Annotated in this window: 59 protein-coding genes, 3 pseudogenes and 1 CRISPR repeat array; of the genes and pseudogenes, 59 read left to right on the forward strand and 3 right to left on the reverse strand. The window is 34.5% G+C overall.

The window, feature by feature from the left end; genetic code table 11:
- From HOO91_20840 to HOO91_20915, 16 genes are all read left to right on the forward strand, one after another.
- The coding region (locus tag HOO91_20840) for a transposase (protein NOU20013.1) at positions 1-191 on the forward strand (191 nt) is incomplete at its 5' end.
- 93 nt (positions 192-284) lie between these two features.
- Positions 285-1,031: a S41 family peptidase gene (locus tag HOO91_20845; GenBank protein ID NOU20014.1), complete on the forward strand. Its 747-nt coding sequence runs from the start codon at positions 285-287 to the stop codon at positions 1,029-1,031.
- 232 nt (positions 1,032-1,263) lie between these two features.
- Entirely contained in the window at positions 1,264-1,821 is a 558-nt protein-coding gene (locus HOO91_20850) for a DUF1697 domain-containing protein (GenBank protein ID NOU20015.1), read from the forward strand.
- Between the two features lie 152 nt (positions 1,822-1,973).
- Complete coding sequence (locus HOO91_20855) at positions 1,974-2,396, forward strand: SRPBCC domain-containing protein (protein NOU20016.1); 423 nt, start codon at positions 1,974-1,976, stop codon at positions 2,394-2,396.
- A gap of 148 nt (positions 2,397-2,544) precedes the next feature.
- A complete protein-coding gene (locus HOO91_20860; protein NOU20017.1) occupies positions 2,545-3,471 on the forward strand; it encodes an arginase family protein in 927 nt (308 codons plus the stop codon).
- A 1-nt stretch (position 3,472) separates the two neighbouring features.
- Positions 3,473-4,450: a hypothetical protein gene (locus tag HOO91_20865; GenBank protein ID NOU20018.1), complete on the forward strand. Its 978-nt coding sequence runs from the start codon at positions 3,473-3,475 to the stop codon at positions 4,448-4,450.
- Positions 4,451-4,486: 36 nt separating this feature from the next.
- A complete protein-coding gene (locus HOO91_20870; protein ID NOU20019.1) occupies positions 4,487-4,900 on the forward strand; it encodes a hypothetical protein in 414 nt (137 codons plus the stop codon).
- Between the two features lie 6 nt (positions 4,901-4,906).
- The gene (locus HOO91_20875) at positions 4,907-5,329 is read left to right on the forward strand and encodes a DUF1761 domain-containing protein (GenBank protein ID NOU20020.1); all 423 of its coding nucleotides are present in this window, start codon (positions 4,907-4,909) and stop codon (positions 5,327-5,329) included.
- A gap of 70 nt (positions 5,330-5,399) precedes the next feature.
- The gene (locus HOO91_20880) at positions 5,400-5,930 is read left to right on the forward strand and encodes an AAA family ATPase (GenBank protein ID NOU20021.1); all 531 of its coding nucleotides are present in this window, start codon (positions 5,400-5,402) and stop codon (positions 5,928-5,930) included.
- A 69-nt stretch (positions 5,931-5,999) separates the two neighbouring features.
- A complete protein-coding gene (locus HOO91_20885; GenBank protein ID NOU20022.1) occupies positions 6,000-6,770 on the forward strand; it encodes a helix-turn-helix transcriptional regulator in 771 nt (256 codons plus the stop codon).
- Between the two features lie 76 nt (positions 6,771-6,846).
- A complete protein-coding gene (locus tag HOO91_20890; protein ID NOU20023.1) occupies positions 6,847-7,236 on the forward strand; it encodes a hypothetical protein in 390 nt (129 codons plus the stop codon).
- Between the two features lie 3 nt (positions 7,237-7,239).
- The gene (locus HOO91_20895) at positions 7,240-7,671 is read left to right on the forward strand and encodes a hypothetical protein (GenBank protein ID NOU20024.1); all 432 of its coding nucleotides are present in this window, start codon (positions 7,240-7,242) and stop codon (positions 7,669-7,671) included.
- 51 nt (positions 7,672-7,722) lie between these two features.
- Positions 7,723-7,998, forward strand: a complete 276-nt coding sequence (locus HOO91_20900; protein NOU20025.1) for a hypothetical protein — start codon at positions 7,723-7,725, stop codon at positions 7,996-7,998.
- A gap of 7 nt (positions 7,999-8,005) precedes the next feature.
- Positions 8,006-8,398, forward strand: a complete 393-nt coding sequence (locus HOO91_20905) for a hypothetical protein (protein NOU20026.1) — start codon at positions 8,006-8,008, stop codon at positions 8,396-8,398.
- Positions 8,395-8,640, forward strand: a complete 246-nt coding sequence (locus HOO91_20910) for a hypothetical protein (GenBank protein ID NOU20027.1) — start codon at positions 8,395-8,397, stop codon at positions 8,638-8,640. Before HOO91_20905 ends, HOO91_20910 begins: the two co-directional genes overlap by 4 nt.
- A 145-nt stretch (positions 8,641-8,785) precedes the next feature.
- Positions 8,786-8,953, forward strand: a complete 168-nt coding sequence (locus tag HOO91_20915; GenBank protein NOU20028.1) for a hypothetical protein — start codon at positions 8,786-8,788, stop codon at positions 8,951-8,953.
- 75 nt (positions 8,954-9,028) lie between these two features.
- On the opposite strand, the gene HOO91_20920 is transcribed toward HOO91_20915, so the two are convergent.
- A complete protein-coding gene (locus HOO91_20920; protein ID NOU20029.1) occupies positions 9,029-10,237 on the reverse strand; it encodes a PLP-dependent aminotransferase family protein in 1,209 nt (402 codons plus the stop codon).
- A 48-nt stretch (positions 10,238-10,285) separates the two neighbouring features.
- Entirely contained in the window at positions 10,286-10,495 is a 210-nt protein-coding gene (locus tag HOO91_20925; protein ID NOU20030.1) for a GntR family transcriptional regulator, read from the reverse strand.
- A gap of 175 nt (positions 10,496-10,670) precedes the next feature.
- On the opposite strand from HOO91_20925, the gene HOO91_20930 reads away from it, so the two are divergent.
- The 16 genes and pseudogenes from HOO91_20930 to HOO91_21005 all read left to right on the forward strand — a co-directional run bounded on the left by HOO91_20930 (position 10,671) and on the right by HOO91_21005 (position 19,231).
- Complete coding sequence (locus HOO91_20930; GenBank protein ID NOU20031.1) at positions 10,671-11,114, forward strand: carboxymuconolactone decarboxylase family protein; 444 nt, start codon at positions 10,671-10,673, stop codon at positions 11,112-11,114.
- Between the two features lie 55 nt (positions 11,115-11,169).
- Positions 11,170-12,072 (forward strand): haloalkane dehalogenase, encoded by a 903-nt coding sequence (locus HOO91_20935; GenBank protein ID NOU20032.1) that lies wholly within the window; start codon positions 11,170-11,172, stop codon positions 12,070-12,072.
- A 24-nt stretch (positions 12,073-12,096) separates the two neighbouring features.
- Positions 12,097-12,321, forward strand: a complete 225-nt coding sequence (locus HOO91_20940) for a SelT/SelW/SelH family protein (GenBank protein NOU20033.1) — start codon at positions 12,097-12,099, stop codon at positions 12,319-12,321.
- Between the two features lie 112 nt (positions 12,322-12,433).
- Positions 12,434-12,859, forward strand: a pseudogene (locus HOO91_20945) (rRNA adenine methyltransferase).
- A gap of 230 nt (positions 12,860-13,089) precedes the next feature.
- Positions 13,090-13,812, forward strand: a complete 723-nt coding sequence (locus HOO91_20950) for a hypothetical protein (GenBank protein NOU20034.1) — start codon at positions 13,090-13,092, stop codon at positions 13,810-13,812.
- Positions 13,813-13,888: 76 nt separating this feature from the next.
- A complete protein-coding gene (locus HOO91_20955) occupies positions 13,889-14,407 on the forward strand; it encodes a hypothetical protein (GenBank protein NOU20035.1) in 519 nt (172 codons plus the stop codon).
- Between the two features lie 32 nt (positions 14,408-14,439).
- Positions 14,440-14,793, forward strand: coding sequence for a cupin domain-containing protein (locus HOO91_20960; GenBank protein ID NOU20036.1), 354 nt, complete (start codon positions 14,440-14,442; stop codon positions 14,791-14,793).
- Between the two features lie 38 nt (positions 14,794-14,831).
- Positions 14,832-15,185: a nuclear transport factor 2 family protein gene (locus HOO91_20965; protein NOU20037.1), complete on the forward strand. Its 354-nt coding sequence runs from the start codon at positions 14,832-14,834 to the stop codon at positions 15,183-15,185.
- Positions 15,186-15,202: 17 nt separating this feature from the next.
- Positions 15,203-15,517, forward strand: a complete 315-nt coding sequence (locus tag HOO91_20970) for an NIPSNAP family protein (GenBank protein ID NOU20038.1) — start codon at positions 15,203-15,205, stop codon at positions 15,515-15,517.
- Positions 15,507-16,034 (forward strand): hypothetical protein, encoded by a 528-nt coding sequence (locus HOO91_20975; protein NOU20039.1) that lies wholly within the window; start codon positions 15,507-15,509, stop codon positions 16,032-16,034. Before HOO91_20970 ends, HOO91_20975 begins: the two co-directional genes overlap by 11 nt.
- Positions 16,035-16,238: 204 nt before the next feature.
- Positions 16,239-16,938, forward strand: a pseudogene (locus HOO91_20980) (YafY family transcriptional regulator).
- A 72-nt stretch (positions 16,939-17,010) separates the two neighbouring features.
- Positions 17,011-17,424 carry a VOC family protein gene (locus tag HOO91_20985; GenBank protein ID NOU20040.1) on the forward strand — a complete coding sequence of 138 codons (414 nt, stop codon included), beginning with the start codon at positions 17,011-17,013 and terminating at the stop codon, positions 17,422-17,424.
- Between the two features lie 7 nt (positions 17,425-17,431).
- Positions 17,432-17,809 carry a hypothetical protein gene (locus tag HOO91_20990; protein NOU20041.1) on the forward strand — a complete coding sequence of 126 codons (378 nt, stop codon included), beginning with the start codon at positions 17,432-17,434 and terminating at the stop codon, positions 17,807-17,809.
- Between the two features lie 76 nt (positions 17,810-17,885).
- The gene (locus HOO91_20995) at positions 17,886-18,233 is read left to right on the forward strand and encodes an NIPSNAP family protein (GenBank protein NOU20042.1); all 348 of its coding nucleotides are present in this window, start codon (positions 17,886-17,888) and stop codon (positions 18,231-18,233) included.
- 33 nt (positions 18,234-18,266) lie between these two features.
- The gene (arr, locus tag HOO91_21000) at positions 18,267-18,704 is read left to right on the forward strand and encodes an NAD(+)--rifampin ADP-ribosyltransferase (GenBank protein ID NOU20043.1); all 438 of its coding nucleotides are present in this window, start codon (positions 18,267-18,269) and stop codon (positions 18,702-18,704) included.
- 31 nt (positions 18,705-18,735) lie between these two features.
- Positions 18,736-19,231 (forward strand): annotated as a pseudogene (locus tag HOO91_21005) (GNAT family N-acetyltransferase).
- Positions 19,232-19,493: 262 nt separating this feature from the next.
- On the opposite strand, the gene HOO91_21010 reads toward HOO91_21005, so the two are convergent.
- Positions 19,494-19,832: a helix-turn-helix transcriptional regulator gene (locus HOO91_21010; protein ID NOU20044.1), complete on the reverse strand. Its 339-nt coding sequence runs from the start codon at positions 19,830-19,832 to the stop codon at positions 19,494-19,496.
- 116 nt (positions 19,833-19,948) lie between these two features.
- Here HOO91_21010 and HOO91_21015 point away from each other — a divergent pair, with 116 nt between their 5' ends.
- The 27 genes from HOO91_21015 to HOO91_21145 all read left to right on the forward strand — a co-directional run bounded on the left by HOO91_21015 (position 19,949) and on the right by HOO91_21145 (position 49,194).
- Positions 19,949-20,548 (forward strand): NAD(P)H-dependent oxidoreductase, encoded by a 600-nt coding sequence (locus HOO91_21015; GenBank protein ID NOU20045.1) that lies wholly within the window; start codon positions 19,949-19,951, stop codon positions 20,546-20,548.
- Positions 20,549-20,648: 100 nt separating this feature from the next.
- Positions 20,649-22,088, forward strand: a complete 1,440-nt coding sequence (locus tag HOO91_21020; GenBank protein NOU20046.1) for a peptidase S41 — start codon at positions 20,649-20,651, stop codon at positions 22,086-22,088.
- A 66-nt stretch (positions 22,089-22,154) separates the two neighbouring features.
- Positions 22,155-23,240, forward strand: coding sequence for a beta-lactamase family protein (locus HOO91_21025; GenBank protein ID NOU20047.1), 1,086 nt, complete (start codon positions 22,155-22,157; stop codon positions 23,238-23,240).
- A 41-nt stretch (positions 23,241-23,281) separates the two neighbouring features.
- A complete protein-coding gene (locus HOO91_21030) occupies positions 23,282-23,890 on the forward strand; it encodes a hypothetical protein (protein ID NOU20048.1) in 609 nt (202 codons plus the stop codon).
- Positions 23,891-24,137: 247 nt separating this feature from the next.
- On the forward strand, positions 24,138-24,509 hold the full coding sequence (locus tag HOO91_21035; GenBank protein ID NOU20049.1) for a nuclear transport factor 2 family protein: 372 nt from the start codon (positions 24,138-24,140) through the stop codon (positions 24,507-24,509).
- Between the two features lie 70 nt (positions 24,510-24,579).
- Entirely contained in the window at positions 24,580-24,840 is a 261-nt protein-coding gene (locus HOO91_21040; protein NOU20050.1) for a hypothetical protein, read from the forward strand.
- Between the two features lie 618 nt (positions 24,841-25,458).
- Positions 25,459-26,124, forward strand: a complete 666-nt coding sequence (locus tag HOO91_21045; protein NOU20051.1) for a hypothetical protein — start codon at positions 25,459-25,461, stop codon at positions 26,122-26,124.
- Positions 26,125-26,305: 181 nt separating this feature from the next.
- Complete coding sequence (locus HOO91_21050; GenBank protein ID NOU20052.1) at positions 26,306-27,133, forward strand: hypothetical protein; 828 nt, start codon at positions 26,306-26,308, stop codon at positions 27,131-27,133.
- Positions 27,134-27,213: 80 nt separating this feature from the next.
- A complete protein-coding gene (locus HOO91_21055; protein ID NOU20053.1) occupies positions 27,214-28,023 on the forward strand; it encodes a hypothetical protein in 810 nt (269 codons plus the stop codon).
- 438 nt (positions 28,024-28,461) lie between these two features.
- A complete protein-coding gene (locus tag HOO91_21060; protein NOU20054.1) occupies positions 28,462-29,391 on the forward strand; it encodes a T9SS type A sorting domain-containing protein in 930 nt (309 codons plus the stop codon).
- 170 nt (positions 29,392-29,561) lie between these two features.
- Positions 29,562-29,975: a hypothetical protein gene (locus HOO91_21065; GenBank protein NOU20055.1), complete on the forward strand. Its 414-nt coding sequence runs from the start codon at positions 29,562-29,564 to the stop codon at positions 29,973-29,975.
- Positions 29,976-30,130: 155 nt separating this feature from the next.
- A complete protein-coding gene (locus tag HOO91_21070; protein ID NOU20056.1) occupies positions 30,131-30,796 on the forward strand; it encodes a DUF4468 domain-containing protein in 666 nt (221 codons plus the stop codon).
- Positions 30,797-30,807: 11 nt separating this feature from the next.
- Positions 30,808-31,338, forward strand: a complete 531-nt coding sequence (locus tag HOO91_21075; GenBank protein ID NOU20057.1) for a DUF4269 domain-containing protein — start codon at positions 30,808-30,810, stop codon at positions 31,336-31,338.
- 24 nt (positions 31,339-31,362) lie between these two features.
- Positions 31,363-31,875, forward strand: coding sequence for a hypothetical protein (locus HOO91_21080; GenBank protein NOU20058.1), 513 nt, complete (start codon positions 31,363-31,365; stop codon positions 31,873-31,875).
- Between the two features lie 140 nt (positions 31,876-32,015).
- Positions 32,016-32,555 (forward strand): dihydrofolate reductase, encoded by a 540-nt coding sequence (locus tag HOO91_21085; protein NOU20059.1) that lies wholly within the window; start codon positions 32,016-32,018, stop codon positions 32,553-32,555.
- A gap of 229 nt (positions 32,556-32,784) precedes the next feature.
- A complete protein-coding gene (locus HOO91_21090) occupies positions 32,785-33,144 on the forward strand; it encodes a nuclear transport factor 2 family protein (protein ID NOU20060.1) in 360 nt (119 codons plus the stop codon).
- A gap of 118 nt (positions 33,145-33,262) precedes the next feature.
- Positions 33,263-33,670, forward strand: coding sequence for a hemerythrin family protein (locus tag HOO91_21095; GenBank protein ID NOU20061.1), 408 nt, complete (start codon positions 33,263-33,265; stop codon positions 33,668-33,670).
- 160 nt (positions 33,671-33,830) lie between these two features.
- On the forward strand, positions 33,831-34,238 hold the full coding sequence (locus HOO91_21100; GenBank protein ID NOU20062.1) for a hemerythrin family protein: 408 nt from the start codon (positions 33,831-33,833) through the stop codon (positions 34,236-34,238).
- A 370-nt stretch (positions 34,239-34,608) separates the two neighbouring features.
- Entirely contained in the window at positions 34,609-37,047 is a 2,439-nt protein-coding gene (locus HOO91_21105; GenBank protein NOU20063.1) for an FtsX-like permease family protein, read from the forward strand.
- Positions 37,048-37,528: 481 nt separating this feature from the next.
- The gene (locus HOO91_21110) at positions 37,529-38,596 is read left to right on the forward strand and encodes a hypothetical protein (protein NOU20064.1); all 1,068 of its coding nucleotides are present in this window, start codon (positions 37,529-37,531) and stop codon (positions 38,594-38,596) included.
- A 156-nt stretch (positions 38,597-38,752) separates the two neighbouring features.
- Positions 38,753-39,757: a hypothetical protein gene (locus tag HOO91_21115; GenBank protein ID NOU20065.1), complete on the forward strand. Its 1,005-nt coding sequence runs from the start codon at positions 38,753-38,755 to the stop codon at positions 39,755-39,757.
- A gap of 514 nt (positions 39,758-40,271) precedes the next feature.
- Positions 40,272-40,514, forward strand: coding sequence for a hypothetical protein (locus HOO91_21120; protein ID NOU20066.1), 243 nt, complete (start codon positions 40,272-40,274; stop codon positions 40,512-40,514).
- Positions 40,505-40,819, forward strand: a complete 315-nt coding sequence (locus HOO91_21125; GenBank protein NOU20067.1) for a type II toxin-antitoxin system RelE/ParE family toxin — start codon at positions 40,505-40,507, stop codon at positions 40,817-40,819. The genes HOO91_21120 and HOO91_21125 overlap by 10 nt, the downstream gene beginning before the upstream one ends.
- A 70-nt stretch (positions 40,820-40,889) precedes the next feature.
- Positions 40,890-42,413 (forward strand): hypothetical protein, encoded by a 1,524-nt coding sequence (locus HOO91_21130; GenBank protein NOU20068.1) that lies wholly within the window; start codon positions 40,890-40,892, stop codon positions 42,411-42,413.
- A 651-nt stretch (positions 42,414-43,064) separates the two neighbouring features.
- Complete coding sequence (locus HOO91_21135) at positions 43,065-43,733, forward strand: hypothetical protein (protein ID NOU20069.1); 669 nt, start codon at positions 43,065-43,067, stop codon at positions 43,731-43,733.
- 11 nt (positions 43,734-43,744) lie between these two features.
- Positions 43,745-47,137 (forward strand): hypothetical protein, encoded by a 3,393-nt coding sequence (locus HOO91_21140; GenBank protein ID NOU20070.1) that lies wholly within the window; start codon positions 43,745-43,747, stop codon positions 47,135-47,137.
- 123 nt (positions 47,138-47,260) lie between these two features.
- A CRISPR array of direct repeats spans positions 47,261-48,680; the repeat unit is 18 nt; unit sequence TTGAAAGGTAAAAACACC.
- Between the two features lie 328 nt (positions 48,681-49,008).
- Positions 49,009-49,194, forward strand: a complete 186-nt coding sequence (locus HOO91_21145) for a hypothetical protein (protein NOU20071.1) — start codon at positions 49,009-49,011, stop codon at positions 49,192-49,194.
- Positions 49,195-49,516: the final 322 nt, after the last annotated feature.

The following is a 49,516-nucleotide window of genomic DNA, read 5'->3' on the forward strand; positions in this document are numbered from 1 at the left end:
ACAAGGCTGCTGCTGACCTATTCTCTAAAGCCGTATCTAGGGTAAGGCAGCCCATTGAGTCTTTCTTCAACTGGCTTGAGGAGAAAACTGGCATTCAAAGGGCGTCTAAAGTTCGATCGACAAACGGATTGCTTGTTCATGTGTTTGGTAGACTAGCCGTTGCATTTATGTACCTTTTTTTCAACCCTTAATTCGCATTTGAAAGTAAAAGTCAATCCATAAGCGATTCTTTATTAAGTAAACTGGAACAAGGAAAATTTATTGATATAAAAAATTGGAAATCATTGGCTGACAGCCTAACCATTACCTTACAAGCTTTGAGCAATGATGGACACATGTATGTCAGGAATGACCCTAAAGCCATAAAGGAGCTGATTGAATCGAAAAAAAATGAACCCATTTCGTTAGAAAAGATTTCCGGTGAAGACCCATTTTATTATGGCAAAGATGCTGAAATGAAAAACTTTGGGTTCAGTGAAGTAAAAATTCTAAAGGATAATATTGGCTATATCAAACTTTCGGAAATAAATATCTCCGAGAAAAGTTTACCCACTCTTTATGCTGCCATGCAGTTTATTGCCCATACAAAAGCATTAATTATTGACCTAACTGATAATGGTGGAGGCGGCAGTGATGTTGGGGCGGTATTACAATCATATTTTTTACCGAAAGACATTGCATTGTTGGAATTTGTAAGCAGGACCGAAGAAAAATATGTAGATAAAACGGTAACCTGGCTGACCGAAAAGAAATATGATAACCCACTTTACATTATTATTAATGGGAAGACGGGTTCATCGGCTGAAGCATTTGCTTTTACAATGCAAACACAAAAACGGGCCAAAATTATTGGCAAACATTCTGCAGGTGCCGCACACATGAATACCTGGTTTGTTGTAAACGATAACCTATTTGCCTCTATTTCCACCGCTGCCCCAACTATTCCCGGCACCGAAGAATCATGGGAAAGAATAGGTGTAAAACCCGATTTTGAAATTGATGCAGGAAACGAAATTGATTTTATATTTTAGGTCTTATAAAATTGTAAAACATTATTGTTATATCAAAAATTTATTACATTTAATCCCTTACAGGACATAGCTTAGCGTTATCAGTCATCTTATACATACATTAACAAACATTGAACAGGACAAGATATGAAACCCCCATGCAGGAAACTGCACAAAAACGGATGAAAATTTGCATGGGGTGTTCCATTCGTACAAAACAATTGATATTCAACGAACTAAAAATTATTTACGGATGAAAACATATATTTCTATTTTAAGAGGGATAAATTTAGGAGGACATAACACAATAAAAATGGACAACTTGAGAAGGCTCCTTTCCCAAAATGGGCTTAATAATGTTGAAACATATATTCAAAGCGGAAATGATGTTTATCAATATAAAAACATTGAAACTAAAAAGCTAGACACCCTGATAAAGGAAAATATATTTCAAGAATTTGGATTTGAGGTACCTGTTATAACCTTGACAATTGAAGAATTAAAGACGGTTGCAAAAAACAACCCTTTTCCAAATAATAAAATGAAAGACCCTTCATTTTTTCATGTAACTTTTTTGGCAGATAAGCCCCAACTTGAATATTTGGAAAAGATTAAAGATATAAACTATCAACCTGATGAATTCGTAATACTTGACAAGGCTGTTTACCTTTATTGTCCTGAAGGTTATGGAAATACTAAACTTTCAAATAAATTCTTGGAAAACAAGTTGAAGGTAACTGCAACAACCAGAAATTGGAAAACAACGAATGAACTTATTGTAATTGCCGATAAAATAAATGACAAACGATGAAAAAAAATTAATTAGAACTAAAGAAAAGTATATAAACAAAGGCCTTAAAAGAGTTTGGGATGTTTAAACCGATACTACAACAGACAGGAATGGTGTTATCATTGAGACAAAAAACGAACAGTTAACTTTTAAATATCAATACAACAATTAATATGGCAACAAACATTTCAAGAATTGCAATCAACGCTTCTGTTCACAAAGTTTGGGACACCTTAACAAATCCTGAAAAAGTAAAACTTTGGCAATTCGGAAGCGATTTGATTACAACCTGGGAAGTTGGCGGCAGCATTGAATTTGTAACAGAATGGGAAGGACAGATTTTTAGACAAGGGGGGAAGATTATTGATATCAGGCAAAATGAGTTAATAAAATATAGTTTGTTTGCCCCACGACCGGACCTTGAAGACAAACCCGAAAATTATTTTGTGATGAGTTACGTTTTGACATCAGATAACGCACAAACAAAACTTGAGATAATACAAGAAGACAACCGTCCAAATGCGGTTCAGGAAGAACCACAAGGCGAAGAAAATCCTGTTTTGAAAATGTTGAAAGATGTAGCAGAAACAAAATGAACGAATCAATGAACTGCAAATATGGATTTTATACATGTAGGATCGATTGAATTCAATTCGGTGATTAAATCTTGAATTTGCACAAAACTCCAATTCGTTAATGGTAATTGTAAATCGACAATAAATCAACAAAATAGAACATAAAGAGATGATCCAAAGCAATGTAAATCAAGGACAAAGAAGTAATAGTGTCATTATCGAATGTCCGACAAATCTTGGCTTATCTAAAAAACCTTATGCCAACGAACCTGGTGTTAAACGGCTACCTATGTGGCTAAAAAAGTGGGGATTTCATGCCGCAATTACTCCAAATAAAATAATTAGTATTGAAGCACCTGAATATTCGGCCAACATTGATCCTGAAACTGATGTTAGAAATGCAGGAGCCATAATTAATTATGCAATTAAACAAAGTGAAATAATTGCAAATAAGATACATAATGATTCATTCCTAATAGTTTTGGGTGGTGACTGTAGTGTACTTGTAGGAACTTCAATTGCGCTTAGAAAAATGGGGCGTTTTGGCCTGTTTTTTTTAGATGGCCATACCGATTATATAAAGCCTGAGCAATCGCATACCCACGGAGCCGCAGGTATGGACTTGGCAATAGCTTGCGGATATGGACACCCTAATTTAACTAACATATTGAATCTTTGTCCTTATATAGAGCAACAAAATGTATTTTGTGTTGGTAATAGAGAATATGATGACGATTATGAAATGCCTATTAAAGAATCGCAGGTAACATACATTCCACTTAACGAACTAAGAAAAAGAAGCATTAAAAAAACCGTTATTCAATTCCTTAATATGATAGAAAAACATAAACTTGACGGATTCTTTATACACTTTGATGTTGATGTTTTAGATGATACAATTATGCCGGCTGTTGATAGTAGGGAAAATGACGGGCTTTCTTACTTTGAATTGGAAGAAATTCTAACGCCATTAATTGGTAGTAATAAAGCTTTTGGTATGGAAATCACAATTCTTGATCCAGATTTAGACCCTAACGGAAGTTATACGAGAGATTTTATTAAAATCGTGACACCAATAATCAATAAATTAAAATAAAATGAAAATACATTTTTGGGCAATTATAACTTTATTAGTTTCCTATAACTCTTATGGACAAAAAAATATGGATTCATTTTCATATTTCAATTCACCTTTTCCAAATGACACGCCTACATTATTTGCAGAAGGAATAATATCAACACAATTCAATGAATTAAATTCCAGTTTTTCACCGGACGGAAATACGTTTTTATACACCGTTGCCAATAATTCCTATTCAAATACCTTTTACACTATATTCGTTTCAAAAAGAGTAAATGGCAAATGGTCGAAACCACAAATTGCTCCATTTTCAGGGCAATACAGCGATGCCGACCCTTTTTTTTCGCCGGATGGAAAGCTAATTTATTTTATTTCGTATCGTCCTGTTGACAAAGATATGAAGGGAAAAAGCGATTTTGATATTTGGTATTTATCTTATGAAAAAGACAGATTTGGGCAACCACAACATTTAGGAGAAAATATTAATTCGGGCAAAGATGAATTATATCCCACCGTATCAATCAACGGAAACCTTTATTTCAGTACTGAAAATGGCGAAAATGGTTATGATTTGATGGTTTCTAAGTTTATAAATAAAAATTTTGAAAAACCTGAAAGTATTAGTGATTCAATCAATACAAAGGCAATAGAATTTGATGCATGTATTTCACCAAACGAAAGTTATATCATATATACCGCCTTTGGTGGTAAGGGTGGGCTTGGAAGTGGCGATTTGTATATTAGTTTTAATGAAAATGGCAAATGGACATCAGGAAAAAATCTAGGCAGTAAAATAAACTCAACATTTATGGAGCAATGTCCAGCTATTTCGCCTGATGGAAAATATTTTTTCTTTACAAGTTTTCGCGACAATGATAACTTTAATTATAAAACAACTTATTCAACAGAAGATTATTATAAATTACTGCAATCGCCTTTAAACGGTATGGCAAATATTTTTTGGGTGAAAAGTGGAATGATTATAAATAGATAATAACAAGTTTGCACAAATAGTAACAATAGAGATAAAATGAAAATTCATACCACAAATTATTCGGACACTTTTATTGAAATTGCTGATGATTGCCCAGTGACTATTGGAGAAATCCCTCCAACAAAAGGAGATACTCAAACTGTGGCGGGTATGCAATTTGACTTAGTGAGTAAAAACCCATATAAGTTTACTTCTGACGATATATTATTTCAGGTTTACGCAGAACGAAACGACTTGATAAGGAGCGAATACGATGAAGCAAGGCAACAATTTTTCTCAAAAGGACAACCTTGCTTCAGGGCTTCACCATTGACAAAAAGATATGGATGGGGTGTGCATAGCAACAAAGATGGAAAAATAGCTTTGTATGGTTGTGAAACCAAGGAATACGAAAAATTTGTAAAAGACAAGGCACTTAAGGTAATTAAAGCAATGAAATCAAGTAAATAAACAAATATGAATATAGCATTGACAGACATAAATTGGTTGGCGGTACTAGTTGCAACCATTGCCTATTCAGCTTTTAGCGGAATTTGGCACAAACAATTTGCATTTGGCAAGAAATGGGAAAATGCCATGGGTTTTAACAGGCCAGAAAATTGGAAAGAAACGGCAATTTATTTTGTTGTACCTTCTATTTCGTGTTTAACAACTTCAAGTGTAATCGCGATTTTACTAAATCTTATAAACGTGACAACATTTAAAGGCGCATTGACCTTAGGGCTGCTATCAGGAATTGGTTTTGCAACCGCGGTAACTTTTACAAATGCAGTTATTCCAACCATGAAAAAGCCATTAGTTTTTGGAGCAATAACAGGGACAGCCCATGCCATAGGAATAACATTAGTAACGATAATTATTTATGCAATTTCAAAATAAATGACAAAAGGCCGAACCGCTAACACGCGTTGGCGGTCATTCCCCACAACAACAAACAACATTTTCCAATATGAGTAAATTGATAATTTTAGCAGGACTACCAGGAACAGGAAAGACAACACTATCAAGAAAATTATCTATAACACTTAATTACTTTTACTTAAGAGTTGACTGTATTGAAACACCTTACTCTGCATATAACCCAAAAGCAGGAGAAAACGGAGAAGGATATGAAGCATTGATAAATTTGGCCTACGAGAATCTGGTGTTGGGACATAATGTGATTATTGACACGGTAAACCCACTTCATATTAGCAGAAGAATGTTTAATCAATTAAAAGAAAGAAGTAAATCAGCAACCGTTCAATTTGAACTAAAAATAAAGAATTCCGAACTTCACAAAAACCGTGTGAAAAACAGAAAACCTGATGTTAATGGACTTAAAATTCCTACTTGGGAGGATGTAATCGACCGGGAATATGAAGAATGGAAACAGGAATTGGACGGGAAACGATTTGAAATTTGGACAGACGATATGGAAAATGCTTTTGAAACTTGTTTAAAAGTAATTTCTGAAGAATTAACCAACATTGACGAATAAAGGCGACCACATAACATCGGTTAGCGATCTCTGAAACGGATGACAACAAAATCGAATATTGATTGCAAAATGAGAGCACAAAACATTACACCAAATGATAAAATTGCACCGTATGTTGACAGAATATTGGTGATTGAAAATGAAGTGATTCAGAATCCTTTCATACTTCCTCTTTATGCTAATGGTGTTCCGAATTTGCTTTTTATGTCTGTAAAAGGCAAACTTGGGAATAGCCACAGTAATTATTTAACTCTTTTTGGGCAAACCATTTTACCGGAGCAATTAACATTAAGAGAAGACTTTACATTAATTGCTTACTTTTTTAAACCCCATACCCTAATTTCACTTTTTGGTATTGCCGCTTATGAATTGACGGATAAACCAATTGACCTCAATTTACTTTCTCCTCAAAAAACTATTATACTTCAGGACAGATTATTGAATTGCGAAAGTATTGAGGATATGATTCAATCAATAGACAATTATATTTATGGTCTTGCAAAAGCAACCAAAGAGATTTCATCAACCATTAAATATGCTTCTGAGAAAATAACGAAACATTATTCAAAGGAATCACTATCGAATATTCAAAGAGAATTGAATATTTCAGAAAGAACATTCCAAAGAATGTTTGAAAAACATATTGGTATTTCACCAAATATTTACAGGCGCATTTGTCAATTCAATTCAGCGTTTATGGATCTGAATTCTGGAAATTACCATAACTTATCTGATATAGCCTACAATCACGGCTATTCTGACCAAAGCCATTACATTCGTTCTTTTAAAGAATTTACGAACATAACCCCAAGTGAATACCTGAAATATGGAACAAATTGATTTAGCTCAATGTCGGTTTTATTCTATTTGAATATAAAATAATGTGCCAATTTTGCAAGTAAAAAAAGTTAAAGAAATGAAAAAAGAAACATTAAAAAGCATTGGAGCTGTAGTTGCTGGATTTGCGACATTGGTAATTTTATCATTACTAATGGACAGCATTTTGGAAAAAACAGGCATTATGAAAACAGACCCATTTTCCGATAATTCTGTTTGGTTGATTGCAATAATTGTTCTGTATAGAACAGTTTTCAACACGTTCGGTAGTTATTTGACTGCACGACTTGCACCAAGCAAACCAATGAAACATGCCATTATTCTCGGAATAATTGGTTTTGCATTGACTATAATAGGATTGATTGCAATGTGGAATATTCCACCACGTTGGTACCCTATTTCGCTTATATTATTAACGCTGCCTGCTGCTTGGCTTGGCGGAAAAATATTTTTATTAAAAACTAAATAGTCAATGGCAAAAAAAGAAACCAACCTAACCTTAGGTATTTCCGAACCTCAAAAGGTTAATGAGTATATGGATAGCTTAAAACATCCTTTGCTTGACCTTGCTCAATACCTGCGAACTTATATTTTGAGTATTGACAAAAATATTGGAGAAGGAATTTATTGGAATGTGCCGACATTTTTTTTTACTGGTAAAATGAAACCATTTGATTCCAAAGAATACAAAAGATTTATTGTTAATTTCAACTTCTACAAACAAGACACACTACGAATTGTTTTTTTGAGAAGTGCCGACACAACAGACCTAACTGGACTTCTTGAAGGCGACTATAAGGACGGTAGACGAATTTCATCATTTAAAAGTATTGACGAATTGAAAAAAAAGGAAAAAGAATTGAAAATCATTATAATACAGTTGCTGGAATTAATGGACAAATGACAATTGGGAAATAACAAAGAACCGCTATTAAAGAGATAAATAGATGAAGATATGTTAAACAAAAAGAATTATAAAAACGGACAAAAAGTCTACGAACTAAATGGAAACAAACTGACTTACTTTTTCAAAAACGGGAAAGTAAAAGCAGAAGGACTTTTTGAGAACAACCTAATGGATGGTGAATGGCGTTTTTATCGGGAAACAGGACAACTTTGGCAAATCGGAAACTTTAATGACGGACAAAAACTGGGCAATTGGATCCGGTACGATAAAAGCGGTAAGTTGGAGTATCAAGAAACTTTTAAAAATGGTAAAATAGTTAAATAATTTGGTTATGAACAAAACAATTTTAAAAAGCATCGGGGCAGTTTTAGCTGGATTTATTTTTGTTGCAGTTATTTCAATTGCAACCGACGTAGTATTAACAAAAACAGGAATAATGAAGCAGCCTTTTGATTTAAACGGTCCTTGGTTTATAATTTCAGTGATTTTTTACCGAAGTATATATACCACAGTTGGTTCTTTATTAACCGCCCGCCTTGCCCCGAACAAACCAATGCGCCATTCAATGATAGGTGGGGCTATTGGTTTTGTAATCAGCATTATTGGAGCAATTGGAATGTGGGACAAACCACCTCATTGGTATGGAATTGCGCTTATAATTATAGCCCTGCCTTGTGCTTGGTTGGGCGGTCAACTATTTGTAACTAAATTCAGTACAAAATGAAAATTTTACCAAGTATCACTACTGGAATTTCCGAGACAGAAAAGGTAAATGAGTTCATGGCTGGACTCGACTATCCATTAATTGACGTTATACAATATCTGAGAAAATACATTTTATCGATAGATAAAACTATTGGTGAAGGCATTTTTTACAATGCACCTGTATTTTTTTACACAGGAACCTTGAAACCGTTTGACCCGAAAAGTTACAAGCGGTATATTGTTGGGTGCAATCCACCCTGAATCAGAGAAACTGACTTCTCAAGCAAACGTTTTTCTATGAGATGAAAGTTGAAACACAATGAATAAATTGATAATTGTAATTTACTGAATATATTATATTTACAAAAACGTTAGTTAGAACCTATATAAGAAAGACACCTTGCGGATGATTTTTCTCAGAGGAGCAAGTGCTTCTGACCCAACAGGTTTACTTGAAGGCGACTACAAAGACGGCAGGCGGCTTGTATCGTTTAAAAGTATTGACGACGTAAAAAGCAAAGAAAAAGAGTTGAAAAATATAATACAGCAATTGCTAAAATTGGTGGACAAATAATTACAACGATGAAAAATAACGAACCGCTAATAACAAGCAAGCATCGGTTAAAATATATCATATATAGTAAGTTGACTAAATTGACTTAGACAAAACGCTGATTGCATCTTCCTGTTCTTTAAAATTAAGTGAAGCAAATCCAAGCCTGGCAGCATTGTAATTTATGGTTCCCGTATTATAAATACTGCCATTACTTACTGTCAATCCCTTTCCGGCTGCCTTTTCTGAAATAGTTTTAAGGTCACAATCATTAAAATTAACCCACACTGCCATTCCACCATCAGGCACTTTAAATGATACGCGATCACCTATTTTATCATTTAATTGAGTACAGAAATAATCCCGTCTTTCGTGATACAGTTTTACCACCTTTTTGATGTGTCTTCCTATTGTACCATTCTTGTAAAGCTCGGCAATAGAAGCTTCCATCATACTATCACCCTGCCAATCAATGGACCTGCGTATATGCGCAACCGCATCAATGAAATTTTCGGGGGCCACCATAAATCCTAACCGGATAGATGGTACCAACGTTTTTGTTAAAGTGCCGATGTAAATAACATTGCCATGATAATCGAGGCTTGCCATCGGAAGAACCGGACTGCTATTATAATGAAAATCAAAATCGTAATCATCTTCAACAATGGCAAATTTGTAACGAACTGCCAGTTCAAGTAAGCGGATACGTCTTTCAGGTGATAATGTTACCGTTGTAGGAAAATGATGGTGAGGAATAACATAAACCAATCTAATCTCTTTTTTTAGGCATAGTGCTTCAATTGCATCAACGCTTATCCCTGAAGCATCCACAGGAACTCTGTTAATAACTGCACCAGCTTGCTGAAATGTAAGTGATGCAGCGAAATATCCGGGTTCGCCCACTATTACATGATCATATGGTTTGATCAGCAGTTTAGTCGTCAGATAGATTCCCATCTGCGCACCTTTAGTAATCATAAGGTTACTACTGGTAACGGGAAGCCCTCTGGTATCAGTTAAAAAAGTGGAGAGCATCTCAAGGAGATAGGCTGATCCTTTTGGGCTGCCATATTTTAAATACTGCTTAAAGGTCTGTAACCTTGCAAGGCTGCGAAACTCACGTAACAGAAGTTCAGTAGGTGCCAGGCGAATATCGGGGAACCCATTATCAAACACTAAGTTTTTCGATTCCTGGTAATTTGACAAGGGGAAATGAACGAGGTTTTTTTCATCAATGGAGAACAATGTTTTTTTCTGATAACCGTTCAATTTTCCTGAAGTGGGTAGCTCAATCGGACTAATCACAGGTAAATCATTAACGATAAATGTGCCTTTGCGCGGAAAAATTTCGACTCAACCCTGTGCCATTAATTCATCATATGCATTTTGCAATGTTTTGCGGTGAATACCCAGAAGTACAGATAACTCCCTAGCTCCTGGCAGTTTCATTCCACGCCTCAATTGCCCTCGACGGATATTGCTGATTATTGTATTTGTAATTTGCAGATATACAGGTATGTCTGATGTTTTATCAATTAGTATAAGTTGTTTAAGTGCAATCATATCTGGTACATCTTGATTATTGAATGTGGACTATATGTGTAGTCCAAATGTACTATATTTTTGCGGCATAAATAATATTTTTCTGAAGGAGTAAGAACGAAGAACTCACCAGTAAAAATTATTGGGAAAGAAAAAAAAAGACTTTTAAAACACAAAAATTTAATCAGAAACGAAAATGAAAGCAAGAATGGAAATCAATCAAGTTGAACCACGCATTTATCAAGTAATGGATGCCGCGGATTCGCAAATAGAAACTTTTGAAATCAAACCTAAACTTCTGGAATTGATCCGACTTAGAGTATCGCAACTTAATGGGTGCGGATATTGCATCAATTATCATTCAAAAAATGCGCTGAAACTCGGTGAAACAATACAACGACTATTAGCCGTTAGTGCCTGGTGGGAAACACCTTTTTTTACTGAAGAGGAACAAGTAGCATTTAGACTAGCTGAGGAGGTAACCAATATCTCAAACAAAGGTGTTTCGGATGAGGTATATAACAAGACGCTGAAGATCTTCGGCGAACAAAAAGTTGCTCAATTATTACTGGTTATTGTAACCATTAACAGTTGGAACAGGCTTGCAATTTCAACCCATATGGTCGCTGAATTGGATTGAAACATATTAGTACTACATTAAACAAAGAACAAAAACAATTTATATTTTGCAAGTAATGACTGAGATACATAATAACCCAACTATTTTAGCTACGGATACTCTTCCAAGGAAACAAGTATCTGTGTTGGATACTGAAATGAGTTACATTGATGTAGGTGTCGGGAACCCAATAGTGTTCCTTCATGGAAACCCGACTTCATCATACATCTGGCGCAATATTATTCCTTATTTAACACAATTTGGTCGTTGCCTTGCACCTGATTTGGTAGGAATGGGTAAATCTGGTAAAACACCAGACAACGCGTATTACTTCGAAGATCATGTTCGATACTTAGATGCTTGGTTCAACTCGCTCAATCTGAAGAAGGATATTACATTAGTGTTGCACGACTGGGGTTCCGCATTAGGATTTCACTGGGCATACCGTAATCAGAGGAGAGTTAAGGCAATTGTTTATATGGAAGCAATTGTTCAACCACTTCTCTGGAGCGATTTCCCGAATGGACGGGATGCAATTTTCAAAGCACTAAAATCGGAAAAAGGAGAACAACTCATTTTTGATGAGAACTTCTTTGTCGAAACAGTGCTACCTAAAAGTATCATTCGCAAATTAACCGAGGAAGAAATGGATGTTTACAGGAAACCATTCCAAAGTCGTGAATCAAGATTACCGACACTTATGTTTCCACGCGAAATTCCAATAGATGGCGAACCTGCCAATATTGTAAGAATTGTAGAGGCATATGGTCATTGGTTGTCTGGCAGCCCGATTCCCAAGTTACTCGTTAAAGCTGAACCAGGTGCACTATTAACCGGACGGGCACTCGAATTCAGCCGCACCTGGCCCAATCAAAAAGAAGTATCAGTTAAAGGAATACATTATATCCAGGAAGATTCACCCGATGAAATAGGGATTGCTATCCGTGATTTTATTGAAGAGATTAACAATCTAGTGTAATAAGACCTATCAAAACAAAAAAAAATGAAAGAAGTAATAATAAAATATTGCAAACCATGTGGTTATTTAAAACGGGCTGAAAAAGTCGCGGAACTAAGCAATGAATTGAAAATTGACCCCAAATTGATTTCAGGCCAGGGCGGGATTTTTGAAATTGCGGTTGATGGGAAAGTAGTTGCCAAAAGCACACGTAGTGGTTTTCCTAGTAAGGATGAAATTGTTGCCGCAGTTGCATCTGAATTGAGTTAAATAATTAGACACAACCATTGTAAAGTTAGTAGGTATTGTGAAACACTTCAACGGTTTAAGTACAAGCAACTAAATTGTTACTAAAATAATTAACAATCAAAATAATTAGAAAATGGAATTCGACCCAAATAACAATGTAGTTAAACTCTGTGCTCAGGGCATGGACATGGAAGGGAAAGGTAATCTGGAAGAAGCAAGTAAACTTTTTTTTCAAGCATGGGAAGAAGCGACAAACGACTTTGAAAAATTTACTGCGGCTCATTATGTAGCCCGACATCAAAAAAGTGCTGCAGACAAATTGAAATGAGACGAAACTGCATTACAGTTGGCTCTAAAAATAAATAACGACACAGTTAATGGGACTTTTCCTTCGTTGTATTTAAATATTGCTAAATGCTATGAAGACCTGGGTGACCTTGATAATGCAAAAAGGAATTACGAGTTAGCACTTTCGTTTTCTAACCTATTGCCAGACAATGGTTATGAAAATATGATAAAAGGCGGTATTATGTATGGTCTTGAAAGAATAAGAAAATAACGTGCCTGACAAAATAAAAATACATAGATAGCAGAAACAAAAATAATGAACCGCTAACAGCACCTACAAAACGTTAGTAGTCATTCCCCGCAGCAGAGTAACCGATTAATTACTATCGCTAACGACAAATGTAGAGATGAAAAAGTAAATAAATATGTGGATTTCATCAAGAACATAAACAATTGATTATCAGTAACAAAGATTGACGCTAGTCAGAATTATAATACGTCATGGAGAAAAGAAATATAAAAAAAAATAGATTTCTAAAATTAGCATGCCTCTTTTTGCCTCTACTTAGTAGTTGCACAAAGGATGTGGAGGTTAAACCAATTATCGAACACACTTTTACTTTTAACAATGGAAATGAAAATTGGGTACCATTCTTTTCTGATTATCCGGTTGGTAAAGAGACATCTTATGAATTGGAATTTACTAATGCATTTTTACCTGCACCATTAGATCGAAATATCAAAGCATTAAAAATTAGTGGCATTAATCATAGTGATGATCTGCTCTCCGCTATTTGTCATAAATTTGATAATCTTCAGCCAAATATAGCTTATTCCATTATATTCAATATTGATATTGCCTCTAATGCACTAATTGGTGGAGCTGGTGTTGGTGGCGACCCAAATTTATCTATTGGTGTTGGCGGCATAAATTATTTGCCCACCAATATTATAGACAATTCAAATTATTACCGGCCAAACTTTATCTCAAAATTGCAAAGTGGACTATCAAATGAAGTATTTCAAATTATTGGAAATATTGGTGTTTCAAGCTCTTATCCAACGTTATTTAAAATCATTAATAGAAATAATACTGATAGCCCCATATCTATTACGACAAATGCTCTTGGAGAATTTTGGTTAATGATAGCAATTGATTCTGGTTATGAAGGAATAACAACTTTGTATTTTAAATCAATAAATATTGAAATTGACACTAAATAACTACAAAACACTAATATTTGCGGTCATGCTTTGACAACACTGGAAAGAATAAAATAAACAAACAAAAATTCAATTAATGGACAAGGCAAACAAAAAAATAAACTTAGGACTAACACCGACCCAAATTGCGTGGGTGGTGAAAGATGTTGAAAAATCAAAAGCTTTCTTTCACGAAATGTTTGGCGTTACAAATTTTAGCCCGACAGCCATCACCCGTTTACAAGACTTTGATGGAACGTATTATGGACAACCTGCTGATGCAGAAAACCTCTTTACAATGACTTATTCAGTTGGGACTTTTATTGAAATTATTCAACCCATTTCAGGTAAAAGTATCTTCAAGGATTACATAGACAACAATCCGACAGGTGGGGTTCAACATATTGCATACAGCATATCTATCGTAAATCTTGGCAAAGTAATTTCAGAGTTTGAGAGTAAAGGATTTACTGTGGTAAGCAGCTTTGATACACCAATAGCAAAAATTGTGTTTTTTGACACACGAGAAGAGATTGGTGTTTTTACTGAAATAATGGGAATTACAAAAGAAGGTGAAAAAGCTGTTCAAGAAATGAAAATTGGATTTGAACAATAAATTATAAACATAACGAATCTAAAAGATAAAAAATGAAAACTGACATCAACAATTACATTGTAAAAACAGAACAAATAGATTGGCTACCTCTGACAGAGAAAGGGATACATTATGAAGGTGTATTTGTAAAATCCCTTCATTTTGATAGAGAAAAACAGCGTTCAACAACCATTTTAATAAAATTTGAAAAAGGATCAAGTTATCCGTATCATAATCATCCTGGAGGTGAAGAATTATTTGTTTTAGAAGGAGAAGTAATTATTGAAGGTACATTACTTAAAACAGGAGATTACTTATTTACTCCACCCAATTGTAAACATTCTGTAAGAACAGAAATTGGTTGTACCATACTGTTTATAGTACCTGAAGAAGTTGAAATTTTGTAAGCAAGAGAAATGCTAAAACAAAGGGGTTAAATTAAATTATGACTATAACAGAAATAGCAACAGCATTTGCCAACGGTCAATTTGAACAAACTTTTCCGTACTTGTCTGACAACGTTGAATGGATAGTGATTGAACAAAACAAGTTTGTAGGAAAGAATGCGGTTTTGAAAAATTGTAAACAAGTAAGTAATTATTTTAAATCGATAACAACATACTTCAATACGTTGAACGTAATCTCAGACAATAATAAAGTTGTAATAAACGGTACCGCAGAATTTTTGAGAGACAGAAAACAACTTTCATTTGTTTCAGCATGTGACGTTTATGAGTTTGATGACAATAAACAATTAGTAAGAATTACATCATATTGTGTTCAAAAACAAACACTGTAAAAAAAAAGAAATAGAAAATGATAACAGAAATTAGAATCTACAAATTGAAAGAAAACTCTACTGCTGAATTTAATACAGTATTTACAGAACAGTCATTACCAATGATGAAACGTTGGAAAGTGAATGTTGTTGATTATGGGTTTTCACTGATTGACAAAGATAGTTTCTATCTAATTCGCAATTATGAAAATATAGAACATCGAAAGGAAAGCCAGGAAGCATTTTACGGAAGTGATGAATGGATAAATGGACCTGAAAAATCCATTATGGAATGTATAGAAACATATAACACCTCAGTGGTTGAAAGTCTAAAATTGAAAATTGAAAAATAGCGAATTGAACAAAAAAACAAAATGCTTTTCTTGCCAAGCTGAAACACCTGATATTGAAGGGCCTGTCCATCGATATATGGTCTCATCTCCTGGCTGTTGGAAATTGTTTGGAGAAATTTTGGAGCTTGAGTATTCAAACCCTGAATATATGGTAAACCACAGGATAACAGTTGACGCTTTTGCAGTCCAGCATTATGGTAAACCTTCACCTCAAGCCATACATTCAGTAAATCTTCATTTGGCAAGTATGTATTTAATATATGGCAGAGGGTTCGATGTTAAACTTGCTGATAAAGGTTTGACTACATTGGCAAAGTATAAATCAGAGTTATTTTGGTTAGACCCTCCTGAAAATGTTGGCGAAATTACTGTTGCTGATATTTTAAAAGTTCAGACGGCAGATGAACATTGCAAACTTGTATTTGACTGGGGAAATTCTGTTTGGAAAGCTTGGTCTAATCACCAAAATACTGTTAAAGAATTTGTTGAGCGGCATATAAAAGAAATATATGAATGACAATAATTTAATACCAAAAAACAACGAACCGCTAACAAAGTGTAGCAGTAATAATGGGTTCAGCGAGTTATCCAAGGCTTTCGCCAGCGGCAAGGTACTTGCATGGCGATAGTGAACCGTCCCGAAAACCCTTACTACAGCTACACTCAAACATTAGCGGTCATTGTGAAGCAACATCAAAGAGCAAACATTTAGACAAAATCAATGAATGAAAACGACACAAAAAGACTTTCTCGCCTAACTGCAATTTTGATACAACTGCAAACAAAGAAACTTATCACAGCAACATCTCTTGCAGACAAGTTTAGCGTTAGCATTAGGACTATTTACCGTGACATCAGAACTTTATAAAGATCGGGTGTTCCAATCATTACTGAAGACGGAAAAGGTTATTCGTTGATGGAAGGCTACAAAATTTCACCAGTTACATTTACAGAAAATGAAGCAAACGCTTTAATTACAGCAGAACAGTTTGTTTTGAAAAAATAGAGATGCTTCATTTATTAAATATTATACAGACGCAATAAGTAAAGTAAAATCTGTATTGCGACAAACCACAAAAGACAATGCTAACCTACTTTCTGACCAAATTGCAATTAGCCAAAATAATTTTTACGACATAACAAGCAATTATTTATCAAGTTTGCAATTAGCAATTACAAATTTTAATTTAACAATAATAGAATATCAAAAACTTGATGGGAGTGAAACTACCAAAAGGACGGTAGAACCATTTGCTATATTAAGCACCCAAGAAAATTGGCTTTTAGTTGCTTGGTGTCGTTTGCGTAAAGAGTTTAGAGTTTTTAGGCTTGACAGAATTAAAAATATTCAAATTCAAAACGAAAAATTTGAACCGCATAAAATAACTTTGAAAGAATATTTTACACTTTCTAAAAAATAAAATTAACCCCTGACATAGGGCTGTCATAACACCATTTTATTTTTGTTGCATAAAATTAAAAAAAGGAATAAAATGGAAAAGAAACAAGTTTTAAAAGGTTTAGCAACGGTCAGTTTTTATGCGATAGACCACGAAAAGGCAATAAAATGGTACTCGGAATTATTAGGAATGGAACCTTATTTTAGTGTTCCTGGATATTCAGAGTTTCGCATTGGGGACTATGAACATGAATTGGGCATTATTGACAGTAGGTACGCACCAAAAGGCTATTCACCAAATCCATCGGGTGCAATAATATTCTGGCATGTTGACGATTTGCAAACAACAGTGAAACAATTAATTTCAATGGGTGCAAAAGAATATGAGCCAATAACCGACAGGACAGAAGGATTTGTAACTGCCTCCGTAGTCGACCCATTTGGAAACATTTTAGGTATCATGTACAATCCTCACTATCTTGATATTCTAAAACAGAAAAGCCTCTAATTGCATCATGGAAACAAAAGATGGAAAACAAGCAATCTATGCCATAACAAGAAGAGAATGGCGAAATTGGTTGCAAGAAAATAGCCAAACAGAGAAGTCCGTTTGGCTAATATTGTACCATAAAAAAAGCAAAGTTAAAAGCGTTAATCTTATTGAAGCAACGGAAGAAGCACTTTGTTTTGGTTGGATAGACAGCCTTTGCAAAAAAAGAGATGAAGAAAGTTTTTACCTGACTTTTTCACCTCGTAATCCCCAAAAAAGCAAGTGGAGTAAACCCAATAGGGAAAGAGCTGAAAGAATGATAGAACAAGGACTAATGACTAAGCAAGGCCAGCAACTTATTGATATTGCTAAAGATAAAGGAAAGTGGGAAGTAACAGAATGACGAGGACAACAATTAACCGCTAATATGCGTTAGTGTTCATTGTGACACAAAATTCGGAAATCAAAAAAAGCAGAAAATGATAACAGAAATTAGAATTTACAAGCTGAAAGAAAACACATCAACAGAATTTTTTAAAATATTTACAGAACAATCATTACCAATGATGAAACGTTGGAAAGTGAATGTTGTTGATTACGGCTTTTCATTAATTGGCAAAGACAGTTTTCACCTTATTCGTAGTTACGAAAATTTAGAACAACGAAAAGAAAGTCAAGATGCGTTTTATGGAAGTGATGAATGGATAAAGGGACCTGAAAAGCAAATTATGGATTGTATAGACACATATAATACGGCAGTAGTTGACAGCGAGAAATTGATAATAAACAAAACTGACTTAAAAAAACAAACAACACCCATTCGCTAACCAACAATAGAAATGACACTTAAAAATACGACAATGGGAAAAAACAAAAGTGAGAACAAATCAATTCAAAGCCCTTTTTCTCAGACTTACTTCCATGGAACAAAGGTTGACCTAAAAATTGGAGACTTTATCGAAATTGAACTTAACTCAAATTATGGACAAAAGAATAAAGCGAAATATATCTATCTCACTGCTACTTTGGATGCAGCAATTTGGGGAGCTGAACTTGCTTTAGGCGAAGGACATGAAAGAATATATTTAGTAGAACCAACAGGTACAATTGAGGATGACCCTAATTTAACTGACAAAAAATTCCCGGGTAATCCAACAAAATCCTATCGTTCAAAACATCCGTTTAAAGTTGTTGGCGAGATTACTATTTGGCAAGGACACTTACCAGAACAAGTAAAAGCTATGAAAGACGGAATAACAAAATTAAAAGAACAAGGTATTGAAGCCATAGAAGACTAAAGAACAGTACATTTTAAAACAGAAAGTTGACATGAAAACAGAAATTCAAATATTAAAAGCAAATGATATTGAACAACTGAATGAGCTTATTACAGTTTTTGAGAATGTTTTTGAAATGGAAAAATATGAGCAACCAAACCAGACTCACCTGCAAAATTTGTTGAATAAAGATAATTTTTCTGCTGTTATCGCAAAGGCTAAAAATAAGATTATTTCCGCACTGACACTTTATGTTCTTGACCAAATAATACTCTGAAAAACCATTAGCGTACATTTACGACCTTGCCGTTTTAACCGAGCATCAAAGAAAAGGTGTTGGTAAAAAATTGATAGAGTTTACTAACGAATTTTTCAGGCAAAAGGGATTTGAAGAAGTTTTTGTTCAGGCAGACAAAGTTGACGATTATGCTATTGATTTTTATCGCTCAACTAAACCGACAGATGAAGAACAAGTGGTACATTTTTACAAACTAATCGGTGAAAATGACAAAAATGACAAGAAAAAACAACGACGCCCTAATAAATAGGGGTTTAAGCGGTTCGAAGTGCCCAGCGTAGCCCCCGGTTGAACTACCTAAATACGATTTTTAAAAAGTGTGCTATTTTTCTATGGACTTATCAATCTAACAACGTTGTATAAGTAAAATATTTGATAAAAATATCGGTCGGCAAATTGAAAATACTTCCACATAACGGAAAGGTATAAAATTCATTTAAAATGACTGGAAAAAATCAGAAAATATTCTTTTAATTTTTTAGTTTAGTAAACGACCCCAATGCCTACTATAATTATTCGTCTGAATATTTTTCTACAACATAACCACCCCAATCTGCAATTGCCAGCAATAGAGGAATAAGTGTTTTACCAAAATCGGTTAATGAATATTCAACTTTTAAAGGTGGTTTTGAGGTATAAACTTTTCGCTCTATAACACTATCCTCTTCCAAATCTTTTAATTGCAAACTTAACGTCCGTTCGGTAACACTTGACATTTTCTTTCGCAATTCATTATACCTTAACGCTCCTTCCATTAAATGAAATAGGATTACGGTTTTCCATTTTCCACCTATTATATTCATAGTAACACTTGAACGACAAGGAAATTTTTTCCCTTTTATAGTGTACATATTTATTAATTTAAGTTAAATATTATACTATCCTTTTTGATAGTTATTGCATAGAAATAAAACTATATTTAGTTTTGCAACTATATAAATGATAGTATAAACTAAAATACAAAAATATGAGTTTTATTCAATCAATGGAAGAACGTTATACAACTAAAATGTATAATTCGTCAAAAAAAATAGACATAACTAAATTAGAAGAACTAAAAAATGTTTTAAGATTAAGTCCATCCTCGATAAACAGTCAGCCTTGGAAATTTTTGTTTATTTCTGATGCCGAAACAAAAACATTACTGGCAAAAGCTTCTTTATTTAATGAAAGTAAAATATTGGGTTGTCATGCGTTAGTTGTTTTTAGCAGAATAGATAGTGTAGAAGAATTTGAAAAACAAATCATCAAAGAGCTTCCAGAAGGTTTTGTAGGTTATTATAATGAATTTGTTAAACCCCTGTCGGAAGAACAAATTAAAGCTTGGTTCGACCGACAAGTATATTTGGCTTTGGGTGTTTTTTTAAGTGCTTGCGCTAACATGAAAATTGATTCTACAACAATGGAAGGAATTGAAACATATAAATATGATACTATTCTGGGATTGGAAGGTTATCATTCAATAGTTGCTGTTGCTATAGGGTACAGAGATAAAGATGATTTTAACGACCCTAGTAAAAAAACAAAATCAAGAAAAGAATTCGATCTTGTAATAAAATCAATCTAATGAACATTTAATAACAGAAATTGTCATCAGACAAAAAATAGCAACTGTAGTAAATTTTTCAGTTAAAACAAAACTAACGGCCAAGAAATCAATCAATAAAATGAAAAATTTAATAGCAATATTAATATCACTTTTGATTACAGGTTTTTCTTACGGGCAAAACTGTAATTGTGAAAAAAACTTTGAGTGGGTAAAAAAAACTTTTGAAGAAAATGATGCAGGTTTTCAGTATGTAATCGAATTTAAAGGCGATTTGCTCTATGAGAATCACAATAAACTTTTTCTGAAAAGAGTAAAAAGCATTAGTGAGATAGAAGAATGCACAAAAGTACTTTATGAATGGTTGACTTTTTTTAGATCAGGACATATTGCAATAAATAGATTGAATTCTATCAATAACGAGATTCGACAATCTACTCCATCAAAAATAAATGAAATTCGGGATACAGTAAATATAGATATTTTCGAATTCGACAAATATCTCAATTCAAATAAAGCATCCGATTTTGAAGGCATTTGGGAAATTCAACCATATAAAATAGGAATAAGAAAATTTGAAAATTCTTTTGTCGGTTTTATAATTGAAACGAGTGCTGAAAATTGGAAAGTTGGAGAAATCAAATCAAAGTTTTCTGATAAAAAAGGTGTGTTTTATTTAAGAGATAAATCGCTGGAAGAATTCACGAGTATAAAATTAATTGGGAAGAATTATTTACAATTAGGTAGGTTTACCTTAAAAAGGGTAAGTCCAAAATATATAACTGAAAAATCAGTAGAAACCTATTTCAAATTGATCAATGCCGAAAAACCTTTTATTGAAGAACTCAACAAAGCTACATTACTATTAAGAATCCCATCTTTTGAAGGTTCTCAAAAAAGAGATATTGATAGCGTGTTACTTGTAAATAAATCTAAAATTCTTAAAACGGAGAACTTAATCATTGATTTACGAAATAATGGTGGTGGAAGCGATTGGAGTTATAAAGAATTAATTCCTTTTATATATACCAATCCAATTCGAATTGTGGGAGTAGAAATGCTTTCAACTAAATTGAATAATCAAAGAATGTTAGAATTAATAAACAATCCTGAATTTGGGTTAGACGAGGACACGAAAAAATGGGCCAAAACTTCATATGATACATTAGAAAAGCATTTGGGAACCTTTGTAAATTTGGACTCAACGAAAGTAGATATTCTAAAGTTGGATACTATATATACTTACCCGAAAAACGTTGGTATTATTATTAACAAGGGAGATGGAAGTACTACTGAGCAGTTTTTATTAGCGGCCAAACAAAGCAGAAAAGTAAAACTATTTGGCACAACAACTTTTGGAGTTTTGGATATATCAAATATGCACTTTGTAAAATCACCTTGTGGTGAGTTTGACTTAGGTTACAGTTTATCTAAAAGTCATAGAATACCTGAAATGACCATTGACGGTAAAGGCATTCAACCAGACTATTTTATAGACGACGAAATCCAGGAATATGAATGGATAGAGTATGTAAGCAAAATATTAAATCAACAATATTAAAATTCTTAGCACACTGGGATTAGCTTATGAATGGACTGATTCTTAACAAAATAAAACACAGATAAAATGAAAATCGCAATTATTTTACCTCTCTTATTTATTTTTAGTTCCGCAATAGGACAAACTAACAATAAGCAAATAGATAGCCTTATGCTTTCTATTATGCAAAAAGAACACGTGCCCGGACTTGCGTATGCCGTTATAAAAAATGGAACGGTTATTCAAAAAAACACACTGGGCAAAGCAAGTATCCCATTTAATGTTCCCGTAACAAATGAAACAGTTTTTCAATTAGCATCTTGTTCAAAAATTTATACCGCTCTTTTATTGTGCAAATTATTCGACGAAAAAATAGTTTCGCCCAATACAACATTAAACGAATTGACAGACTCTATTCCTGAAAAGTGGAAAAACATTACCATACTGCAATTAGCAGCGCATCAATCTGGAATAAAGATTGCCGACTTCTCTAAAACAAAAACGCCCAAGGAAGCATTTAACTTAGCTAAAACCATGCCTTTTGAATTTGAAACAGGCGAAAATTCAGCGTATGTGAGCAGTGATTACTGGATATTATTGCACATAATTGAAAAGATAACGGGAATGAAATATTTTGAGGCAATAAAAAAATATGTCCTTCAACCATTGGAATTAGAACATACGTTTGTTAATAACCCAAAAACTGGAATGTTTACTGATTTGGATATTGTACCCCAGCAAGCCCAAGAATATCACTGGTTTAAAAACGAAAATACTTTAAGGATAAACCAAATGTGGTTCGGAGAAACCGATTATGCAGCAGGCGGGATTTATAGTTCTATAGACGATATGATTAAAGTTGCTCAGGTACTTGATAACAAAAGTTTTTTATCGCAATCTACCTACGATTTAATTTCAAATCCTGTAAAATTGAAAAATGGCAAGGATGGCAACTATGCTTTAGCATTGATAGTGAGAGATTATGAAAACCATAAAATAATTGAACACAGCGGTGGTCCAGCCCTAGCTGACTTTGTTAAATTTGAAAAGGAAGGGTACACGTTTATTGTCTTGACGAACAATAGAGGTTTATTTCCCTACTTAGCAAAATTGATAGCAACTTTTTATATAACAGGTTTAAGCAAACCAGAACCACCAGTAGAATGGGAATAGAAAAAATGACTAGATGTAGAATAAATACAAAATATATAAAAATGAAAATTGGTTTTAGCAAATTAAGATATGTTGTAGTAATAGGGATTTTTCTTGTTTTAAACTCATGCAAAGACGATGATGCTATGCCTTCGCCAATTGATGGGGAAATTGAAATGGAGTATTTTAATCTTTCGGATACAGTAGTTAAGGCATTTGCCCGCGGATTCTCAGTTGATGTAAATCATGATGGGCGGAAAGACCTCAAGTTTGGCACTTTACTCGTTGGCGACCCAATAGAGCAGGTTGACAAAGTACAGTTTTTCATATCCACAAATATTGGTGTTCGTCTTCCCGTTAACAATAATGAAGCTATTCCGGTTTTGAACAATGGCGATACAATTGTATTGGATGATTTCGACGGGTATCAATGGTTTGAATTGTCATCGATAGTGCTGGTGCAAAAAATCATTTCTTCCAATAGTCCTTATATTTGGGAAGGGTCATGGAAAGATGCAGTACATAAATTTATCCCATATCAGGTCAAAGATGCTGATAAAAGATACAATGGGTGGATTGAAATAAGTGTCGATATCCCATCGGAAAATATAATACTTCATAGGGCTGCCCTAAGCAAAACACCTGACCAAATCATTTGTGTTGGGAAATAAACTTAATATTAAGTTTCTAAAAACAACGAACAGCTGAAAAATGCTATATACAATAAGGGTTTCAGTGGTAATTCAATCATTCTGTCCCGCTCAATCTTCGGTGTCAATGGACAGGAAACTGCTCCGCAATCCCTTACTGCATATAGCCTAGACCATTAGTGGCTAGCAAATGCAAATCGAGAGTTATTTGACAAATTAAGAATTAATTTGTTATCATTTTGAAACAGATAATTAAATATTACAAACTATGGAAGATATAAAATCAGTTCTACTATCTTTAAAAGAACAGGCATTGGAAGCGACTAAAAATGCAGATGCGGATTTTTATAAGGATTATCTTGATGAAAGCGCGATTGCGATAGTGCCCTTTGGAATCTTTGATAAAAATACTATTATGCAACAAATGGGTTCGGCTAATTCACAATTTAAAAGTTCCCGAATAGACGATACAAGGGCAATTGTATTAACACCTGAAAGTGGCATTGTAACGTATAAGGCAACCTATATAAAAGCAGACCAGACTTCATTTGAAGTTTTTGTAACAACTGTTTATGCTAAAAGAAGTGGAGTATGGAAAGGTGTTTTCTATCAACAAACCCCAATCCTAAAGACAAAATAGTAATCATTAAACTTATTTATTTTGATTATCCTAAACTTCCAGAGATTGATATGATTAAAGATTTATTTAGGTGGACAAAATAGAATGGAGTAATATTAGGAAAGAAGAATTAAATTGCCGAACCGCTAACAATAATGAAAGTATTCCGGTTTTGAATAATGGCGATTCAATTGTATTGGATAATTTCAACGGGTATCAATGGTTTAAATTGTCATCAATAGTGCTGGTACAAAAAATCATTTCTTCTAATAGTCCTTATATTTGGGAAGAGCCATGGAAAGATGCAATCCATAAATTTATCCCTTACCAGGTCAAAGATGCTGATAAATGATATAATGGGTGGGTTGAAATAAGTGTAGATATCTCAACTGAAAAAATGATATTGCACAAGGCAGCCATATGCAAAACCCCCGAGAAAATCATTCGTGCGGGGAAATAAAAAGTAATATAAAGTTTCCAAAACCATATAAATAAAATGTTTTCAGAACAATCATTCCAATGATGAAACATTGGAACATGAATGTTGTTGATTACGGTTTTTCATTAATTGACAAAGACAGCTTTTACTTAATTCGCAATTATGAAAGTATTGGACAACAAAAAGAAAACCAAGATGCGTTTTATGGAAGTGATGAATGGATAAATTGACCTATAATGCAAATCATGGATTGTATAGACACATATAATACACCAATAGTTGACAGCGAGAAATTGATAATAAACAAAACTGATTCGAGATAACAAACAACAACGAACCGCTAACAAAGGCTATATGCAATAAGGGTTTCAGTGGTAATTCAAGCATTTTTCCCCGCTCAAACTTAAGTGTTGGTGGACAGGAAAGTCGTCCGCAATCTCTTACTGCACGTAGCCTAGACCGTTAACACCAATTGTAAAGCAACCTTTCAGCCTAAATATTCATCTATTCAGAATCAAAATAAAAATTAATATGAAAGCAATTAATTATTTCGGGTTTTCTATAGTATTTATTGGATTAATGATAATGAGTACTTTCCCTTTTCAGAGTTGCGAGCCTGATGATGGTGAAGAAGAAGATACTTGTGAAATTGTTGTATATAAACCCAACATATACATATATCCGAATGAAAAAACGCAATTATTAGTGGAAATAAATTTCCCTCAAGGAGGAGAGATTTTAACGTCAATTCCTGAGTATGGTAATGGATGGAACATAAATGTCGACACAAATGGACTCATTGATAAAACCTATAATTATTTGTTTTATGAAAGTAAACAACCTGATATTTGGCAAAAAAGTTCTGGTTGGATTATCAAGAAAGAGGATTTAGAAGTGTTTTTCAAAGATAATATGTTAAACTATGGTTTTTTTGGCAATGAGATTCAGGATTTTATTGAATATTGGATACCAAGATTAATAGATTATAAGTTTTATGTAATTCAACCTCAGAATTCTTTGATAATCAATAAAGCAATTGAACTTAAGTTTTCAAAAGAACCAGAAAATATATTGCGTTTATTTTATGTAGTAAAAGGATACTCCTATTTGCCAAACATTGAATTGACTGAGCCGAAAATTACACAATTCGAAAGGAAAGGTTTCTTTGTGACCGAATGGGGTGTAATACTTAAATAACGGCAGGCGACAACAACATATTTATTGACTTCGCCTAACTCGCATAAAACGCTCGGTTGCATTTGGACTGATGATGTTTTGGTAGGCTTATGGCTTTTCACTAACTTTACTATCTGGTTTCAAGAGAGCAGTTTTAACCGAACATAACCCTGAAAATTTGAGATAAGTAATTTCGCATAACATGAAAATCAGTATTAAAATTATTATAGCCGTATTCCTTCTTAATATTTCATTTAATAGTTACTCTCAAAGTAAGATTGATAAATCTAAAGAAGAACTTAAAAAAGGTCGTGAAAATAATGGTACAGAAAATCACACATCATCCTCTTCTGATGATAGTTCTTCAGACAATATTTTTGCAGAAATTGCAGCTAAAATATTTTTATACGTAACGTACTATTCTTTTATAGGTAACTATGCGGATGAATATCATCTACACAGCAATTTAACCCAATATCCTTATTATAATAAATTATCTGGAAACTATGAAAACCCTGATTCCATTCCTTCACCAACAAAAATAATGAGATTAGATTTGGAGAATAAATTGTTAATGGGTATGCCAAATCTTTATGGGAATCATTTTAAAACCAAACTTAGACCATTTCAGTTTTTTTACCTGCAGGTTGATTATTTTCAACTTATAGAATATAATAAGATTGTTAGGAGTTACTCAAATCTTTCATTATTCAACTTCAATTTCTGCTATGATAGAATTAGATTCCAAAAATTTAACTTAGGCTGGATTTTGGGCGCAAATTATGTAGGCAATGATGTAAAAAAAGCAGGAATTTCATGTGGCTTAAACACCGATATATTTTTACGTAAAACAATTAGCCTTTATAGTTCCATGAAATGGAGCTTAATTAATGATGTTCCTGTTAATGAATTTGAAATACAATGTAAATATCATAGAAAGAACTATTTCTATTCGTTAGGTTATGAGCATTTAAAAATAGCTTCGCCTACCTACGATTTTATTTCAATAGGTGCTGGTATTTATTTTTAGATTATTATAAATTTACATAACTAGTCACTAAAGATTAATAATGCATAAAAAAAAGAATTAAAACTATTAATAAAAATAAAATGAAAAACAATTTAGGTATTTTAGTAACACTAATGCTATCATTAGTAGCTGCAAGCGGGTATACTCAGAATTTGCTAAATGGACCTCAGAAAATAGCAATTGATATCAAACGAAATAGGCTTTTAGTGTCAAACGCTAATTCAGGTGATTTAATTCAAATTGACAGTATTGGAAATCAAACCTATTTTGTTCAAAATGCAGATTTTGTTGATGGCTTAGAGATTGTTGGTGATATTATTTTTGGAATAGGAAACAATCGAAAAATCAAGGCATATAGCTTAGTAACTAAACAACTAGTATTGGATTACACCATAGCTGGATCCCCTTCTAATTATTTGTCTAGCATAACCTCAGATTCAATGGGTTATCTCTTTATATCATGCCCATTATTAAACGAAATTTATAGGATGAATATCAAAACACCTTCACATTGGATATTTGCTAAGGATAAAGGATTGAATAAACCTAATGGAATTCTACTCGAAAAGGAAAAAAATAGAATAGTTGTTATTGATGATTCGCCTAATTCAAAGATTCATGCTATTAGCCTTGCTGATTCATCTATTACTACACTTTACTCAACATCCTTTAATAGCCCCGATGGCATTATTAGAGATAAGTTTAGAAATTATTATGTGGGAGGATATTATCTACAAGGGATATTTAAAATAGATTCTGAGTTTAGCAGGGATAATCTTTTCTTTGAAGGTAACAGTATTGTTTATCCCACTTATGATGAAAGTACTCATTCTATTATTATAACTCATTATAATGCTAACACATGGGAGCGAGTATTTATAAAGAATTAATCTATTCAATTATTAAGAAGCCAATTAACATAATCGCTTTATAGTTAAAATCCATTACCTATAAACTAAGAAGAAAAACATGCATCTAATAGGGGCAGATCTACTTAAATAATTTATCTTTATTGCATTACATTCAAGCCGTTTATCTTGTTTGATGATGAATTTTGAGAGCTCACAGTTTTTACTAACGGGTGCCAAGGCAATATTTTCAACCGAGCATTTCATTGGGAATTGACCGCAAGCAAACTCCAAATACAACAAGTACGCAATTGTTATCATTAAATATAAAATAAAACTACTATGAAATGTCCATGTTGATAAAGAATACCAAGCGCAATGATCAAAACATGGACATTCCATCTGAGCCTAGGTAATTAATATCATTCGAAGAAAAATAATAACTAATACTATATTAATTATTTATGAAAATTCGTACAGATGAAAAAAATACTATTAATCGGACACTTTTTGATGCAATTCATAACATTATCATTTAGTCAAATTGCACAACCTGTAGGTAGTTTAATATATACTGATACGCTCGACTTTAGACCTTTATGCAATTGGATAAAAATTAATAATCCCGAATCGAATACATGGGAAATTGGTCAACCCAACAAAGGAGTTTTTAATTCTACCCATTCTGGCAAATTAGGAATTATTACAGATTCCACTAGTATGTATAAAAACAATTTGAATGACTACTTTTCAATTACCATACCCTATTCCGATAATCAATTTGGAGAAGGAACCCTCTCTTTCTATCATAAATATCAAACAGATACACTCATTGATGGAGGAATTATTGAGGTTTCCTACAACAATGGCATTGATTGGAAGAATATCCGTGACGATAAAAATCATGTAATGACTAATTTTATTGGACTTTATAACGATACTATCAAAGGCGGTAAATATGGCTTTTCAGGAAACTCAAAAGGTTGGCAGTATGCTGAGTTTCATTGGGTATGGATAATGAGAACCAAAGGTTCTACTCCTGAGAACTATGATAAATCAATTTTACGATTTAGATTCATCAGCGATAATGTAAACACAAATAAAGAGGGTTGGTTAATTGATGACATTGTCTTTAGAGGTTATGATATTTCAGGAAAAGTAAGTGAGTTTAAAGATAACCAGATAAAAGTATTTCCGAACCCAACCACCGGAAAAATATTCTTCAATTATCCTGATAAATATAATTTGAATATAAAAATTGATATTATTGATATTAACGGGCGAATAATACTATCTAAATCTCCAATTAATAATCAAATTGATATCACAAACAATAAGCCAGGGACATATATGTATAAGATATACTTCCTGAACAAAATAGTCTCCATTGGAAAGTTGGTAAAAATATAACAGATGCTAACTGTCATAAAACCAATAATAGCATGAAATCCCGATACAAAATTAATTCCTAACTTAGCAAAACCGTAAACGAGAAATCTGAGGGTTGTTCGTTATAACATGCAAGTGCTTTGCGGTAAACATACTAAATAATACAACTAACACTAAACCATTGGAATAGCATGAAAAAACATACAACAAATTACCAGAATTCATTTATAGAAATTGCAGAAGACTGTCCAACTAGATTCGGAGAAATTCCCCCCTCAAAAGTTGATGTTAAAACTGTTGCATACATGCAGTTTGAAATTATAAGCAAAAACCCCTATAAATTCACCTCCGATGATGTTTTGTTTCAAGTCTATGCCATTCGTAAAGATTTGATTAAAGCTGATTTTAAAGAAGCAAGAGAAGAATTCTTCTCAAAAGGACAACCCTGTTTCCGTTCATCGCCCTTGACAAAGCGTTATGGTTGGGGAGTTCATAGCAATGAGGATGGGAAAATTGCAATCTATGGTGCTGAAACAGCAGAATATAAAAAATACACAACCGACAAAAATATAAAAACTGTTAAAGCAATGAAATCTAGCAAATAGAGACAACTAGAAAGTAAAATCGAGTAAAAAATTACCCAACCCTTCTGATATTATCGCATTTTGCGATTTTTCAAAACACATTAATTTCAGCCAAAATACTAAAAAAAACAAACCAACATCAAGCTAATTGCTAAACAACCCCAAAAACCCACCAAATGAAAAATCTAATAATTCTGTTGATACTCGTAATTGGATCAAGGCTTTATGGACAAACAGATTCAATTGAAAAGGCCATAATTTATAAGAAATTTTTATCCAAAGAAATCACACAGGGAGCATTTTCGGAAATTGGTAATGACTGGATTAAAGCGGTAAAAAAAGTAAACAAATACCCTGATTTACCTTTGGACCAAAAAGGTCAAGTCCATTACTCATTTTTGAATGATTATAAAGGATTTAGCAAAGAAAAACTATTTGATAGAACACTTGAATGGCTCTCAATAAATTACGGAATATTTCCAGCATATTTGTATTCAAATATTGAAGAAGGGAAGATTATTCTTAATAATAGTTTTAATATAACTGATACTTATTCATGTAATTACACATGTATCATAACAATTAAAAGTGAGAAATTATTAATGGAAATTTTCAAAATTGGGTATCAAGTATATCACGGAGCTCATTATTCGGGTGATACATATGTGTCAGAATCTACTAGTAATTTTGATATTAATCAGGTATTCCCAATAATATTAAAAAAACCTTCAGAATGGGAGTTAAATTTGAATTTACTCAAAACCACCAATGAGAATATCGACTCTCAGATTGTTAGTCTCGATGATTATATTTTGAATTATGATTTTAACTACAATTTTTGAAAATTTATTTAATGAATATTGATTTTGAAAATATCGAATACCTAAAATTTGGGAATGCAAAGCAACAACTTGCTTACGAGGTTTTAACAAAATATGAAGTTCTATCAAAATTAAAACAATTTGACCCAATTCTTGTTGGAACAATTCCAATTAATATCAATATTGAAAACAGCGATCTTGATATTATATGCTATTGCAAAGATGCACTGGAGTTTAAAAAGATAATTAATGATAACTTTAGCAGTTGTAAGAATTTTAAAATTTGGGAGCAGAACGTATTAGAGCATAATGCAATTGTTGCCAATTTTAATTTAGATAATTTTGAGATTGAAATTTTTGGACAAGATATTCCAACAAAACAGCAGAATGCTTATCGACACATGGTAATAGAACATAAAATACTGATTGAGCGTGGAGAGATATTCCGACAAAAAATAATTGAACTAAAACAACAGGGATATAAGACAGAACCCGCATTTGGAGTTTTACTTGGTTTGAATGAAAACCCTTATAAGGAACTTTTGAATTATAAAACGAATTAGTAAATAGTTAAATAACAAACAAAAATGAATAAAACAGTCACTCACTTGCTTCTATTGATATTAGCTATATCAATTATATCTTGTAAGTATTCCACAAACTCCAAAACAGCGGATATAAAAGCGCCTATTTACTCTGAACTTGAGAAAGCAAATTGGTTAATTGGTAAATGGCAAAACAGCTCATCAGAAGGAGTTTCAACAGAAATTTGGGAAAAGAAAAACGACTCAACATTTGTTGGCACCAGCTATTTTGTAGCTGGAAAAGATACTGTTTCATCGGAAAAAATCAGCTTAGAACAGAAAGGAAACAAGCTATTCTATGTTCCAATTGTTAACGATCAAAATAATGGACAACCTATAGTATTTACACTGACTTCATCAACATCAAATCAACTTGTTTTTGAAAACCCAGCACACGACTTTCCTCAAATAATCACATACTCACAAATCACAAAAGATTCTTTATTAGCAGTAATTTCTGGTAAAATAAATGGTATTGTGAATTCTCAAGATTTTCCAATGCAGAGAGTAAAATAGATTTTAGCATATCCAAGGGGATTAAAAAATCTAGCTAGCGTTGTGGCGACTCGAATCTATGTTTTAATATTTTTGAAACATTCTTAGTGCTTAGTTGTTTAAACTATTGTTAACTAATTTGTTATCAAATATTTTGAAAAATGCCAGCAATTAGAAAATTAGTTTTATACATAGCTATGAGTTTGGATGGCTATATTGCCGATGCCAACGATGACCTGAGTTTTTTGTCGATGGTTGAGCAGGAGGGACAAGATTATGGCTATTCTGATTTCGTAAAGACCGTTGACACTATTATCATAGGGAGAAAAACTTATGAAAAGCTAATCTCTATGGGTTACAACTACCCACACACCGACAAGGATGTTTATATAATTACAAGAATAGAACGCTCCCCAAGTGGCGCTTTTAAATATTACTCAGGTGATCTAAAAGAACTTGTTCTTAAATTGAAAGGTCAACAAGGGAAAAATATTTATTGCGATGGTGGTGCAGAAATTGTAAACGAATTGCTTAAAAATAGTTTGATTGATGAATTCGTTATTTCTGTAATTCCTATTTTTCTTGGTGGAGGTATCAGGCTTTTTAAAGATGGGCGACCTGTGCAAAAATTAGAACTTTTATCAACAAAACAATTCAATAAAGGGCTGGTTCAGCTACATTACATAATCGCAGATAATTGAATGATAAGCAAAAAATATTTACTTTTGCAGTCAAAAAAAAATCAGGCTAATTTTTTGGATTGACAATTAATTTCTATCTTCGTTTAAGTTTATCCAAGGACTGATGCATTTCTTTCTTGTTGTAAATTAAACACTAAACCGTTGCTTTTAGTTTTATAATCAATGAGTTGGATGATTTTTTTGAGAAAAGATTAAAAAATAGAAGACGCAATTATTAAATGACAAATACTTGAAGCCTAAAGAAACTGTACAAAGATTTGTTGATTTATTTAATAGGAAAGATGTTAACGGATTAGCAAAACTTTACCATGAAGATGCAGTAAATCATCAAGTAGCAAATGAACCGATAATTGGGCAAGAATCAATAAAGGAGATGTTCCAAAGAGAATTTGCGATGGCTGAAATGGTTTGTATTGTGGAGAATATATTTGAGGATGGCGAATGGGCAATTTTGGAATGGAAGGACCCACTTGGACTGCGAGGATGTGGTTTCTTTCATGTTATCGATGGAAAAATAAAATTTCAAAGAGGCTACTGGGATAAACTTTCCTTCCTGAAGCAGCATAATTTGCCGATTCCAACCGAATGAAACCTTTTCTGAACGAATGAGTATAAATATTTCAAACTTCATTTGGAATTGGCGCACAGGCATGTAAATTATTTTGATAACCATTATAATTATAAATTTTAGATAATGTGATTGCACTATGGCAGCAATAGTATGGACTGAAGCATTGAGCGTAAAAGTCAAATCAATTGATGATCAACATAAGAAGTTAATTGATATGATTAATGATTTTTATGATAGTATTAATAAGCACTCGAATGATGAGCTTATTCTCAACCTAATTAATAGTATGAAAAACTATACTGTGATGCACTTCAGCACAGAAGAAAAATATATGTTGCAGTATAAGTATCCTCATTACGATCAGCATAGAGTAGAACATCAAAACTTTGTATCCAAAGTAAATGAATTTGAAAAAAAGGTGAAGAGTGGTAAAATTATTGTTTCATACGAAATCACTAGTTTCCTTAAAGACTGGTTAAAAAATCATATTCAAGACACTGACAAAAAATACAGCGATTTTTTTGTTAAACATGGAATTGAATAGTGCTACATTTATTCAATAAATTGATAGAAAAATAGGTGATATTAATCATCTATTTAAATTGCAGTATAAAAAAAATTGATAAGACTAAATTTATATTATAAATTGAGGAAATAATTGTGACTAATTAATTTAGGTATTAATAATCTAACTTATAATAATTATGGCAGCAATAGTATGGACTGATACATTAAGTGTAAAAATTAAATCAATTGATGATCAACATAAGAAGTTAATTGATATGATTAATGACTTTTATGATAATATTAATAAAAATTCTAATAATGAGCTTATTATAAAGTTGGTTGATGGAATGAAGAAGTATACCGTAATGCATTTTAGTATGGAAGAAAGGTATATGGTACAGTATAAGTACCCTCATTACGAGCAGCATAAAAAGGAACACGAACAATTTATAGCTAAAGTAAATGCACTTGAAGAGAAATTGAAACAAGGAAAAATGATTGTTTCATTCGAAATTACCAGTTTCCTTAAAGATTGGTTAAAAAACCACATTCAGACTGTGGACAAGCAATACAGCGATTTTTTTGTTAAACACGGAATAGTTTAAAAAAAAGAGTTATTTACCGCATTAAATAGATCCAAGTAATACAAATTATTACTGTTGTCTGTCAAAAGAATTTAAACCCTAGAGTTTCGAACTTTTTAAAAGGTTCGGAATTCTTATCAAAGTTATGGTATGTCCCGTAGGGACATAATATTGGTAAAAAAGAGCAACCCCAGTTCTTTAAATCCTGTTAGGGATGAAATTAGTTTTTTATCCAAACACCTGTCCATATTCGAAACAATGTTTCACTTTGAAACAGATACTTTGCCATAAGTATTGCAATTAATGCCATTATATCTTTAATCATCAGCATATTAAAACGAAAGGCATAATAAGTGTTTTTATCTACTAAACTTATTAAATTTGCTTAAATATGCTACAGAACTATTTCATAACAGCAATCAGAAATCTTACACGGAGCAAGGGATTCACAATTATTAATGTGGTTGGACTTGCTGTTGGTTTAACAATATGTATCTTCATTGCACTCTGGATAACCGATGAGTTGAGCTATGACAAATCCTATCCCAATTCCGAAAGATTATATCGAATAGTTTATAGAAGCAATACTAATAACCAACCACGTACCCCACACCCAATGCCTCTTACGATGGCTAAAGATTTCCCGGAAGTTGAGAACGGGGTAAGCATTTCACCTATATGGGGAGTAGGTTTAACCCGTCCTGAATTTCGGGTTGAGTACCTTGATAAGAAATTTATGGAGTGCGAGGTAATGTCTGCTGACTCTACATTCTTTCAGGTTTTTCCATTCGAATTTGTTGATGGTGATCCAAAAAACGCGCTAAAAATTCCTCTAGGAATAGTGATTACTGAAAGCACTGCTCGTAAGTATTTTGGAAAAGAGGTTGCACTAGGTAAAACCCTAAAATTCGAAGGCGAAATTAACTTTACAGTTACTGGTGTAATTAAGGATATTCCTCACAATACGCACTTCTCATTCGATTTTCTTATATCTTACATTACGCTTAAACTAAGGGATCGGGCAGAGCATGAAGGTGTTTTGTCCGATTACTATACCTGGAACGATTTTGGGCACTACAACTATGTACTATTGTCTCCAAGTGCTGATCCTAAAAAGGTTGAAGAAAAAATTGCCGATTGGATATGGAATTATGTAAAGATTTCCGAAGAGGATAAGGCTGCAATAGCTAGAAACAACTCTCGACTAGTACTGCAACCAGTAAGGGACATTCATCTTCGCTCAAATCTGATTTGGGAATTAGGGAATAACGGCAATATTGGGTATGTGTATGCATTTGCAATTACCGCATTACTTGTTCTATTGATAGCCATTTTTAATTACATGAATCTGGCAACGGCACGAAGCGAGAAAAGAGCAAGAGAGGTGGGCGTACGTAAGGCAATAGGAGCAAAGCGTGGTCAGCTTATAGGTCAGTTTCTTAACGAATCGTTTTTAATGACAATTGTTGCTTTTGCTCTATCGTTATTTTTGCTGGAATTGCTAATGCCTTTGTTCAGAAACCTAACAGGAAAGGATTTAAACCTTTATTCATCCCATGGTTATCTTTTCTTCTTTGGAATTGTTATTGCTGCAATTGTGGTGGGTTTTGTTTCAGGCAGTTACCCATCCTTCTTTCTAACATCATTTAAGCCAATTGAGGTTCTGAAAGGAAAAATACAATCATCCGCTTCAAATATCAACCTGCGAAAGGTGCTAGTAGTATTCCAGTTCTCAATATCCATATTTCTGATAATATGCGCACTCGGAATTTTCAACCAAATTCAATATCTCAGAAATAAAGATATTGGATTTAAAGGGCAGCAGATAATTGTTATCCCAACACGTAGCGATGCCATAGTTAACCACTTCAATTCGTATAAATCAACCCTTAAGAAAAGTAGCTCAGTTATTGATGTTTCTGGTGTTTCAAACATTCCTGGCGGATCGTTTAATACCAATTCTATTCAGTGGAAAGTTAACGATCCTAGAGTTAACACCCATGAAATTTGGGTTGATGATGATTTTTTCAAAACCCTTCAAATTGATGTTGCACAGGGGAGAGGCTTCTCGCAGGACTTTCCGGGCGATTCATTGGGATCATTTATAGTAAACGAAACAGCGGTAAAGAGGATGAACATGACCGATCCCATCGGTCAGGAGATTACCTGGGAGGGCGATTACCCGGGAACTATACATGGAAAAATTGTAGGGGTTGTGAAAGATTTTAGCGTTCGGTCGCTGCGCGATATTGTTCCACCGCTTATTATCCAAAAAGCAGTAAAAAATTGGCAATACGCTTACACTCTGGTAAGAGTAAAACCCGAAAACATTCAGCAAACTATTAAATATGTCGAATCGGTTTGGAAGCAGTTTGATGGGCAATCGATATTCAGATACTCTTTCCTCGATAAGGATTTTGGGAAGCTCTACGAATCCGAAAATCGTATGAGTTCAATATTCTGGATATTTGCCGCATTGGCAATCTTTGTGGCTTGCCTTGGTCTATTTGGGTTAGCCGCTTTTGTTGCCGAACAGAAAACTAAGGAGATTGGGATACGTAAAGTACATGGAGCCACCACGGGCAGCATAATCTATATGCTTACCCGAAACTTTGGAGTACTTATACTAATATCAAATATTATTGCATGGCCTCTTGCGTATATCGTACTCAAAAGTTGGCTGCAAAGCTATGCCTTTAAAGCGGATATAAACTATATCTATTTTCTTTTAGCAACCTTGTTAACCATTGGGGTGGGGGCTTTTACAACTATCTATCAAAGTGTAAGAACAGCTCAGCAGAACCCTGTTGAATCACTTAAATATGAGTAAGCATAAGTAGTATTTGTCCATAAAGTCAAAACTAGTTCTCGCAAAGCCGCAAAGAAAAAACGCTAAGAACGCAAAGTGTTGAAATAATGAATGATATACTTGGCGTTCTTAGCGAAAAACTTTGCGTTCTTAGCGTGAACTCTTCTTTTAAGACAGCCTTATCTCTGTGTTCTCCGTGCTTCTCAACACCAATAAACATCTTTAAGCCAAAATTGAATTTTATTTAAACGACCATTTTATTAGATTCAGAACTTAAGACCTCCGTGTTAAAAATATATCGAACTTAGGTTAACAATAAAACCATTACCTCTTTTAGCGTTTTAATCCCGAAAAGTTATGCTATTGTAAAATATTTATAACTTGTGAAATCTTTCTACGTTAATACAACGTATAAATAATCCAAGTTACTAGCAACTAGCATTAGATATCAGCATTCTAACTTGGGCTTTTTAGAAAACCAGTAATTCAATAGTTTGCATAGATGAAAAAAATAATTCTAGCGTTAGGTTTTGCCCTTTTGAGCACACTTTCTTACTCTCAGAGCAAGATATTTAAGGCAGTTGGGAATGGAGATGTTCAATTCGTTTCCGATTATATTAAAAGCGGTCAGGATATGAATGTACAGTATAAAGCCACTACCGTTGACGAATACGATAATAAAAAAATAACTCACACTTTTGATTTGCTTGAATATGCAGCAACTCAGGGAAATGAGGAGATAATAAAGCTATTTTTAGGCAGTAAGGATCTATTTAGCGACTTTGAAAACTCATTGAACAAGGCATTTGCGGCATCAATATCTCATGGTGAGATTGAAATTCTTAAGCTATTTCTCGATAATGGTGCCGATATAGATTCACGCTGTGAAGTATGCTATGGTCAGGCAGCCATACAAACCGCATTAGAATATGGTTACTTTGATATTTTCACCTATTTGCTTCAGAATGGAGCAAAGCTCGATGTGCAGAATAATTATGGTCGTACCCTTTTACACTCTATTGCACATACTGGAAACACAGAAATTGCAAAGTTGCTGATTGAAAAAGGGCTTGGCGTTAATGCTCAGGATATTGATGGAGCAACCCCATTAATTTACGCTGCAAGCAATGGGGAGTTCGAAATGTTTAAATTGCTGCTCGAAAAGGGCGCTGAACCTATAATGAAGGAGAACGATGGTAGCGATGTACTAATGAGTGCTGTTGAGAATGGTAACCCCGATATTGTAAACTTCCTTCTCGAAAAGTATTGTGATGTCAATTACAAAAACAACGATAACGAAACCCCGCTAATCATTGCGTCCCAAGCAAAGAAAACGAACATTGTTCAGTTACTTATTACCAAAGGAGCGGAGGTTAACCCCGCAAACAGTAAAGGCGAAACCGCCCTTCTCTGGGCTATTTGGAATGATGATGTTGAAACAGCCAAGCTACTAATTGAAAAGGGTGCCGATTTAAGCGCAATGGACTACCTAAAACCCGCAAAAAAGTACGTTAAGGACAAATCCTTCATTGAATACCTAAAGTCTAAAATTAAGGCTGAAGGGAAGTAATCTCTATTTGTGCTTAATTAAATTCATTCTGTCGCGGATAATTCTGTTGTAAATGTTTGTTGGGGTATTCTGAACCACCTTTTATTCTTAAAAAATAATTTTATCTTTGGGTAAAGTATACGTGTACATTTGGTATACAGATATAAAACTTGACATATGAATAAACTATTTGAGACTATAAATTCATTTATTAAAGAGAAGAATATAACTAATTATATTTTCATTTCTTTTTCTGTTATTCTAATAATAATATGTATCGCTATATCATATATATTTCTACTTTCTATATCTAAATATTATGCATATGATATTCCTCAATTGCCTCCTGATATGTCTGTAACAGGACAAGTAGGTGATTTTATTGGTGGAACAATTGGAACAATACTTGCATTTATTAGTGTTTTATTCTTATTTATTACATTAAGAAATCAGAGAATTTCAAATTCCAAAGAAAGATTTGAAAATAATTTTTTTGAATTACTTAAGTTATATAGAGACAATGTTGCAGAAATTGAAATTCCTAAGGCATTATTAAAAAATAAAAATTACCCAAAATTAGATAAATTAAAAGGCCGAAGTGCGTTTGACGAAATACATAATCTGATGTTGGTGGTTTATTTATTGTGTAAGGACTATTGTAAAGAAAAACAAATTGATATAAATGTGGAAACAGAACTACCTAACATAGCTTATTTAATTGTTTTTTTTGGGACTGATGACATTTTAAATAAAAATATGATATCAAAAGCAACTTTAAAAATAACTGATAAACACCCTAATTTAATAAAAGAATTAATAGAAAATTTAGAACAAAAATCAAAGGCCTCAGATGATAAAAGAATGTATGTAATAAGTGGTATTCATGAGCAATTTGGCCACTATTTTAGGCATTTATATCAAACAGTCAATTATGTTGATGATAATAAATTATTGACATTTAAAGAAAAATATTTTTATGTAAAAATGCTACGTTCACAAATGGGTGACTATGAACAATCAATTTTCTTTTTTAACTCACTATCCGATTTAGGTAAAAAATGGGAACTCGGAGAGCACTCGAAAAAACTGATTTCTAAATATAAAATCATTAAAAATTTACCAGATGGGTTAACTTTTGTACTTGACCCAAAAAAGTTTTACCCTGAATGCTTTATGTCTTAGCATAAATTTAATGCACTAGCATATTCTGCTTATTTGTACTGATGATGGTTTGGTAAGTTCATTACTTTCAATTAGTTTTATAATGAGGAACAAGAAATAAATTTAAAACTCCCAAATGCAACTACCTTGCGAATCATTTCCTTCAGGTACAAGTTTTTTTCTAAGAAATATCAATTTGTGCCACCACCTGTAGTACAAATTCCATGGAGTCATAACCGTCTGATAGTTAAAAAATAAAGAATATTGAAGGGCAGAATATTATTGCAAATCTACCAGTACTCTTCTCGAACTCTTTTAAGTTTTTAAACAAGAATTTAAGCAAAAAAAGTTGAAAGATCAGTATAGGATGTTTACCCCACTCGCTCAGCATAATTTCCCAAACGTAGTGAATACATCAAAAATAAATAGCAATCTAAAACTCCACCAAATACCAAAAGGGGAAAGGAATCGAAACCGAAACACTTTACTTCAAGTGAAATAATCATTATCTTTGAAATGAGAAAAAAGTAGAAAAATGGACATTCAAGCACGAAAAATACACTTTGTTCAAGAATTTCTCCGAGTTGCTGACGATGAACTTGTAACTAAACTTGAAAAGTTGCTCCGAGTTGAGAGGAATAAAAAACTTGAAAAGGAGTTATGTCCAATGACTTTGAAAGAATTCAATGAAATTATTGATAAATCAGAGGACGATTTCAATAACGGAAGAGTAACGGAAGCACGAAATCTTCTTAATCAGGTTGATAAATGGAAGTAAAGGTTTTGTGGTCTGACACCTCCCTTGCTCAACTTCAAGATATATTTGATTATTACAATTTTAGGGCAAGCACTGCTGTTGCTAGGAAAATTGTTAAAGGAATAGTCAAAAAATCTATCCTGTTAGAATCTAATCCATTAATTGGAGTAAAAGAGCCATTGTTGGCTGGTAGATTGTTTGAATATCGCTTTATTATCGAAAACAATTACAAAATTATTTATAGTTTCAGTGATAATATTGTGAGAATTGTTTCTGTTTTTGATTGTAGGCAGAATCCACAGAAAATAGAAAAAATAGGAGTATAATTCCTCGCTAAGTTTTCAACTCGTTGAACTTAATTTTTATACCTTACTCCAAAATCATCAACCATTCATCATGACAAATACATATCAAAAGTTGGTTAGAATCTTACAACTCTCATCAATACTAATTATACTGTTTTCAGCAATAGCCAAATCGCAGGATTGCTCAACCACCATAACCATTAAACTCAATAACATTAACGGCGGCTATCATATTGGGCAAAAAGTCACACTCACCAGTAAATCGGATGGTAAAAAGTACGAGCAGAATAGCAATAACCTTGGCGAGGTCACCCTTATAGTGCCATGTAATGAAGTTTATGAGCTTACAATTCCCAACTATGCCAATAGAATCGAGATGCAATCCCATAACGGTGGGATAATGAAGAAAACCCTTACCTATAGCGCAACAATGGTTGAAAACGCAAAGAACTTTGCATTAACCGATGCTGAGAAAGTATCAATCGATAAAGTTGCAGAAAAACTACCCGATTCAACAGCTATTGCTGGCTATAGAATGGCAACCCCAACCAACCCCGATTACTTTGTAAGCGTTAAAGTTAGAATCGTTGATTTTGGGAACAAACCCATACCCGATGAACAAATTGTCCTCAAAGGCCTCAAACGAAATAAGAGATACATCGGAAAAACCAACAGCTCTGGCGTAATATCGCTCTTTGTTCCTAAGGGTGATATGTATTCCCTTAGCTTCAAGTACCATAAAGACTACTCAAGCGTTGAATACAGGTATACCAAGGGAACCACAGAGGTTGAGCTTAGTATCAGCTACCTTGGCACCAAGGAGATTGAAAGGCGTAAAAATGAGGAAGCCCTAAGAATTGCCGAACTCGATAGGAGCCTAAAGGCGGAGAGAGAAAAATTTGAATTAGATTGTAAAAAGCGCAAAATCAGCTTAGAGGAAGGCTATCGGTTAGAGTGGGAGAGGATGCGTAAAGATTACAAAACCGATGATAATGTTATCATCGATGTACTCAACAGGAACAAATGGTTCGAGAAACTTATTGTATCCGATTTAACCGGCAGCATGCAACCCTACAGCGTTCAGCTCTCAGTCTGGTATCAGATGAACTACAAAAAGGAAAAAAACCTCCAATTTGTCTTCTTTAACGATGGCGACCAAAAATCCGACGACCAAAAAGTTATTGGCGAAACAGGCGGAATATACTACTCACCATCAAAAGGCTTGGACAGCCTTGGCCGATTAATGAGCAAAATTACCGCCAATGGCGATGGGGGCGATTGCGCCGAAAACAATCTCGAAGCCCTCATAAAAGGCACAAAAATGGCCAATCCCTATAAAGAAATTGTAATGATAGTTGATAACAACTCTCCTATAAAAGACATTAAACTACTAAATAAATTCAATAAACCAGTACACATAATACTCTGCGGTGTAAACGGCGGTTCAATACTCCCCGATTACCTACTCCTTGCCTGGAAAACCAAAGGAACAATCCACACCATCGAGGAGGACATCACCGCCATAGCCAAAATGTCCGAAGGGCAAGAAATCAAAATCGGCAAAATAACCTACAGAATAATGGGAGGGGAGTTTGTACGAATTACGGATGTTTGAAAAAATTGAACAACCCATTCACATTTAATCGCATTTTGCGATATTTTCATTTCCTAAATAGCTGTAAACCCCTATCACCATACGCCCCGAAGGGGCAACCCACCTCAGCCCAACGGCAACGCCTTGGGTAAAGATCGGAAACTCCAACCCTCACGCCCTGCAAGGGCAGGTTAACGGGTAAAATGCCCCTGCAGGGCGCAACAATATGGTATCCTTTTATACCCAAGGCGTTGCCATTGGGCTAAAATAAACAGGGCTTTCAGCCCGATTAAAATTGGGATATACCGATTTAATTCATCATCCCACCTCAAAACCCAATCACAAATAATCGCACTTTGCGATACTCCTACCCACAAACTTAACCCCACAAACTTAACCCCACAGCCTCACAGCAACACACCCCCACAGCAACACACCCCCACAGCCTCAAAGCCTCAAAGCCTCACAACCTCACAGCAAAACATCTATTCACAGCAAACCACCCACGCTAACCCAACAAATCCATATATCATAAATTGTTAAAAACTATTTACTCAAGTACCCTATAGGAAGTATTCATTAAAATAAAAATCATTAATTTTATTTAATAAAAAAACAACCGTTTAAATATCAATAAACACTTGCATACTAATAACTTCTAATATTTCTACCATGGAAAAATTCTCCTTCTTCGACTTCGTATCATTCCTACTACCCGGCGGTACGATTTTGATACTACTCTATATTCTACTTACAAGCCAATTCCAAATACCATGTTCATTTGAACAAATCGGAATTGAGCTACTAATAATCCCTTTCCTGTTCCTATCATACCTAATTGGTCATCTCCTTAGTTTACTAGGAAGGAAAATTGAGAATAAACTTCCCTCAATGAAACAACCCTGGACTCAATACCTAAAAAATAACCCAAAAGATGCCAAAAGGGTAAATAAAATTGCCAAAAAGCAATTCAAGTGCGAACCCTTTTTGGATGATAACAACAACGTTCTCCCATTGCAGAGCGGCATTGTCCACGACAAAATATACGATTACCTCGAAATTCAAGGGAAAGATGAAAAAATAAAGATACTCTTCTCCCAGTATGGCTTTTTTCGAAACTCCCTCGCATTATGGTTTTGCACCTCAATTGTATTAATCATCTTTATAGCCACCTATTGCATAAACCTAATAAATTTAAGGCTTCCAGTTTACTACTACGCAGTATCACTAGCCATATCAATCATCCTATTCTTATTCTCTATTACACTTATGAAACAGCGTAAATTCCTCTTTATGTCCTATGTATACAGGAATTACCTTGCAAATAGTATTAATAAATAAAAAATATAGCTATGCAGTACACCAACAACAAAATCAGAGGTTCTAGAAATAGATCAAACGATGAACCCATTGACTCAGAAAAGCTATTTACTGGTGCAAAAACACCTGAGTATGCAGTATTCTACAATATTGCATATTGGTGGGTGAGCGAATTGCTCAAAGATCTTTACAAAATAAGAAAGAATAACGTAGACGATAAAGACTTGGAAACCTCTCCATATGTCGATAGATTTCTACTGGAGGGTAAAGATTTAACCAAAACAACCCTACCCGATTTAGCCTACTCCAAGCTTCGCGACTACCTTTGGAAGGGGTACAGCACCAACAAGAATAGTTCGGGCTATGAGCTCACGGATATGGATAAACGCTTAATCCATAAGTTAATTGCCAAACTCGTTGACATTAGAAATTTTCACTCCCACGTTTGGCACGATAACAATTGCTTGGCATTTGATGAGGAGCTAAAAAAATGGGTTGATGATATGCACCTATTCATCATCGATAAGCTAAGCAGCATTTACCCTTGGGAAACATCTAAATACGTGGAGGAGAAAGAGAATTTATTTGATAGAAGAAATGGGAACATATTTATTACACAGGAGGGCAGAAACTTCTTCCTAAGCTTCTTTCTACAGAAAAGCGAAATGGCACGCTTCCTCCAGCAGAGGAAAGGCTGTAAACGAAACGATAAGCCCGAATACCGCATAAAACATCTAGTTTATAGCTACTTTACGCATCGCGATGGGGCTACCAAGAAAAGGTATAGTGTTGAGAAAACAGCATTCTCAGAGCTGGAAATTGATTCTAAAAACGAAATACTCAATGCTAGGCAGCTCTATAAACTGGTATCATATCTAAACGATACACCACTTGAGGTAATTGACACCAAACTCTTTCCCCTTTTCAGGAATGGGGAATTGGTTGAGAATGCCGATCAGATGTGCTCCTTCATTCAAGAGCAGAATTTATTTAGTAGATGTGAGTTCAGAGTATTCCCTTCCGAGAAAGAGGAATCTCAAATACATACCCTTCAGTTCAACCTAATAGGTAATAGCTACACCTTTCAGATTACACAGCGAAATATCCATAAATTGATACTTGATATTATCCGTGGTGGTATCCATGAGCAGCACTTTTACGATAAGCTTGAGCATTACATCTCAAACAGGGTAAAATTTCCAATTGTGCTAGATGAATACCTGAAAGGCAACGGTTATTTAGAGGAAATCAACGAGTACTACAACCAAAAGCTCAAGGTTGATGATAAAGTCCGAAAAATACTCGGTCAAATAATCGATAAGTACGAGAAGAACAGCACTCGATTAACCGATAAAGTTAAAGACTTAAAAGATAAGTTGAAAGAAGCCCCAATAGAGCTAAGCTACTACGACTTCTACTTTCAGGTAGGACGTAAACCCCGTATGGAGGATCGATTCATGGAGTTCTCCGTAAACTATTTAATCGATAAAAAAGTGGTTCCAGAGTGGGAGTGGCTGGTGGAAAACCTTGACCCCGAGGAGGAGAAAACCACGGACAGCAGCAGTACAGCCAGTAAAAGTGTGATAAAACGAAAGAACTACTTTTTCTCCGATATTCCCGAGGGTTGCAGGTTAAACCTTGGCAACGACCATGCTGTGGTAAGGCTCAAGTCTAAACCCGATATCATCTTTGGCATTGGGCGGAATGCCATGCGAAACCTTATGGTTGCCCATTTCCGTAAAGATCCAGTAGCCGATATACTAAAGCGGATTTATTGCGATCTCGATTTAATCAGAAACGCTGGTAAAACCGCAACCCCATTAACCTTCGAGAACCTTCAGCTACTCGAGAGCGCAAGTATCCCCCGATACCTTAAGCTCATGATGCACGATCCTAGCACTATTGATGGCGAAACAATTGATGCCTCAATAGGAAAGGCTAAAGATCGAATTAAGCTGCTTATAAATGATTTTACCAACCTGCTAAACGGCGATGTTCTGCTTAACAGGAACGCCAAGAACGAGCAGATTATCAGGTGCTACAAATTCTTCGATTGGAAGTACACCAATGATAGTAAGTTTAAGTTCCTACGCAAGAACGAGTACAAGCAGATAAGCATCTACCACTACTGCATTAAACCCGATTCACAAGACCCTGAGCTGGACACCAAGCAAAGGGATTACCTGACTCGAACCCGAAAAAAATATCTAGCCGATTTAAGGCAAAGATTACTTGCTGATGTTGAACCCCATATGCCCCGTGAGGTTGATGAACTCCTAAATACCGCTAAATCCTTCGACGATCTATTTCAGAAAACTCTTATTAAAACTATTGAACTATTAAAGGAGTGGCAGGATAGGATAAACCCCACCTGCAAGGATCTCCCTAAATACCTGAGCAAGCTCGGCATCCATACCCCCGCCGAACCCGTTCCTGCAAAGTCCAACGCCAGCAATTTACCCTTGATGAATAGAATTCCATTCGAGATTCACCCTTCATCCATATTTAAAGCGTTCAACTATAGCAGGGAAACCAACCCCTACATCACCATAAGGGGGAACGCAAAGTATACAAAGGGATTAATAGCCAAACACTACAGCTACAACCAGTACCTGAAAATTTGTGTTGATAAAAAGCTACAAAGCAAGATTATAGGCGAGGTCAATAACCTTCACACCACCGATACTCTCCTCTGGATGATGGCCCAGTACTATCTCGAAAACTTTACCACCGTTCTATCGGGCGGTATCTCCAAAACCATAAAAAGTAAATACGTAGACAGCTTTCAGGTTGATCATCTGCACGATTTGGAGCTCCCCGTTTACCAATCCGACAAAAACCTAAAAAAGCCTTACGAGGTAATTGTAAAATTCCGGCAGCTCGACGACTATATGCTAATAGCCGAGAAACCACTAATAAAGCTTGTCGATTTACTATTCATGAGGCTCACCACCGATGAGCAGCTATGTACTGCCGGAATTGCCCAGAAGGATGGCTACTACCAAATCCCTTATGTACTAGTTAAACAGGAAATGGAAAGGGTATTCCACGGATCGGTTATTGCAACCAATTTTATTATACTTTGGGAGAAAACCTTTATTGACAAAATTAGCAAAAACTTGAAGCAGCAGAAAACCGATACAGCAAGGAATAGCAGTGGTAGCTGGGCATACCTCAGCTTCGATGAGGTGCTAACCCACACAAACCTCAACCCCGAAACCAAAAAGGAGCTGAAAAAGTTACGTAACCACGCCATGCACACCAAAATACCCGAAGGCTGGACATACCAAGGAATGCTTGAGAGTAATAGAATTAAAAATGTACTAGGAGTAACCCCAGAAACAATGAAAAAGTATGAGAAAAAGGGTGAATACTACACCCAAAAAGCATTAGAAGAAAACAGATTAGCAACCAGCACGGTGTAAAAACCTTCTTTGAAGCGAAAAATAAAATGTGAATAGCGAAAAGCGAAAAGTGAAAAGCGAAAAGTGAAAAGTGTTAAGTTGAGTTGACAGTAGAACCAGCACTAAGCACTAAATACTAAACACTTTTTTAAAGCCTTCTGATTGAAAGATAAAAACAACTTAGATTCTGACATAAATGAGCAATTTACAGGTGTAAAAACCTTCTTATTGAAAGGTAAAAACACCCCATCTTACGAAAGATCCCTTGGAATCTTGGGTGTAAAAGCCTTCTTATTGAAAGGTAAAAACACCCTCCTAAAGAAATGCCCTTGGTGTCTCCATGGTGTGAAAGCCCTCTTTTTGAAGGGTAAAAACACCTCCCAGTAGTCGCTATACCCATGCCCGAAAGGTGTGAAAGCCCTCTTTTTGAAGGGTAAAAACACCCTTATTGTTGTTTTCGCTATACCACTAATTGGTGTGAAAGCCCTCTTTTTGAAGGGTAAAAACACCTTCGTTTATTTGATTGGAAAAATATAGTTGGTGTGAAAACCTTCTTTTTGAAAGGTAAAAACACCGGGTCAAACTGCCTCTTTTCTAGCTCAACAGGTGTGAAAACCTTCTTTTTGAAAGGTAAAAACACCCCTGATTTAGCTGATTCTTTGGCAGTTTCAGGTGTGAAAACCTTCTTTTTGAAAGGTAAAAACACCAATGTAGTTACTCATGAGTTAAAAGCAATTGGTGTGAAAGCCTTCTTATGGAAAGGTAAAAACACCTATCCCGAACCGATGTAATTGATTTTGAAAGGTGTGAAAACCTTCTTATTGAAAGGTAAAAACACCAATGTAGTTACTCATGAATTAAAAACAATTGGTGTGAAAGCCTTCAATTTGAAAGTTAAAAACACCCATTCAAGGAGTCGTATAGGCTCGCCTCCGGGTGTGAAAGCCTTCAATTTGAAAGTTAAAAACACCTGAGGCAATCTCATAAAGAGAGTAAGATGCGGTGTGAAAGCCTTCAATTTGAAAGGTAAAAACACCTCCTTCAGGAGGATTTGCTTGGATCGGGTTGGTGTGAAAGTCTTCTTTTTGAAAGGTAAAAACACCCCGTTTTCGATACGTACGACGATCTTCTCTGGTGTGAAAGCCTTCTTTTTGAAAGGTAAAAACACCACAACTAACCCACTAGATATCAGATACGCAGGTGTGAAAGCCTTCTTTTTGAAAGGTAAAAACACCTTTGTAAAAATGTCGGCTATTTTATATATGGGTGTGAAAGCCTTCTTTTTGAAAGGTAAAAACACCCAGGAAGATCTGATTCTTTAATCTTATCCGGGTGTGAAAGCCCTCTTTTTGAAAGGTAAAAACACCGCAGCATTAACAACGGTTACAGAGGGAAAGGTGTGAAAGCCCTCTTTTTGAAAGGTAAAAACACCTTCGTATTTTATTTTATAAGTGCCTGCTGAGGTGTGAAAGCCTTCAATTTGAAAGGTAAAAACACCTTCGGTAAGCCTTTTAAAATTCGATGTTTCGGTGTGAAAGCCTTCTTATTGAAAGGTAAAAACACCAAGAAAAGCCTTAACCGGATTGCATTGTTTTGGAAAAAACCCACCATCACCAATCGCCCCGAAGGGGCAACCTACCTTAGCCCAACGGCAACGCCTTGGGAAAACGCAACCCATTCCCATCCACCGCCCTGCAAGGGCAGGTTAACGGATAAATTGCCCCTACAGGGCGCAACAATAAAAAACCCTAAAACCCAAGGTCTTGCCCTTGCGCTGAAATAAACAGGGCTTTCAGCCCGATTAAAATTGGGATATACTGGTTTAATTCAGCGCCCCACCTCAAACCCCAATCACAAATAATCGCACTTTTCGATATTTCCCTTACCCAAAAATGCAAACCCCCACCACCAATCGCCCCGAAGGGGCAACCCACCTCAGCCCAACGGCAACGCCTTGGGAAAACGCAACCCATTCCCATCCACCGCCCTGCAAGGGCAGGTTAACGGATAAATTGCCCCTACAGGGCGTAACAATAAAAAACCCTAATACCCAAGGCCTTGCCCTTGTGCTGAAATAAGCAGGGCTTTCAGCCCGATTAAAATTGGGATATACTGGTTTAATTCAGCGCCCCGCCTCAAATCCCAATCACAAATAATCGCACTTTTCGATATTTCCCTTCCCCAAAATTGCAAGCCCACCATCACCAATCGCCCCGAAGGGGCAACCTACCTCAGCCCAACGGCAACGCCTTGGGAAAACGCAACCCATTCCCATCCACCGCCCTGCAAGGGCAGGTTAACGGATAAATTGCCCCTACAGGGCGTAACAATAAAAAACCCTAATACCCAAGGCCTTGCCCTTGTGCTGAAATAAGCAGGGCTTTCAGCCCGATTAAAATT

The organism is Bacteroidales bacterium, assembly GCA_013141385.1.
In the GTDB taxonomy this organism is placed as follows: Bacteria; Bacteroidota; Bacteroidia; order Bacteroidales; family Tenuifilaceae; genus UBA8529.

Bases quoted from the DNA above. Each gene is read 5' to 3' on its own strand.
- HOO91_21025 (NOU20047.1), top strand. From the start codon at position 22,155: ATGAAAATCGCAATTATTTTACCTCTCTTATTTATTTTTAGTTCCGCA.
- HOO91_21095 (NOU20061.1), top strand. From the start codon at position 33,263: ATGGCAGCAATAGTATGGACTGAAGCATTGAGCGTAAAAGTCAAATCA.
- HOO91_20930 (NOU20031.1), top strand. From the start codon at position 10,671: ATGAAAGCAAGAATGGAAATCAATCAAGTTGAACCACGCATTTATCAA.
- arr (NOU20043.1), top strand. From the start codon at position 18,267: ATGGGAAAAAACAAAAGTGAGAACAAATCAATTCAAAGCCCTTTTTCT.
- HOO91_20965 (NOU20037.1), top strand. From the start codon at position 14,832: ATGACTATAACAGAAATAGCAACAGCATTTGCCAACGGTCAATTTGAA.
- HOO91_20935 (NOU20032.1), top strand. From the start codon at position 11,170: ATGACTGAGATACATAATAACCCAACTATTTTAGCTACGGATACTCTT.
- HOO91_21035 (NOU20049.1), top strand. From the start codon at position 24,138: ATGGAAGATATAAAATCAGTTCTACTATCTTTAAAAGAACAGGCATTG.
- HOO91_20895 (NOU20024.1), top strand. From the start codon at position 7,240: ATGGCAAAAAAAGAAACCAACCTAACCTTAGGTATTTCCGAACCTCAA.
- HOO91_21075 (NOU20057.1), top strand. From the start codon at position 30,808: ATGAATATTGATTTTGAAAATATCGAATACCTAAAATTTGGGAATGCA.
- HOO91_20915 (NOU20028.1), top strand. From the start codon at position 8,786: ATGATTTTTCTCAGAGGAGCAAGTGCTTCTGACCCAACAGGTTTACTT.
- HOO91_21130 (NOU20068.1), top strand. From the start codon at position 40,890: ATGACAAATACATATCAAAAGTTGGTTAGAATCTTACAACTCTCATCA.
- HOO91_20910 (NOU20027.1), top strand. From the start codon at position 8,395: ATGAAAATTTTACCAAGTATCACTACTGGAATTTCCGAGACAGAAAAG.
- HOO91_20890 (NOU20023.1), top strand. From the start codon at position 6,847: ATGAAAAAAGAAACATTAAAAAGCATTGGAGCTGTAGTTGCTGGATTT.
- HOO91_20860 (NOU20017.1), top strand. From the start codon at position 2,545: ATGATCCAAAGCAATGTAAATCAAGGACAAAGAAGTAATAGTGTCATT.
- HOO91_21145 (NOU20071.1), top strand. From the start codon at position 49,009: ATGCAAACCCCCACCACCAATCGCCCCGAAGGGGCAACCCACCTCAGC.
- HOO91_21055 (NOU20053.1), top strand. From the start codon at position 27,214: ATGAAAAACAATTTAGGTATTTTAGTAACACTAATGCTATCATTAGTA.
- HOO91_21020 (NOU20046.1), top strand. From the start codon at position 20,649: ATGAAAAATTTAATAGCAATATTAATATCACTTTTGATTACAGGTTTT.
- HOO91_20950 (NOU20034.1), top strand. From the start codon at position 13,090: ATGGAGAAAAGAAATATAAAAAAAAATAGATTTCTAAAATTAGCATGC.
- HOO91_21120 (NOU20066.1), top strand. From the start codon at position 40,272: ATGGACATTCAAGCACGAAAAATACACTTTGTTCAAGAATTTCTCCGA.
- HOO91_21140 (NOU20070.1), top strand. From the start codon at position 43,745: ATGCAGTACACCAACAACAAAATCAGAGGTTCTAGAAATAGATCAAAC.
- HOO91_20970 (NOU20038.1), top strand. From the start codon at position 15,203: ATGATAACAGAAATTAGAATCTACAAATTGAAAGAAAACTCTACTGCT.
- HOO91_21100 (NOU20062.1), top strand. From the start codon at position 33,831: ATGGCAGCAATAGTATGGACTGATACATTAAGTGTAAAAATTAAATCA.
- HOO91_21010 (NOU20044.1), bottom strand. From the start codon at position 19,832: ATGTACACTATAAAAGGGAAAAAATTTCCTTGTCGTTCAAGTGTTACT.
- HOO91_21085 (NOU20059.1), top strand. From the start codon at position 32,016: ATGCCAGCAATTAGAAAATTAGTTTTATACATAGCTATGAGTTTGGAT.
- HOO91_21115 (NOU20065.1), top strand. From the start codon at position 38,753: ATGAATAAACTATTTGAGACTATAAATTCATTTATTAAAGAGAAGAAT.
- HOO91_21125 (NOU20067.1), top strand. From the start codon at position 40,505: ATGGAAGTAAAGGTTTTGTGGTCTGACACCTCCCTTGCTCAACTTCAA.
- HOO91_20880 (NOU20021.1), top strand. From the start codon at position 5,400: ATGAGTAAATTGATAATTTTAGCAGGACTACCAGGAACAGGAAAGACA.
- HOO91_21015 (NOU20045.1), top strand. From the start codon at position 19,949: ATGAGTTTTATTCAATCAATGGAAGAACGTTATACAACTAAAATGTAT.
- HOO91_21050 (NOU20052.1), top strand. From the start codon at position 26,306: ATGAAAATCAGTATTAAAATTATTATAGCCGTATTCCTTCTTAATATT.
- HOO91_20985 (NOU20040.1), top strand. From the start codon at position 17,011: ATGGAAAAGAAACAAGTTTTAAAAGGTTTAGCAACGGTCAGTTTTTAT.
- HOO91_20850 (NOU20015.1), top strand. From the start codon at position 1,264: ATGAAAACATATATTTCTATTTTAAGAGGGATAAATTTAGGAGGACAT.
- HOO91_20870 (NOU20019.1), top strand. From the start codon at position 4,487: ATGAAAATTCATACCACAAATTATTCGGACACTTTTATTGAAATTGCT.
- HOO91_20900 (NOU20025.1), top strand. From the start codon at position 7,723: ATGTTAAACAAAAAGAATTATAAAAACGGACAAAAAGTCTACGAACTA.
- HOO91_21135 (NOU20069.1), top strand. From the start codon at position 43,065: ATGGAAAAATTCTCCTTCTTCGACTTCGTATCATTCCTACTACCCGGC.
- HOO91_20995 (NOU20042.1), top strand. From the start codon at position 17,886: ATGATAACAGAAATTAGAATTTACAAGCTGAAAGAAAACACATCAACA.
- HOO91_21105 (NOU20063.1), top strand. From the start codon at position 34,609: ATGCTACAGAACTATTTCATAACAGCAATCAGAAATCTTACACGGAGC.
- HOO91_21045 (NOU20051.1), top strand. From the start codon at position 25,459: ATGAAAGCAATTAATTATTTCGGGTTTTCTATAGTATTTATTGGATTA.
- HOO91_20885 (NOU20022.1), top strand. From the start codon at position 6,000: ATGAGAGCACAAAACATTACACCAAATGATAAAATTGCACCGTATGTT.
- HOO91_20940 (NOU20033.1), top strand. From the start codon at position 12,097: ATGAAAGAAGTAATAATAAAATATTGCAAACCATGTGGTTATTTAAAA.
- HOO91_21065 (NOU20055.1), top strand. From the start codon at position 29,562: ATGAAAAAACATACAACAAATTACCAGAATTCATTTATAGAAATTGCA.
- HOO91_20865 (NOU20018.1), top strand. From the start codon at position 3,473: ATGAAAATACATTTTTGGGCAATTATAACTTTATTAGTTTCCTATAAC.
- HOO91_20905 (NOU20026.1), top strand. From the start codon at position 8,006: ATGAACAAAACAATTTTAAAAAGCATCGGGGCAGTTTTAGCTGGATTT.
- HOO91_21060 (NOU20054.1), top strand. From the start codon at position 28,462: ATGAAAAAAATACTATTAATCGGACACTTTTTGATGCAATTCATAACA.
- HOO91_20960 (NOU20036.1), top strand. From the start codon at position 14,440: ATGAAAACTGACATCAACAATTACATTGTAAAAACAGAACAAATAGAT.
- HOO91_21030 (NOU20048.1), top strand. From the start codon at position 23,282: ATGAAAATTGGTTTTAGCAAATTAAGATATGTTGTAGTAATAGGGATT.
- HOO91_20955 (NOU20035.1), top strand. From the start codon at position 13,889: ATGGACAAGGCAAACAAAAAAATAAACTTAGGACTAACACCGACCCAA.
- HOO91_21080 (NOU20058.1), top strand. From the start codon at position 31,363: ATGAATAAAACAGTCACTCACTTGCTTCTATTGATATTAGCTATATCA.
- HOO91_21070 (NOU20056.1), top strand. From the start codon at position 30,131: ATGAAAAATCTAATAATTCTGTTGATACTCGTAATTGGATCAAGGCTT.
- HOO91_20855 (NOU20016.1), top strand. From the start codon at position 1,974: ATGGCAACAAACATTTCAAGAATTGCAATCAACGCTTCTGTTCACAAA.
- HOO91_21110 (NOU20064.1), top strand. From the start codon at position 37,529: ATGAAAAAAATAATTCTAGCGTTAGGTTTTGCCCTTTTGAGCACACTT.
- HOO91_20990 (NOU20041.1), top strand. From the start codon at position 17,432: ATGGAAACAAAAGATGGAAAACAAGCAATCTATGCCATAACAAGAAGA.
- HOO91_20875 (NOU20020.1), top strand. From the start codon at position 4,907: ATGAATATAGCATTGACAGACATAAATTGGTTGGCGGTACTAGTTGCA.
- HOO91_20925 (NOU20030.1), bottom strand. From the start codon at position 10,495: ATGATTGCACTTAAACAACTTATACTAATTGATAAAACATCAGACATA.